Source organism: Ruminococcus sp. (genome assembly GCF_016283395.1).
The window spans coordinates 57,672-103,579 of sequence record NZ_JAEEMU010000045.1 but is presented as its reverse complement, the minus strand read 5'-3'; the positions used below and the strand labels follow the sequence as shown (position 1 = coordinate 103,579).

31 protein-coding genes and 1 tRNA gene (1 of these 32 only partly in view) are annotated in these 45,908 nt (G+C 43.8%); 14 read left to right on the top strand and 18 right to left on the bottom strand.

The genetic code is table 11. The features are described 5' to 3' along the window. From QZZ41_RS11210 to QZZ41_RS11200, 3 genes are all read left to right on the top strand, one after another. A partial coding sequence (locus QZZ41_RS11210) for a helicase-related protein (protein ID WP_295071972.1) occupies positions 1–2,356 on the top strand: 2,356 nt, incomplete at its 5' end. Between the two features lies 1 nt (position 2,357). Next, positions 2,358–7,082, top strand: coding sequence for a hypothetical protein (locus QZZ41_RS11205; protein WP_295071969.1), 4,725 nt, complete (start codon positions 2,358–2,360; stop codon positions 7,080–7,082). 10 nt (positions 7,083–7,092) lie between these two features. Continuing rightward, positions 7,093–7,248, top strand: coding sequence for a YgjV family protein (locus QZZ41_RS11200; RefSeq protein WP_295071967.1), 156 nt, complete (start codon positions 7,093–7,095; stop codon positions 7,246–7,248). A gap of 201 nt (positions 7,249–7,449) precedes the next feature. Here QZZ41_RS11200 and rlmD read toward each other — a convergent pair whose 3' ends face one another. From rlmD to QZZ41_RS11160, 8 genes are all read right to left on the bottom strand, one after another. Continuing rightward, a complete protein-coding gene (gene rlmD / locus QZZ41_RS11195; protein ID WP_295071964.1) occupies positions 7,450–8,805 on the bottom strand; it encodes a 23S rRNA (uracil(1939)-C(5))-methyltransferase RlmD in 1,356 nt (451 codons plus the stop codon). After that, a complete protein-coding gene (gene hemZ, locus QZZ41_RS11190) occupies positions 8,769–10,247 on the bottom strand; it encodes a coproporphyrinogen dehydrogenase HemZ (RefSeq protein ID WP_295071961.1) in 1,479 nt (492 codons plus the stop codon). The genes rlmD and hemZ overlap by 37 nt, the downstream gene beginning before the upstream one ends. Beyond that, positions 10,237–10,878: an MBL fold metallo-hydrolase gene (locus tag QZZ41_RS11185; protein WP_295071958.1), complete on the bottom strand. Its 642-nt coding sequence runs from the start codon at positions 10,876–10,878 to the stop codon at positions 10,237–10,239. Before QZZ41_RS11185 ends, hemZ begins: the two co-directional genes overlap by 11 nt. 12 nt (positions 10,879–10,890) lie before the next feature. Then, complete coding sequence (locus QZZ41_RS11180; RefSeq protein ID WP_295071955.1) at positions 10,891–13,185, bottom strand: bifunctional (p)ppGpp synthetase/guanosine-3',5'-bis(diphosphate) 3'-pyrophosphohydrolase; 2,295 nt, start codon at positions 13,183–13,185, stop codon at positions 10,891–10,893. A 15-nt stretch (positions 13,186–13,200) separates the two neighbouring features. Beyond that, positions 13,201–15,234: a single-stranded-DNA-specific exonuclease RecJ gene (recJ, locus tag QZZ41_RS11175; protein WP_295071951.1), complete on the bottom strand. Its 2,034-nt coding sequence runs from the start codon at positions 15,232–15,234 to the stop codon at positions 13,201–13,203. Positions 15,235–15,420: 186 nt separating this feature from the next. Beyond that, complete coding sequence (gene sigE / locus QZZ41_RS11170; protein ID WP_295071948.1) at positions 15,421–16,119, bottom strand: RNA polymerase sporulation sigma factor SigE; 699 nt, start codon at positions 16,117–16,119, stop codon at positions 15,421–15,423. Positions 16,120–16,135: 16 nt separating this feature from the next. Continuing rightward, the gene (locus tag QZZ41_RS11165; RefSeq protein WP_295071946.1) at positions 16,136–16,948 is read right to left on the bottom strand and encodes a sigma-E processing peptidase SpoIIGA; all 813 of its coding nucleotides are present in this window, start codon (positions 16,946–16,948) and stop codon (positions 16,136–16,138) included. Positions 16,949–17,274: 326 nt separating this feature from the next. Then, on the bottom strand, positions 17,275–18,999 hold the full coding sequence (locus QZZ41_RS11160; RefSeq protein ID WP_295071943.1) for a DEAD/DEAH box helicase: 1,725 nt from the start codon (positions 18,997–18,999) through the stop codon (positions 17,275–17,277). A 387-nt stretch (positions 19,000–19,386) separates the two neighbouring features. Between QZZ41_RS11160 and nudC the strand changes: the two genes are divergently transcribed. Both nudC and QZZ41_RS11150 read left to right on the top strand, forming a co-directional pair. Continuing rightward, on the top strand, positions 19,387–20,205 hold the full coding sequence (nudC, locus tag QZZ41_RS11155; protein WP_295071940.1) for an NAD(+) diphosphatase: 819 nt from the start codon (positions 19,387–19,389) through the stop codon (positions 20,203–20,205). 251 nt (positions 20,206–20,456) lie between these two features. Next, positions 20,457–21,740, top strand: a complete 1,284-nt coding sequence (locus QZZ41_RS11150; RefSeq protein WP_295071937.1) for an O-acetylhomoserine aminocarboxypropyltransferase/cysteine synthase family protein — start codon at positions 20,457–20,459, stop codon at positions 21,738–21,740. An 81-nt stretch (positions 21,741–21,821) separates the two neighbouring features. Here the strand turns inward: QZZ41_RS11150 and QZZ41_RS11145 are convergent, their stop codons facing one another. From QZZ41_RS11145 to QZZ41_RS11125, 5 genes are all read right to left on the bottom strand, one after another. Further along, positions 21,822–22,571, bottom strand: coding sequence for a tRNA threonylcarbamoyladenosine dehydratase (locus tag QZZ41_RS11145; RefSeq protein ID WP_295071934.1), 750 nt, complete (start codon positions 22,569–22,571; stop codon positions 21,822–21,824). A gap of 10 nt (positions 22,572–22,581) precedes the next feature. Beyond that, positions 22,582–23,055 (bottom strand): GNAT family N-acetyltransferase, encoded by a 474-nt coding sequence (locus QZZ41_RS11140; protein WP_295071931.1) that lies wholly within the window; start codon positions 23,053–23,055, stop codon positions 22,582–22,584. 1 nt (position 23,056) lies between these two features. Then, the gene (locus QZZ41_RS11135) at positions 23,057–23,302 is read right to left on the bottom strand and encodes a DUF3781 domain-containing protein (protein WP_295071928.1); all 246 of its coding nucleotides are present in this window, start codon (positions 23,300–23,302) and stop codon (positions 23,057–23,059) included. After that, complete coding sequence (locus tag QZZ41_RS11130) at positions 23,302–24,570, bottom strand: DUF1015 domain-containing protein (protein ID WP_295071925.1); 1,269 nt, start codon at positions 24,568–24,570, stop codon at positions 23,302–23,304. The genes QZZ41_RS11135 and QZZ41_RS11130 overlap by 1 nt, the downstream gene beginning before the upstream one ends. A 167-nt stretch (positions 24,571–24,737) precedes the next feature. Next, positions 24,738–25,298: a nucleoside triphosphate pyrophosphatase gene (locus tag QZZ41_RS11125; protein ID WP_295071923.1), complete on the bottom strand. Its 561-nt coding sequence runs from the start codon at positions 25,296–25,298 to the stop codon at positions 24,738–24,740. A gap of 226 nt (positions 25,299–25,524) precedes the next feature. On the opposite strand from QZZ41_RS11125, the gene QZZ41_RS11120 reads away from it, so the two are divergent. Beyond that, the gene (locus QZZ41_RS11120) at positions 25,525–27,042 is read left to right on the top strand and encodes an MATE family efflux transporter (protein WP_295071920.1); all 1,518 of its coding nucleotides are present in this window, start codon (positions 25,525–25,527) and stop codon (positions 27,040–27,042) included. An 85-nt stretch (positions 27,043–27,127) separates the two neighbouring features. Then, positions 27,128–27,202 (top strand) — tRNA-Gln (locus QZZ41_RS11115). A gap of 185 nt (positions 27,203–27,387) precedes the next feature. Here QZZ41_RS11115 and QZZ41_RS11110 read toward each other — a convergent pair. From QZZ41_RS11110 to QZZ41_RS11095, 4 genes are all read right to left on the bottom strand, one after another. Beyond that, positions 27,388–28,119, bottom strand: coding sequence for a helix-hairpin-helix domain-containing protein (locus tag QZZ41_RS11110; RefSeq protein ID WP_295071917.1), 732 nt, complete (start codon positions 28,117–28,119; stop codon positions 27,388–27,390). Between the two features lie 116 nt (positions 28,120–28,235). Beyond that, positions 28,236–29,867 carry a glycoside hydrolase family 36 protein gene (locus tag QZZ41_RS11105; protein ID WP_295071914.1) on the bottom strand — a complete coding sequence of 544 codons (1,632 nt, stop codon included), beginning with the start codon at positions 29,865–29,867 and terminating at the stop codon, positions 28,236–28,238. Beyond that, on the bottom strand, positions 29,860–31,248 hold the full coding sequence (locus tag QZZ41_RS11100; protein WP_295071912.1) for an MFS transporter: 1,389 nt from the start codon (positions 31,246–31,248) through the stop codon (positions 29,860–29,862). The genes QZZ41_RS11105 and QZZ41_RS11100 overlap by 8 nt, the downstream gene beginning before the upstream one ends. Positions 31,249–31,254: 6 nt before the next feature. Then, positions 31,255–31,902 carry a TetR/AcrR family transcriptional regulator gene (locus QZZ41_RS11095; protein ID WP_074714117.1) on the bottom strand — a complete coding sequence of 216 codons (648 nt, stop codon included), beginning with the start codon at positions 31,900–31,902 and terminating at the stop codon, positions 31,255–31,257. A gap of 115 nt (positions 31,903–32,017) precedes the next feature. Here QZZ41_RS11095 and QZZ41_RS11090 point away from each other — a divergent pair, with 115 nt between their 5' ends. The 5 genes from QZZ41_RS11090 to QZZ41_RS11070 all read left to right on the top strand — a co-directional run bounded on the left by QZZ41_RS11090 (position 32,018) and on the right by QZZ41_RS11070 (position 40,975). Next, on the top strand, positions 32,018–33,472 hold the full coding sequence (locus QZZ41_RS11090) for a hypothetical protein (protein ID WP_295071909.1): 1,455 nt from the start codon (positions 32,018–32,020) through the stop codon (positions 33,470–33,472). Between the two features lie 410 nt (positions 33,473–33,882). Further along, entirely contained in the window at positions 33,883–36,999 is a 3,117-nt protein-coding gene (locus QZZ41_RS11085) for a carbohydrate binding domain-containing protein (RefSeq protein ID WP_295071906.1), read from the top strand. A gap of 238 nt (positions 37,000–37,237) precedes the next feature. Next, complete coding sequence (locus QZZ41_RS11080; protein WP_295071903.1) at positions 37,238–37,732, top strand: CDP-alcohol phosphatidyltransferase family protein; 495 nt, start codon at positions 37,238–37,240, stop codon at positions 37,730–37,732. Positions 37,733–37,754: 22 nt separating this feature from the next. Further along, positions 37,755–38,072, top strand: coding sequence for a TfoX/Sxy family protein (locus QZZ41_RS11075; protein WP_295071900.1), 318 nt, complete (start codon positions 37,755–37,757; stop codon positions 38,070–38,072). An 11-nt stretch (positions 38,073–38,083) separates the two neighbouring features. Next, a complete protein-coding gene (locus QZZ41_RS11070; RefSeq protein WP_295071897.1) occupies positions 38,084–40,975 on the top strand; it encodes a family 43 glycosylhydrolase in 2,892 nt (963 codons plus the stop codon). A 172-nt stretch (positions 40,976–41,147) separates the two neighbouring features. On the opposite strand, the gene QZZ41_RS11065 is transcribed toward QZZ41_RS11070, so the two are convergent. After that, on the bottom strand, positions 41,148–43,223 hold the full coding sequence (locus QZZ41_RS11065) for an N-6 DNA methylase (RefSeq protein ID WP_295071894.1): 2,076 nt from the start codon (positions 43,221–43,223) through the stop codon (positions 41,148–41,150). 273 nt (positions 43,224–43,496) lie between these two features. On the opposite strand from QZZ41_RS11065, the gene QZZ41_RS11060 reads away from it, so the two are divergent. Further along, the gene (locus QZZ41_RS11060; protein WP_295071892.1) at positions 43,497–45,452 is read left to right on the top strand and encodes a GGDEF domain-containing phosphodiesterase; all 1,956 of its coding nucleotides are present in this window, start codon (positions 43,497–43,499) and stop codon (positions 45,450–45,452) included. 287 nt (positions 45,453–45,739) lie between these two features. Then, positions 45,740–45,908 carry the 5' end (the start) of a cellulase family glycosylhydrolase gene (locus tag QZZ41_RS11055; RefSeq protein WP_295071889.1) on the top strand. The gene runs 1,466 nt beyond the window's last position, so the window shows 169 of its 1,635 coding nt (coding positions 1–169); the start codon lies at positions 45,740–45,742; its stop codon lies beyond the right edge, outside the window.

Genomic DNA, 45,908 nt, shown 5'->3' with positions numbered 1-45,908 from the left:
AGTTATCGTTGATGAAGCTCATCATATACGAAACGGCAGCGATGATAAAGAAAAGGCATTTGCCTACAAGTGTACGAAATATTTTTGTGACCATGCAGATGCTGTCGTAATGCTTACCGCAACGCCATTACAGACAAGCGATAATGATCTGTTCACGCTTCTCAACGTTCTTCGTCCTGATATTGTTGTGGATAAAGATACGTTTGAGATGATGTCACGTCCGAACGCTAATATCTCCCGTGCTGTACATTTAGTTCGGGCAATGGAAGAAGGCTGGAATGAAAAGGCGACAACAGAACTACTTGACCTTCAAAAAACGCAATGGGGCGATAATGTTATAGCAGAGAATCCATTGTATAATGATATATTGCGCCGCCTTGAAAGTAATGAAATAAACCGAGAAGAACGTGTAAAGCTTATTTCTGATATTGAGTCACTGCACAGTTTCGGTACTATGCTCAACAGAACCCGAAGACGTGATATACAGGATTTCTGCGTAAGACGATCTCATACTGTTTCAACTTCATTTACTGATTATCAGCAGACGCTCCACGATGAATTGTTGAATTTTGAACACGAAGCACTTTCTACACTCCATAATGCGAATTCTGTTGCTTTTATGATAAGCACGATCCGCAGACAAGCTGCAAGCTGTATTTTTGGACTTGCACCATACATCAGGGATATTATCAGCAGACGTTTGATGCAGTTGGACTATGATCCTGATAATTTAGTCAATGATGTTGATGATAAATCATTAAATGAAATCTCATCTCTTGCAAAAAAAGCGCTGATGATGGCAGATAATCTCCCCGAAAAAGACCCGAAATTTGAAGAGACATATAATATCATCTGTAAAAAACAGGAGCAGTTCAACAACAAAATAATGATTTTCAGCACATTCAGGCATACGCTGTCATATCTAAGAAGGAAACTGTCTGAATGCGGACTTAGAGTTGAACAGATCGATGGTAGTGTTAAAGATGATGCACGATACGAATTGAAATCACGTTTTGAACTTCCTCGTGAAAACGAAAATGCTATAGATATTCTTTTGTTTACCGAAGTCGGCTCAGAGGGTCTTGATTATCAGTTCTGCGATATGATGATAAATTATGACCTCCCGTGGAATCCTATGAAAATCGAACAGAGAATAGGACGAATTGACCGTCGTGGTCAGTTGAGCGATGCAGTAAACATCTACAATATCATTACCGAGGGTACGGTCGATGCAGACATATACCACAGATGCCTTATGCGTATCGGCGTATTTGAGAGAAGTATCGGCGACTGTGAAGAAATCCTCGGACAGATTGCTTCTGATATTGATTCACTCGTTTATGATACTACCCTTACAGAAGAAGAACGAAACAGAAAACTTGAACAGATGGCAGATAATGAAGTCAGAAAAATGCAGGAGCTCAACCGTCTTGAAGATGAGGAAAAAGAACTTTTCGGCTTTGATCTGACAGAACTGTCTACTTCTCAGGAAATTAAAAAAGCAGAAAATCCGTGGATTTCCGGATACTTCCTGCAAAAACTGATAGAAAACTATATTACTGCCCGTGTAGGAAAAGGTCAGTATATTTTAGGTGAATCCTCACTTAAAACACTGCGTCTATCTGCATCAGCAAGGCAGATACTGAGAGATGATCTGAAAAAGCTCTCCGGCGGACGTAATGCTCTTAGAAGAACATGGGAAAACTATTTAAGCGGTAAAAAACCTAACCATAGTATCACATTTGACCCGGAGACCGCTTCAAAAGAGCGAGACAGCTTCTTCGTTACCGCTATGCATCCTCTGGCAAAGCAAGCGGCACAATACTTTGGTCATAGTGAAGAGCCGTATTTGCATTTAACATTAAACACTTCTGATATTCCTTCGGGATCATACGTTTTTTCAATCTATGCTTGGCAATATACAGGATATAATCCCTATACAAAATTGCTTACAGTTTGTGCGAATGAAAAGATTGCCTCAGAATTACCATACCTTTTAGAAGATGCTTCTAATTCCGAAGGCAAACCAGATGGTCAGTTTGACTGGACTGACATAGAAAAACGTCATGTTAAGATGTGGCTCGAAGCCAGCGCAAAGCATAAAAGCGATATTAAATCAACCGAATCATTTAAGCTTGAAAGTATAGCGAATACATTCCGCAATAGAATTCGCTCACTGGAACAGCAGGTTCAGGACGCCTATGACGAGAATATAAAACGTATGCGTCAAAGCGAGTTGGAGACTGTTCGTGCTAAATATACTCGAAAGATTTCAGAAATAAAAGCAACTGCTGATAAGGCGGATGTTTTATCTGCTTTATTGGTAAATGGTGTCATCACGATTGTGGGGGATTAAAATGACAACACTCCGTCAATTACAAAGCGATTATGGAATGATCGACTGTCGAGATCTCGGTTCACGCAAACTAGAACAGTTGCGTGACGGTCTAAAGCAGGTTGTTTCAGCAGAGATTATTTCAGCCGAGAATGGTAAAGACTACATAGAATTGCTGAAAAAATTCAGGGAAGCTGTTGCAGAAAACGATAAGCTTCATGGTGATAACTATCCCCAGCTGCTCAACTCTCTTTTATCAGTTGGAGAAGACGGTCTGTACTCTAATAGTCTGCGCTTTATATTTGAACTAATACAGAATGTCGATGACTGCGATTATAAAGACAGTGCTGACTGTAAGCTTGATATGCGTTTTGATTTTGCAAGAGACGAAATCATATTAACATATAACGAAGTCGGCTTTTCGCCATTTAACGTATTTGCAATCACAGGTATTGCAGAAGCAGCTAAGAACGTTTCTTCTGAAAAGAATCAGATAGGTGAAAAAGGAATCGGCTTTAAATCTGTATTTGGAGTAGCAAACAGAGTATGGATCAGAAGCGGTTGGTTCTCTTTTGAACTCTATAAAGAGAATTTTACGATTCCTGTTCCGATTTATAATTCCTTTGAATACTGTAACGGAACGCAGATGACGCTATATGTACCTGGCAAAGCTAAACAGCTTTATAAGGAAATAAAAAAACAGTACTGTAAAAGAGATGCTCTTTTCTCTCGCAATCCTCTTCTGTTTTTGAATAAACTTACATCGTTAAAATTCTATTACGATGATTTCAGAAGTATGGAATTTCATGTATCCCGCACCGGAAATGATGGTTCCAATCAGTTTAAAGTTGAAAAAGGAATTGTGATTTCTGTTGATTTGCGAGACTATGAAAATGGCTCAGAAGTGAATGTGAAAGAAGAGGTACACTGCACACGATACACGTCTTATATCAAGTTTTCCAAAGAAGCCTGCCGAGCTCGTTATGGCGATAAAACGAAGGTCGGACAGGAAAACGGAAAGGCTATGATTCTATGTGTAGTTATACCAGATTCTGACTTTATTTCGGAAATCGGTAACGGGGCATTATACTCTTTTCTCCCAACTCAGCTTAAACTTACTGTACCTATCGTATGTCATGTGCCTTTCAAACTTGATGCCTCCAGAGAGTTTGTTGATCCGCAGGAGAATAATCTTTGGTTTCAGGAAGCAAGTAGATACCTGTCCGAACTCATGGATAAGGTTTTTCTTGATTATTCTCACGTTGTTAAAGAAAACATAGTCAGGTATTTACCTGATAAGGGCAAAAGCCTTTTTGCTATAAATAATGGTAAAGAGGAGTGCCTTACAGAACAAAAATGCTTTAGCGGTTCTCATTATCTTGATTTGCCGGTTTTCTATACAGTCGATAATGATTACAAGAAATCAGATGAAGTATTTTGTTTTAGTGAAAGCGAAAACATAGAAGAACCTGAAAAGGTATATAGACTTATGGGGTATCGTCTTGCACTATTCCTTTCGCCGGTTTCGGCAAGTCGTTTTTCTATAAAAATAGTAACTGGTGTAAAGCAAAAGATGTTCAAAAGGGCATTAGATTCAGCCGTTAGAACATCTGCCATTCTTGATTATCTTGACTCTGTTAATTATGATTATCCCATGGAGGTGATACGCAAGCTTGAACCTATTAAAGTATCACAGGCTCAGTTGGAAATCATCGTAAAACATAGAAAATTATCAAATACATTACGAGCAATAAGCAATGAGAATATAAAGAATAATAAGCGGTTCGGATTAGAAATAACCGATGCGGATTTTAAAGAAATATCTGACCTTTTTGATGATGAATTTGAAATGAGTGATGTTCCAGAAACTGTGAGAAATTACTTACGGTTTTGTAATAATAAATGCTTGTGTTTGGGTGAAAAAGATGATTTCTTCTTACCTTGTCATAATGTTCTTCTGTTATCCGCAAATAATCCATTATCATCATTTGCATCATTTTGCTATATGATAGATGAGAAAGATACTTTTTCAATCCTTATTAAAATGCGAGAAGCATCTAAAGAACTTGACTATTATGAAAACGGAGATTGTAGCGATGAAGAATATCTTCGCAGACTATCTAACATACGAAAAATTATCAAGGAATCACTTGGTAAAGGCGGGTATAGAAGCTATCTTGAAATTATTCTAAAAGCTGGTACAGATAGAGGTAGATTTATTCAAGAACTTCTCCAGAATGCTGACGACTGCTTGTATTACAATGAGGTTGTACCTACTTTCTCGTTATCCATGAATGGGAGTGCAATTACAACCGAGTATAATGAAATGGGTTTCACAAGAGCAAATATCCGTTCAATCACCGCCATCGGCGAATCTACAAAAAATAAGTTGCTTTCACATAGTAATCAATCCATTGGTGAAAAAGGAGTAGGGTTCAAAACCATATTTGCCATTGCATCTAAGGTTACTATTCACAGCGGAGACTATCATTTTTCGTTAAGTGACAAAGAGCCTACGATTCCCAAAATTATAAATGAAGATGTTATCGAAACGGTACCTGGTACCAAAATGGAAATCGAACTAAAAGGAGGCGAAACATTCCCAACTTACAAAGAAAAAGATATTTTGGAATTATGCCTTTGTCTGAGAAATCTGAAAAAGCTGACGATTGGAAAGCATACTGTAACCATAAGTGATACTGACGATAAAAGAACTATCTCAATCGGAAATCGTGATTTTGTTTTTAAGCGATTTCATCACTATTTTACAATTACGGACGAGACAGCATTAGAAGAACGAAAGAATGGAAGCCGTGAAATTTCTGCTGAACAACAGATTGTTTGCTATGTTCCTGAGTATTCAATCAATAAAGATTATCATTTTCCTTTATACTGTGGACTTCCAACAAAGCACAAACTCAATATACCAATGGCAATAGATGCACCATTCTCATTAACAACTTCAAGAGAAGAAATTGAAACAGAAGGATCAAAATGGAATGATATTATTCGCAGGGAAATGTATGTCGCAGTGATGAAAGTAATAGATTCACTCAAAATAGACGAACGCTCTAATATATTTAAATATCTCAAGTTTGTTTCTAGATTCCAAGGAACTATCCGCGGTTATGTTAATGACACATTTGATAACAAATATCTAAATGGATACGATTTGTTAACTCAGCTCCGTTCGAAAGAAATAATCCCCACATATAATCGTGATATTTTTGCGGTTCCTATTCAGAATACAGCTCAGCGCTATCCAGAGGCTGCCATTTATATTATCACAAAACTTTCGCTATCAGAATATGAAGAGATTAATTCTTCGTCCATTATTGATATTGGTTCGAGCGATAATGACTCTGTTTTGAACGCCTTATCATGTGAAGAAGCTGATTATTCTATGGTTATACCGATTCTATTCAAATATGCTGAACGCTTCATAAGAGATGAAGTATTCCGCAATGCTTTTTATGAATATATTTCTGAAGCACCTGCTGATTACATGTCTAAAATTAAAGAGTTGCAAATAATACCTGTATACGGAATTGAATCCAATGTTACGGAATACATAGCTTGGAAAGAAAAAAGCATTTATGTTAAACGAAATGAAACACGATCCGGAACCGATCATTATATATTGAATGAACACTATATGCCGAAATCCTTATGCGAAAAGATTTATTCTGATAACATAAATGAATGGAGCCATGAGATTGAGCGCATAAAATATAATGACAGATTAGAAGCGTTATTATGCGAAGAAGATGATATATCTGCAATATATAGCTTTTTGCTTTCTGAATATCGTTCAGGAAGGCTACTGAAAAATGGTTCCTTTAAGATCTTATCCTCATACAATGTTCCGCTCAAAAATCAGTGCAATGAGATTACATGTAAGCCCTTGTTCGTATGTGATCTTTCCAATTACTTTACTACTGAAATGATTTTGGGCATTTCAGTACATGATGAGTGTTTAGGTCTAGCTAAAGATATTGGAACTGAATCACTTAGTGGCATTCATTATGAAGATATACAATACCATAATGAACTAACAGCGGATGATATAGAAGAGTTAATTGATGATCCTGATCACTATTTCTTGAACTACGAGGAATTATTAAGAGGATTTTATCGTGAGGGGTTATTGCCTGAAGCATTATTACAAGAATATGAGTTGGATTACCTCTCTTACGGAGGATATGATACGATGGATTATGCATATGATTTTCCTAGTGAGCAAGTTGAAAATCGAGCGGTACTTATATCGCACGTAAAAAAGCTTTGTAAAACTCCTGTTAGAATAATCACAGTAGAAGAAATGTGTAAAGTTCAGAAAATAAAAACACATGATGACAGAGTTTATTCATATGATAGGAGCTATTCTAGAAACATAATTTTGAATACATATTCACCTGAAGGAAGCAGGGATTTATGCTTTTGCCAAATGTGTCGAAATCCTAAACCCAAAGTATATATAGAAGTTAACAGTATAGATATTCTGCCTGAATTCTTCTTTTCTCAACTAAGACTCGCTCTTTGCTTAGAATGTAGTAAAAGATTTGAGGCACTCAGACGTAACGAGCCAATACGAAGGGCCTTCATAAAAAGCATAAAAGACTACGTTGTTTCTGACGAAGGCAAAGTTGACATACCGATTGGAAATTTTGATACTATAACTTTTACGGCAAAGCACCTTGCAGAAATACAAGAAATTTTGAGGCAAATCCCGCCAAGGAATAAATAACATCAGTCTTATGAATCACACCTGTGCATCACCGTGCTGGCTGATATACGATATTATCGTAAATTCATGGGGCGGACTGGTGAGCGAATCAATCACGATTGTGTCAATTCTGATATCAATTATGCGGTTCGGCTGGCAAGGACTGGAGAAGGACACTGCGAAATGATAGCCGAACGGAGGAGAGTAACGGTCAGATTTCTTCCCTCGAACTACATAGGGTCGGGTGCTTTGAGTAAGTCACTGAACACTGTATCTGAAAAAGACACCAGACTTGTTCCCGAGGACAATCAAAATCCTTTTGACTTTGTCCATCTCATTCATACATAAGAGAAAAAGTGCCGAATTTTCGGCACTTTTCTTATGCTCTCTATTTTTTCCTAGACATCAAAACTACGCACTCAACGTGACCTGTTCGCGGAAAGAGATCGACTCCACAGACTTTTTCCACATTATAGCCCTTTTCACTGAGGAGCTTTGCATCTCTTGCGGCAGTAGCAGGATTGCAGGATATCATAACTATCTTCTTAGGAGCAGCTTCTGCGATAACATCTATAGTCTCAGCCGAGCAGCCCTTTCGCGGCGGATCGACTACTATGATATCGGGAGCGCAGCCCTTTTTGCGGAGCTTTCCGAACACCTCTCCTGCATCTCCGCAGTAGAAATCCGCAGTATTTATATTGTTGCGCTGCGCGTTTCTCTTGGCATTTTCAACAGCCTGAGGGATTATCTCCACGCCCACTATCTTCTTCGCCTGCTTAGCCATTGAAAGACCTATAGTGCCTGCGCCGCAGTAAAGGTCGGCAATTACCTCGTCACCCTTTGGTGAAGCGTATTCCAGAGCCTTTGCATAGAGCCTTTCAGCCTGTACGGTATTTACCTGATAGAAGGAAAGGGGAGATATCTCCACGGTATTACCGCACATTACATCTGAGATAGTATCATTTCCCCACAGAGTAACGCACTTGTCACCGAGAATGACATTGGTCTTTCTGTCGTTGATGTTCATAATGATGCTTTTTACATCGCTGAATTTCTCACACAGCTGACGGCAGAGCGCGGAAAGCTGACGGGAGATGTCCTTTCTAACAACGATACAGACCATAATCTCGCCCGAATGTGCGCCGCGGCGAATGTAGATATGTCTGACTATGCCTGTATTTGAAGCTTCATCGTAAGCGGATATCTTCTTCTCGTTTATGTAAGCTATAACAGTGTCGAGGATATCACGGAACATCTTAGGCTGTAAAGCGCAGTCCGTAACAGGTATGAGACGGTGGCTTCTCGGAGCGAAAAAGCCGCATACAGCCTTTCCGTCTATATTTGCAACAGGGTACTGAGCCTTATTGCGGTAGTGCTCGGTGTCCTCAGCACCAAGGAAAGTATCAAATTTGGGAGAAAGTCCGCCTATACGTTCAAAGGCGTCGCGGACTATGCCGTTTTTCGTGCGGCACTCAGCCTCGTAGGAGATATGTCTCAGCAGACAGCCTCCGCACTTCTTATAAACAGGGCAGGTGTTTTCGATACGGTCAGCCGAGGGGGTTACTATCTTCTCCACGATACCGTAAGCATAGCTTTTCAGCACCTTTACTATCTTTATTTCGCACACATCGCCTACAGCGGTCTCGGGTACGAATACAGCCATACCGTCAACGCGGCATACACCGCTTCCCTCGGAAGTAAGTGCAGTTATTTCGGCTGTACAGACTTGATTTTTCTCAGGCATTCCGTCACCTCCTCTTTTTTATCCATGAGCTTGTCGAAGCTCCTGATGTATTCGTAAGGGAACTTGTAATTATGGATACGCTCTATCCTGCCATCAGGGTAGACAAGCTTTGTGGAAGCTGCACAGCCTGCACCGAGAATGGTCTGAGTTTCGTCCATAATAAATATATTGTAATAGCTTTCAAAGCCTTTTTTGGCGTAGCCCACGTTTTCAAGGTTGTCCACGGTATTCTTCTGGCGGTACATATAGTAAGGCAGATAGTCGTGAGACATAAGTGCAGGTATGCTGTAGTCAACCATTTCAGCCGCAGGATTTTTGATGTTGGAACTGCCGCTCTCAAATAGATTTGCTGAACGTTTTATAGTCAGTGTATGTACAGTTATGCTTTCGGGGTCAAGCTCTATCATGCGGTCAAGAGTATGGCGGAAGCTGTCGGCGGACTCTGTAGGCAGTCCTGCAATAAGGTCGGTATTTATGTTTTTGAAGCCCACTTTCCTTGCAAGCTCAAAGGCTTTTACTGCGTCCTCGCCCGAGTGCTGTCTGCCGATGACTTTCAGAACATCATCGTTGAGAGTCTGAGGATTTACGGAGATGCGCTCTGCACCAAGCTCCTTTATGACATGGAGCTTTTCCTCGGTTATAGTATCAGGTCTGCCTGCTTCAACGCTGTATTCACGTACCTTGTCAAGGTCGAAGTTTTTCTCCACAGTCTCCATGATAGCGCGGAGCTCCTGTGCCGAAACAGATGTAGGAGTACCGCCGCCGAAGTAGATAGTATCTATCTTTGTATCGGTGTCCTTAACTATTTTTCCGATTATTTCAAGCTCGCGGCAGAGTGCGGAAATATACTCAGGCATGAGTTTCATAGCTGAGTCCATAGAGTGAGACACAAATGAGCAGTAGCTGCATCTTGTAGGACAGAAGGGGATAGACACATAAAGGCTCACAGCCGAGCTGTCTATCCTGTCAAGTATGGGAATCTGATTTACAGCCGTATCATAAGCAAGCTGCAACTTCTTGTCTGTGACTTCGTATTTATCCTTGAGTATTGAGAATATCTCATCTTTAGGGAGCTCCCGACGCATGAGCTCAATGACCTTTTTTACGGGTCTGATGCCTGTCATAAGTCCCCACGGGGGAGCAATGCCTGTTTTTTCGGAGAGAATATGATAGATAAGGCGGCATATCTCGTGCTCCTTGTCCTGAGTAGCATCAACAGTAATGCTCCTGTTTACGGGAGCTTCTCCGTGGAGCTTTACTTCTGCGGAAAGAGTATCACCGCTAACCTCAGCGATAACATATGCATCGCCCGAAGCCTCGCTGCGGTCACTTCCGAAGGAATAACGGGCAGTATTGAAGAAGAGCTTCAATGTGGCTTCGATCTCGTATTTAAAAGAATTGCCGATCAGTACAATCGGCATTTTTGAATTATCAGTCGTCATTTTTTCCTCTGAATTGTCCCAGATACGGGTTTGATTCACGTTCATAGTCAAGGGTGGTGGTCTCGTTGTGACCCGGGTATACCTTGTAATCGCCGTTAAGGTGGTATATCTTGTTCAGCGAATATGTCATAGCGGAAGCACTGCTTCCCGGGAAGTCTGTTCTGCCCACTGAGCAGCAGAAAAGTGTATCGCCCGAGAACATAGCATCGTTGCAGATATAGCACACGCTGCCCTGTGAATGTCCGGGAGTATGGAGCACACGGAATTCACATTCTCCGTCATTGATATAACAGTCGCCATATACGCAGGTCCAGTCGGTAACGGGAGTAAATGTCATGAATGACATATCCGCAGCCAGTGAATGAGCCGCACTTTCAAGCATATGTGCGTCAAGCTCATGGATATATACCTCAGCTCCCGTAGCCTTGCGGACTTCCTCAACGCCGCCGATGTGGTCGAAGTGACCGTGGGTGAGGAGTATCTTTGTAAGGCGGAGCTTTCTCATTTTGAGGAATTCCAGGAACAGTCTGCTGTCGCCGCCGATATCAACGGCAACGCATCTTCCCGGGGAAGTCTCGACTATATAGCAGTTAGCGCGGAGAGGTCCGAGCTGTAAATGATGTATCTTCATGTTAATTACTCCTTAAATAGCGGCTCTTTCTACGGAAATAACGCCCTTTATCTTTCTGAGCTTCTCGAAAAGGTTCTTGAGCTGTTCGGTGCTGGAAATAACGATAGTGCCCTCGAAAAGAGCATTTCCGTTTTTGAGGACTCTCGATGCGGAATGTACGATAGGTACTCTTGCTTCTAAGAGGATAGCGGAAATATCGTAAACAAGTCCGACTCTGTCCGTAGCAGTTACCTCAAAGCTTGTCTGTAGCTGAGTATCGCTGTTGTCAGTCCACTGTATATCAACCCAGCGGTCAAGCTCCTCGGGATTGTTTCTTGCCAGAGCAGCCTTGTAGTTGGTACAGCTTGTTGTGTGTACCGATACGCCGTAGCCTCGTGTGATAAAGCCGATGATATCATCTCCGGGGAGAGGATTACAGCACTGTGCGAACTTTATGAGCATATCGTCTATCTGGTCGAGAACTATACTGCTGCGTCCGTTTGGCTTTGGCTTGATGAGCGGTACTACAGACGGTTCATCGCTTTCATGCTGCTTTTCGTACTTGTCTTTAAGTCTCGGCATTATCTTTGAGAGAAGTATACCGCCGTAGCCTATGGAAGCGTAGAAATCCTCGAGAGTATCGCAGTTATGGCGTTTGAAGTCGTCCTGTAAGAACTCGGTGTACTGTTCTTCGGTAAGGTTTATCCTGTGACGCTTGAATTCGCGTTCAAGCTGAGTCTTACCCTCGATGATATTCTCCTCACGGCGTTCCTTCTTGAACCATGAGCGTATCTTCGAGCGGGCTTCGTTGGTCTGGACGATGCTGAGCCATGCACGGTTAGGACCTTTATCTGAATCCTTACTTGTGATTATCTCGCATATCTGACCTGTCTGGAGCTTATAATCCAGCGGCACTATTCTTCCGTCCACCTTTGCGCCTGTGGTCTTGTGACCTATCTCGGTGTGGATACGGTAGGCAAAGTCGATGACAGTGGAATTTATAGGCAGGCTCACGGACATACCCTTTGGAGTCATAACGACTATATCCTCGGGGTCAAGATCGGTCTTGATGATGCGGACTATCTCCTCAACGTCGTCTGAGGTCTGCTGAGCTTCGATGACCTGACGTACCCATGCAAGACGCTGTTCCATTTTGTCCTTGCCCTGTATGCCCTCTTTGTACTTCCAGTGTGCAGCGATACCGTATTCGGCTGTTTCATGCATATCCCATGTGCGTATCTGCACCTCAAAGGGGATACCCTCCTTGCCGAGAACAGTTGTGTGGAGAGACTGGTACATATTGTTCTTAGGTGTGGAGATATAGTCCTTGAAGCGGTTTGGCAGGGGTTTGAACATATCGTGGATAAGTCCGAGAACGTTATAGCACTCGGCAATAGTGGTAACGATTATACGTACAGCGTATTTATCGTATATCTCGTCAATGTTCTTATGATTGATGAATATTTTGCGGTAGATGCTGTATATACTCTTTACTCGTCCGTCTATCTGAGGCGGCTGTGAAAAATCCTCTGACTTGAAACGCTGAGCGATACGGCTCTTGATTATCTCAATAAAAGCTTCACGCTCTTCCTTTTTGTTTTCAAGGATATTCTCGATCTCCGAGTAAGCGTAGGGGTCAAGGAAATGGAAAGCCAGATCCTGAAGTTCTTCTTTCATGGTTCTGATACCGAGCCTGTGAGCGATAGGAGCATAGATATTCATGGTTTCAAGAGCGGTATTACGCTGTTTTTCCATAGGACGATATTTCAGTGTACGCATATTGTGGAGACGGTCACTGAGCTTGATTATCATTACTCTGATATCCTGAGACATGGCAAGGAGTATTTTGCGGATATTCTCAGCCTGCTGTTCCTCTTTTGTAGAGGTAGGTATTTTGCTCAGTTTTGTTACGCCGTCAACGAGGAGTGCAACGTCCTGACCGAAGCGTTTTTTCAGATCGTCAAGAGTAGCGTCTGTGTCCTCGACTACATCGTGCAGGAGTGCAGCGCATATGGTATCCGTGTCCATACCAAGTTCCAGCAGAGTATAGGCTACAGCCAGCGGATGAGTGATATAGGGCTGACCCGATGAACGTTTCTGACCCTCATGAGCCTTTGCAGCGAACTCATAGGCAGAGATTATCTTGCTCAGATCATACTGCTTGTCGTCTGTGAGTATTTTCTGTATGATCTTTTCAATGGTGAAATCGTCCTTGAAATCGGGGATATCCTTGAGAAAGTCCTCCGGATTGCTTGGGATAGCAGATTCTGGTATGGGTATCTCTCTTTCGTGATGTATGAGATTTGATACATTCATGTCATCTGTCATATCTATTCTCCTTTATCAGTGGCTTTTTGCCAGCTTGCTCCTGAGTGAGACAAGAACGGCAGCCGAATCCAGATCGGCTTTCTGTGAGACTTTAACTCTTTTTATCTTTGTATCTGAACATGAGACTGTGACCAGTCCCAGCTGTCTCAATGCTTCTGCGGCTATGCAGAACTTACAGTAATTGATATTTCTGTCATTTAGCCTTATATACAGCGTATCGGAGCATATTCCCTCGTTGGGGATAGCTTTGTATATCTTTACAACGTCATCTCGTGACGGATACATACTTGGGTAATAGTTCTGCGGAAGCTCCTCACCGCGCAGGAAAGCTTCAAAGGCGGAATTTGCCGCGAAGTACTTGTTCTGCTCGAACATATGCGGACGTATATCGCATACAACTATGCTTACCGAGGTCTTTCCGCGGAATTCGTTTATACCGAGATTAACTATCATATCGCATATATCGCCCTTTGCCAGACCTGTTTCACTTGGCGACTTTCTGAATATGAGCGCGTCAGCCTGAGTGAAGCCGAGCTTTATATGCAGCTTTGTGTGAGCACCGTCGGAAAGTGGCATGATATCGGTTATCTCAGCTTTTTCAATGTAGAAAAGAGGCTTTTCGTTATCAGTACCGAAGGGTTCGAGAACACTGAGTCCCTGTACATTCTCAACGGTAAGCTCCGTGGGAGATATAGGTATATCGGCTTTTATCTCCGCTATAGGCATGACCTTGTGGTTTTCGAGGGCATATTTTTCAAGGAGCTGTCCGAACTCATCAGCTTTGCCGTTTTTTATGGTGAAACCGCCTGCACCCGGGTGTCCGCCGAACTTTTCAAGCACATCTGAGCAGGCAGTAAGTGCATCGAATACCGAGAATTCACCGAAAGAACGGGCTGAACCGCGTATCTCTCCCTCAGTTTCGGAAGCAATGAAACAGGGCTTTCCGAACTTCTCAACTATCCTCGAAGCAACGATGCCGATAACGCCGTGATGCCAGTCTTTACCGCAGAGGAAGATGACTCTTCCGCGGATAAGCTTCGGTTCTTTGTCTATCATGGCTTCTATTTCGGAAATAATTGAGTTTTCAGCGTCCTTGCGCATATTGTTGAGCCTGTCCAGTTCACGGGCGGCTGTCAGGGCTTCATCGTAGTCCTCACAGAGGAACAGCTCCGCCGCTGTTTTAGGAGAGCCGAAGCGTCCTGCGGCATTTATCCTGGGAGCTAAACCAAAGCCGATGACCTGAGAGTCCACAGGCTTGTCCGTAAGTCCGCAGACCTCTTTAAGAGCCATTATGGACGGACGATCAGAATTGCTCAGCAGCTCCATACCGTATGATACAAGGAAGCGGTTTTCGCCTGTAAGGCTTACTATATCGGCAACTGTAGCAATTGCGGCAAGGTCGCCGAACTGTTCAAGAGCCATAGTGTAGTCGCCGCCGTCAAGGGCAGCAACGAGTTTCAGTGCTATGCCTGCACCGCACATATATTTGAAAGGGGAGAAGCAGTCGTGCCTGTGAGGGTCAGCTACAGCCTCTGCTCGGGGGAGCAGTTCGCCCTGCTGGTGGTGGTCGGTAACTACCAGCTTCATACCCTTGGAGTATATATATTCAGCTTCGGAAATTGCGGAAATACCGTTATCCACGGTGACTATAAGTGAAGCTCCTTCCTCGGCTATGCTGTCTATGGCTTTCATATTGAGTCCGTAGCCCTCGGAGCGTTCGGGGATATAGTAGAAAACGTCCGCTCCTGCTTCGGCAAGGTAGGAATAGAGTATTACTGTAGCCATTATGCCGTCACAGTCGTAATCCCCGTAAATGCAGATGCGCTCATCGCTGTCAATGGCAGCATTTATGGTATCTGCGGCTTTCTGCATATCTTTGATGAGAAACGGGTCTGAGAGCTCGGAAACGTTGAGGGCTTCCATGACCGATTCAGGCGATGAATAACCTTTTGAGGCTATAGCAGCGGCTGCAAGAGAGCTTACACCGCAGCTGAGCATAAGTGAAGATACAGTTTTTCTGTCGGGCATACCGACTGTCCATTTTTTCATACAACTACTCCCGAAAAAGCATAATATACACAACAAATAATTATAACATAAAAATATGAAAATATCAACAGCCGCAGCGAAAAAAATGAGCCCTAAGCAATTAGCCCTTAGCCTGTAGGGAACGCCGCCCCTACAATTATGAATTGATACTGCTCTCAACTTGCTAAAGGCTATGGGCTGAACACGTCAGGAGATGCTTTCTATTTTCACACGGAGCTTCTTGATGATTTTCTTTTCGAGCCTTGATATATATGACTGTGAGATGCCGATGCAGTCTGCCACTTCTTTCTGCGTTTTTTCCTTGCCGTCAATGAGTCCGAAGCGCATTTCCATTATCTCACGTTCACGCTTGCCAAGTTCGGACACCGCACTTCTCAGTATATCGCGTTCTGCCTCTGTTTCAATGCCCTTGCTCACGATATCGTCGTCAGTGCCGAGAATATCCGACAGGAGAAGCTCATTGCCGTCATAGTCTATATTCAGCGGCTCATCAATAGAAAGGTCATTGCGGTACTGTGAGGACTTCCTCAGAAACATGAGTATCTCGTTCTCGATACACCGCGAAGCATAGGTGGCAAGCTTTATATTCTTCGTCGGACAGAAGGTGTTCACAGCCTTGATGAGTCCGATAGTTCCGATAGAAATCAGATCTTCTATGCCTATTCCCGTAGACTCGAACTTTTTCGCTATGTATACCACAAGACGGAGATTATGCTCTATAAGGCAGTTTCTGGCACTTGTATCATGGAGCATGAGCCGTGAAAAGACTTCTTCCTCCTCCTGCCTTGTAAGAGGCGGCGGAAGTGTGTCCGAGCCGTTGACGTAAAAAACCTCGCCTTGCAGGTGCTTTTGCAGAAATGTTCTGATTTTTTTGATGATGTTCATATTTTCTCCTTCTTTCCTATATTTTCAGCAGCTTTGGATTGAACACGGCTTTCCCACCACATTCACCGAAGCCGATAACAGCGTCTACAGGCTTCTTTTCGCCGCTTGTACAGCTTATAATAACTTCATCGGGGCGAAATACAGGTATGAGTCCGCTTCCCGAAACAGCCGTACAGGGGAGCAGTCTGAATCCGCGGGGGAGATGAGCTATATCAAGCTCAGAGCCTGTAAGCTCTGTGAAGTATTCGGCTGCACATATTATAACGGGTGATCCGCTGAAATGATCCACAAGACCGTTACCTGTGTCCGCAAGACCGTTTACTGATATGACTTTGCTCCTGCTGCGTATAAACACTCGGTAGCTCCCCTCGGGAGTCCTGTCCACCCATATTCTCAGCAGCCTTACAGCTCCGTAAAGAGCAGCTGTAGTAAGTATAAGTATGAGCAGAGAGAAGTCTATGTAAAAGCAGGCGTTGTTAAAGTGCATGAACTCAGGCTTGAAAAGGGAATAAACAGCGTAGACCGTCCCTGCCAGTACAAAATTTGCGGCAAAGAAAGCCAAAGTATTGATAATAAGCCGCTTTCTGCCGTGAATACCGAATGAAAGCGCAACTATACTTATAGCCGCCGCAGTCTTTATAATAAGAGCTGTTATGCTTCCAAGCTGTGGGAGCAGAATGATGAGCGAAAAGAAGCTCCCGTATAAGGACGCTGCAATACATCTGCCTGTTTTCAGGGGAGAGTGGGTAATACCTGAGGTAATGCGCAGCAGGAAGAAATTCACATAAATGTTCAGTACAATAAGTACATCAACATAAATGGTTTGCATGGTACACCTCCTGACTTGCTGTCTTGTACTACCATTATAATGCAGCGAGTACGAGAAATATGTCATATCTTAGTTGTTAGTGAGCAGTGATTAGAAAGTAGTAATCACTACTCTCTGCTATCTACTCACTAATCACTAATCACTAACCACTCTTACACTGAAAAAGAAAAGCTGCGGCTTCAAAACTGAAACCGCAGCCTTGCTGCATATTAAAGGAACGGGAGAACGATAGCTCCGATTATCATAAGTCCTGCAATAGCAAGGACTGCGATACGCATCCACGTTTTTTTCTCGGGAGTATGTTTAGTGCTCATTCATATCACCTCTCAGTGTCTTTTTTTCATGCGTTTTTTACGATTTGGTATATAATCCGTGTATATCTCGGACTTCTTTTTACCGCCGTAAGCGGCTTTTTTACGGTCAAAGCGAGGCTTGTCATCGGGACGGCGGCTGCCTCTGCGAGCAAGGTTCTCTCCGCCCTTATAGAGCTTGACTTCTACTTTGTTTCCGTTTATCTTAATAGAGTCCGTACTCTCAATGATGTATTCCGACTCAGCTTCGGGAACTTCAACGGTAGTATGATCGTTGAATATATCTATCTTGCCGAAATCCTTGCCTGTCATGCCCGTAGCGTCAACAAGTGCGCCCAGTATGAAATTAGGAGCTATCCTGCGGTTGCGCCCGATATTTATGACTATCTTTACAGTCTTTGCACCGCTGTTCCTGCCCTTTCTGAGAGGCTTTGCCTTTTCAAAGTCAGGGAGCGACTCGGTCTCAGCCCTGAGCATCTGAGCGATAACTCTTGCGGCAGCTTCACGGTAGTCGATACCTGTTGATGCAAGTCTGTCGAGAATATCATAAGCATCGTGACCTGCTGCGGCTTCGGAGATCTCCTTAACTACAGCTTCCTTTTTCATGGCAATGATATCAGACTTGTCGGGGAGTGGCATTTCGCGTATCTCGGCGTGAGTGTACTTTTCTATGGCACGAAGGTCAAAGAGCTGCCTTCTTCCGCTTATGAGAGTATAAGCAGTACCTGTCCTGCCTGCTCTGCCTGTTCTGCCGATACGGTGGATATAATATTCATTGTCCTGGGGCAGGTCGTAGTTGAACACTGCATCGACTCCGCTTACATCTATACCTCTTGCGGCAACGTCTGTAGCTACAAGTATCTCCGTGGACTTGTTCTTGAAGCTGTTCATTACCTGAGTACGCTGTATCTGCTTCATATCGCCGTGGAGACCTGCTGCGCGGAAGCCGTGCTTTACGAGTTCCTCAGTGAGCTGATCCACCATAGCCTTTGTATTGCAGAACACCATAGCCGATGTTGGCTTATAAGCCGCAAGGAGAAGTCTCAGCGCATCGGTCTTTCTGCCCATAGCCACTTCAAAGTAGAACTGCTCGATGAGCTCTACAGTCTTTTGTGCTGACTTTATTTTGATATGTACAGGGTCTGTCTGGTACTTTTCGGTGATAGCCATTATCTCCTTTGGCATAGTAGCGGAGAAGAGAACGGTCTGTCTGTCCTCGGGCATATCGGCGAGTATAGTCTCAATGTCCTCACGGAAGCCCATATTCAGCATCTCATCAGCCTCATCGAGGATAACTGTCCTTATATTGTCAAGCTTGAGAGTTCTTCTGCGGATATGATCCATTACTCTTCCGGGAGTACCTATTATTATATTAGCACCGCGCTTCAGCTCGTGTATCTGCTTTTCCATACTTGCGCCGCCGTACACAGCAGAGGATTTCACACCCTCCTTGTACTTGGCGAATTTGCGTATCTCCTCATTTGCCTGCATAGCAAGCTCACGGGTAGGGCATAGTATGAGCACTACAGCCGACTTTCTGTCAGACTCGGTAATGCTCTCAACAGCAGGTATGCCGAAAGCGGCGGTCTTACCCGTACCTGTGTTGGAACGTCCCACAACGTCACGCCCTTCAAGGAGCAGGGGGATACTTTCCTGCTGTATCTCCGTCATCTCCGTATATCCCAGCTCGTCAACAGCACGAAGAAGCTCCTGTGATAAATTCAGTTCATTAAAATGCATATTTATCCTTTCTTACTCTTATCTCCATTTATTCCAATACAAAATATAATAGCACAAATTGCCGAAAAGGTCAAGAGTTTATAGCGATTAGTGGTTAGTACATAGTGATTAGTGAGTAGTAAGTAGAGAGTAGTGATTAGAAAGTAGTAATCAGAAAGTAGAAAGTAGATTGTAGGGGCTGATGCCTACATCAGCCCGAGCCTTACGATGCAATTAACATAAATGCGCTGTAGGGACGACCATTGGTCGTCCGCCAATTACGATGAAAGCGACAAGAGCGCAATGTAGGGGCGGATATTATCCGCCCGTAAATCTCGATTATAATTGACAAATATAGCAATATGGCGTATAATGTAAATAACATATAATGTTGCAAAGGGTGGTAAAATGATACAGGACATATATCCGAGCAGACTGGACAACAAGTACATACCGTACACTATGACTAATGATGATACGGTATTGTTTTTTGACACAGAGGGAAAACTCCTTGTAAATATCAGCGACGGGGAGATAGTTTTCCCGAAAGGAAGCGATATGGACGCTATAGGCAGCGTCTATGCCTTTTCTGTTGATGAAAGGAATTATTTCATCTCACTCACTCAGTTCGAGCGTTCTTATCCCTCATTTGAGTATATGACCATACGTGAGCTCAGGGACAAGTGCAGCGGCAAGGAGCTTTTTGCAGCCTTTACTGCATATCATCTCTGGAAATGGTATTCCGATAATATTTACTGCGGCAAATGCGGAGAAAAGCTTGCCTTTCACGAGAGAGAACGTGCTCTGAAATGCAGCAGATGCGGAAATACAAAGTATCCGAGGATAAATCCTGCTGTAATAGTGGGAGTTACTAAAGGCGACAGTATACTTATAACAAAGTATCGCAGCGGTTTTGCACACAATGCCCTTGTTGCAGGCTTCACGGAGATCGGCGAGACTCTCGAACAGACCGTTGAGCGCGAGGTAATGGAAGAAACAGGCGTAAAGGTGAAAAATATCAGGTATTATAAGTCTCAGCCCTGGGGCATGGCACAGGATATACTTGTGGGATTTTTCTGCGATGCGGAAGATGACAGCGAGATACATATGGACGAAAGCGAGCTAAAATACGCAGAATGGGTCAAGCGCGAGGACATAGTGCTCCAGCCCTACAACCACAGCCTCACCAATGAGATGATGCAGGTATTCAAGGAAAGCAAAATATAACGTTCAATTCCCGAGATGATCTCTCGGGGATTTTTTTTATTTACAGTTATAGACTGAGTCTATAACAAATGATAATTCATATGTATTGGACAAATACCTATTACTGTGGTATGATATGAGTAAAGAAAAACACAGAGGTGCTTAAAATGAATGATATAAGACAGATAATCAATTCCGAGCGAATGTGTCGGAAAATCAGATAATGGATAGTAAACAACAATAATAATTAATTTTTGAAAGGAAGTTCAGTTATGAGCAATTATAAATTTGAGACAATACAGGTACACGCAGGTCAGGAGAAGCCGGACCCCGCAACAGATGCGAGAGCAGTACCGATATACGCAACTACTTCATACGTTTTCAAGGACTCTGCACAGGCAGCAGGCCGTTTCGGACTTACAGAAGGCGGAAACATCTACACAAGACTCATGAATCCTACTTCTGATGTATTCGAGCAGAGAATAGCAGCTCTTGAAGGAGGTGCAGGCGCACTTGCTACAGCATCTGGTTCAGCAGCTATCAGCTATGCTATACAGAACATCGCAACAGCAGGCGACCACATCGTAGCTTCCATAGACCTCTACGGCGGTTCGTTCAATCTTCTCAACAATACACTCCGCGAGCAGGGACTTACAACAACATTCGTTGATCCTTCCGATCCCGAAAACTTTGAAAAGGCTATCAATCCCAATACAAAGCTCCTTTACGCTGAGACTCTCGGCAATCCTAATTCAGATGTTCTTGATATCGAAGCTATAGCAGCTATCGCTCACAAGCACGGTATTCCGCTTATCGTGGACAATACATTTGCTACACCTTATCTCCTCAGACCTATCGAGCACGGTGCAGACGTTGTAGTACATTCTGCAACAAAGTTTATCGGCGGACACGGTACAGTAATGGGCGGTGTAGTAATTGACTCAGGTAAATTCGACTGGGCACAGAATGATAAATTCCCCGGACTTTCAAAGCCAAATCCCTCATATCACGGAGTTGTATTCACAGAGGCTTGCGGAAACCTTGCATACATACTCAAGCTTCGTACAACTCTCATGAGAGATCAGGGCGCAACTATCTCGCCTTTCAACTCATTCCTGCTCTTACAGGGACTTGAAACGCTTTCTCTCCGTCTTGAGCGTCATACAGAGAACGCACTCAAGGTAGTTGACTTCCTCAAGAACCACCCACAGGTAGCAAAGGTCAACCATCCTTCACTTAAAACAGGCAGAGCAAAGGAGTTATACGACAATTACTTCCCGAATGGTGCGGCATCTATCTTCACATTTGAGATAAAGGGTACAGCCGAGGACGCAAAGAAGTTCACAGAAAGTCTCGAACTCTTCTCACTTCTTGCAAATGTAGCCGATGTTAAGTCACTGGTAATACACCCTGCATCAACAACTCACTCGCAGCTGAGCGATGAGGAACTTCTTGCCGCAGGCATCACGCCTACAACTGTAAGACTCTCCATAGGTACAGAGCACATTGACGATATCATTGCAGACCTCCAGCACGGTTTTGAAGCTGTGAAGTAAAAACAGCCTCCGTGACCATGTTACACATACCAAATATATGTCATTAATGAGAAAGGACCTTTCTGAATGAGAGGTCCTTTTTCATGTCTTTTTCAGTTTTATAAGGTCTTTTATTACTTCGCCGCCGATGATAAGTCCTGCAACTGACGGTACAAACGCCGTAGAACCGGGAGTTGAACGCTTTGCCGCACCTGTTCTCATATCGGTATTGCCCGAGCCGTCATCAACTGCCTGTCCCTGTGGGACTATGGGCTGCTCCTTTGAGTATACAACCTTCAGCTTCTTGATGCCGCGGCGTTTCAGCTGATAGCGCATAGCCCTTGCAAGGGGACATACCGATGTCTTGTATATATCAGTCACCTCAAATGCAGTGGGGTCAAGCTTGTTTCCTGCACCCATAGAGCTTATGACAGGTACACCTGCCTTTTCAGCCTGCATGATTATCTCTATCTTGCCCGTTACTGTGTCGATAGCGTCAATAACGTAGTCGTACTGTGTAAAGTCCAGTTTATCGGCAGTATCAGGCATATAAAACATTTTGTGGCAGGTGACTTTGCAGTCGGGATTGATGTCGCGGATACGCTCAGCAGCCGCGTCAACCTTGTACATACCCACAGTGCTGCCGAGGGCGATTATCTGGCGGTTTATATTTGTCACGCATACCTTGTCATCGTCAATGAGGTCAAGTGCGCCCACTCCCGAACGTGCGAGAGCTTCAACAGCATATCCGCCAACTCCGCCCACGCCGAATACGGCAACGCGAGAATTTGCCAGTATATCCATAGCTTCTTCACCAATGAGAAGCTCTGTTCTTGAAAAAATATCGGACATTTTTTACTCCTTATACTTCTCTGAACTTTTCAAGGCGGTAAACGTGTTCCTCGTCAATTTCGGCGATACCGTTCTTGTAATCGTAGCCGAACTTTCGATAGAACTGACAGCCTGTGATAGACGAGGGTATCTCTATACGCTTTGCACGGAGGAAGTACTCGTCCTTTTCGAGAGTTTCGATGATCTGTCTGCCCACGCCCTTGCCCTGATACTCGGGGAGTACGAATATAGTGAACAGACTGCTCTCGTCCTCCTTGCCCCAGTAAGGACCGATAGCACCGCAGCCGATTATCTTATCGCCGTCCTCGACTACATAAAAGTGCGTCCAGCCTGCACGTTCGAGGATATTCTGGGGCTGCATACTTTTAACTACCTCTTCCATAAGCTCCGCAGGGTAGTCCTTAACGTTGGATATTCTTATAGTTTTTATGACAACAGCCGAAACTGCTTCGGCATCTGATTCTTTAAATCTCCTGATATTCATGTTATCGCTCCTTTCTGAGTTTGTGTGCGGTTATTATAGTATAGCTGTAGGCATTGACAGTAATTATGCAGCCGTTTACAGTTATGTACCAGTTCTTGCCTTTGCGCTCGATAACAGCTTCGGGGGAAAGTATTTTATCCCTGCACCATGCGACTGTATCATCACATTCGATACCGAGATTTCGTTTTATACGCAGAACGCCAAGCTCCGTGGTATGAAGCTTGGCGAGGTTTTTCAGAAGTTCCATTAGTCAACGATCTTTCTTGCTTCGATATAAAATCTCTTGTCCTCTGCGTGTCCCATTGAGAAGGTCTTTCGCGGGAGCGCACCGTCCTTGATAACAGTGGGGAAGAGCTGAGATTTGTCCATATCAGGCAGAACGAATGAGATTCCGTTGTGCTTCTCGGCAAGTGACTTAACTGTGTCAGCACCGTGGATATAGTCGATTTTTCCGCCGTTTGCCTTTATATAGCCGTCAAGGAAGTTCTGTAGCGAACCAACTGACAGATTTGATGACTTCTTGTTGATGAAGAGCTTCTTTTCAACGCCCTTGCAGGTGCAGATCACGTACTGGTCGGACTCCTTAGTCTCGGAGAGCTCCAGTGCAGCAGTGAGCTCGGAAATGAGCTTGTCGCAGTCTACATCGTATACAAGTCGGTGTATAGCCTCGAATTTGAGTGCATCGCTGTGGAGATTAACTATCTCAGCGAGAGCGTAGCGAGCAGGGTAATTTGAGAAGTCCTTACCCGGATTTGCCTTTTTCAGCTGCTCGTAGAACTCCTTTGCAGTAGCGAGAGAGTGATTTCCGTCGCCCATAGCATAGAGAAGTACAGGAGTATTGCTGAGACCGTATTTCTTGCAGAATGTATCAGGATCGGCAAGTGCGCAGAGAGCCTTGTCGATATTCTCCTGTGCGGACTTGTCGACCAGCCAGCCCTTAATGCTGCCGCCGTTCTGCATAAGTTCAAAATCGTAGAGCTTGCTGTCGTCCGAAACGCTCTTTGCCAGCGGCTCGATAACTGTATTATCGGGATCGTCAATGAGTATCATAATATGAGGAAGCTCAAGGGGAGCCCCCTGTCTTACCTTGATACGTGGAGGTATACGCTCGATAACGGTAGCTTCGGTAGCTCTTACCTCTGATGTGCTGCCCTTGGAGAAATCATACTTTTCAAGGTCTATAGCACCAACGATGCCCTGGCGGAGTATGCCGTTGCTCTGAGTACGCTCAACATATACCATAGCGTCCTTGTACTCTGTGAAGATGCCGTCAGCAATGTACTTGTCCATAGCAGAGTGGATATTGTCGATACGCTGTGCAACGCCGTCCTGTTCGAGGTACAGCTCGGGGAGAATAAGGTTAAGTGTAGACGGTGCGTTTCCGACTGTATTGCTTACCTCGTCCCAGTATTCAGGCTCGCTGGTGTACTGGTCACAGGCGATAACGGACCACTTGTGCATATCGCAGTCCTTAGGGATAAGAATGTCAGCAGAATGAAATGCGGTTGAGTTCATGATTGGGTACTCCTTTATAATTAAGTTTTTAGTTTATAGAGCTTAGTGCTTAGTTATTTGTAGGGGCTGCCAGCTCTGCATATAGCATTGCCAGCCAAATCACAGATTTTGGGGACTGCTTATTCGGCAGTCCGTGGTTACTTTAAATCAACGCTAATGGCTAAAAGCTAACGGCTAATGGCTTTTTTGAGTTCATTGAAAAGACGACCTACGGGAAGTCCCACAACGTTGAAGAAATCACCGTCAATGTGGGAGATAAGTGCAGAGCCTTTTCCCTGTATACCGTAGCCGCCCGCCTTGTCGTAAGGTTCATCGGTATCAGCGTAGGCTTCTATCTCGGCAGCTGTGAGCTTTCTGAAAGTAACATCAGTCACTTCAGAGAATGAATTGATATTGCCGCCGCTGATAATACAGCAGCCTGTTACTACCTGATGTGTGCGTCCCGAAAGCTTTGATATATCGGCGATACACTGTGCTTTATCCTTTGGTTTGCCCAGTATCTCACCCTCACATATAACTGTGGTATCACAGCCTATAACTGTGCAGTCGGGATATTTCTCCGCAGCAGCCTTTGCTTTAAGCACAGCAAGGTACTCGGAAGCCGCCATAGGGGAAATATCATCTGGAAGAGTTTCGTCACAGTCCGTAGACACAGCCTCGAAGTCCTCGGTTATATATTTCATCAGCTCGCGCCGTCTCGGCGAAGCAGAAGCAAGTATTATCTTCATGTATTTACTCCATATTTGCATTAATATATACTATTAATTATTTTATCACATACAAGGCCTACTGTCAAGATATAATATATTCCTATTTGTTTATATTGCATCATAAATAACCTTTTGTATTGATATTTTTTTCGATATTATTTTTTAATAAGGCTATTGTATTTTTGCTATAAAAGGTGTATAATAGGAAAGTATTTGGAAATTTGAAAAAGAGGGTTTAGGAAACATGAAAGAAAATGGATTTGGAGAACCATCCAGAGGTGTAGGAGGACCGCCGTCAGGAGTCGGCGGACCACCACAGGGGACAGGCAGACCGCCGTCAGGAATGGGAGGACCGCCCCCTGGAGCAGGAGGTCCACCTAACGGAGCAGGAGGAATGGGCGGCAATCCGCTGGGTCATGCACCTGTTCGTTCTCTTATGATGAAGTTCGCTATCCCGAGTATCGTAGGTATGCTGGTAAGTGCGTTATATAATATGGTAGACCAGCTGTTTATCGGAAAGGCTGTAGGAACTCTCGGAAATACGGCGACTTCTATCGCATTCCCGTTCACAACGGGATGTATGGCACTTGCGCTCCTGTTAGGAATAGGCGGTGCTTCGTGCTTTAACCTTGCGCTTGGTATGGGAGATAAAAAAAGAGCCCCGTACTTTGCGGGAAACGCACTTTCACTTCTGGCAGCCAGCGGTGTCGTAATATCTGCGATAACGCTGATCTTTCTTACTCCGCTGCTGAAACGATTCGGAGCAACTGACGCGGTATTGCCTTATGCCAAGGAGTACGTCAGATATACGGCATTCGGCTTCCCGTTCCTTATTCTTACAGCAGGCGGCGGACATATCATACGTGCGGACGGAAGTCCTAAAATGACTATGATATGCAATATCACAGGAGCTATCATCAATACGATACTTGATGCCATATTTGTTCTCGGTCTTGACTGGGGGATGAAGGGCGCAGCTATTGCAACAGTAATTGGACAGGTCGTTTCGGCAGTTATTGTTATAGTATACTGCTTCAATTTCAAGACAGTATATCTCTTTGGCAGACATCTTTTACCGAAAGCGGGCATAGTGAGCAGAGTTTGTTCAATAGGTATGGCTTCCTGTTTCAATCAGATAGCTATTGCTGTTGTACAGATAGTTCTCAACAACTCACTCGCCCATTACGGAGCACTTTCAAAGTACGGTGCAGATGATCCGATAGCAGCTGCGGGAATAATCATGAAGGTCAATATGATCGTATTCTCAATAGTTATCGGACTTGCTCAGGGTACTCAGCCTATTGAGAGCTTCAACTACGGAGCAAAGAATTACGACAGAGTAAAGAGTGCTTTCTGGATGGCTATAAAGGCAGGCGCAGCTATTTCACTTGTGGCATTTGTATGCTTCCAGCTTTTCCCGAGACAGATACTCAGCGTATTTGCAAATGAGAATGCAAGTGAGGGATATTATGAGTTTGGTGCGAAGTTTTTCAGGATATCAATGTTCTTCACATGGCTCAACTGTTTACAGCCTATAACTTCCACATTCTTTACCTCGATAGGAAAATCCATAAAGGGTGTATTCCTTTCGCTTACAAGACAGATACTGTTTTTTGTGCCACTTCTTCTCGTATTGCCGCTGTTCTTCAAAATAGACGGAATCATGTATACAGGTCCTATTGCGGACGGTCTTGCTGCTATAGTTGCAGTAATTATGGCAATGTATGAATTCAAGGATATGCATGAACGAGAATGGTATTGATGAGGATATATTGTTAAAATAAAAATAAAAATCCTGCGGTATTGATTTATTGCAGGATTTTTGTTATAATATTATAGTGACTTTTTGGGGTATAGCCAAGCGGTAAGGCACAGGACTTTGACTCCTGCACTCGTGGGTTCAAATCCCGCTGCCCCAACCACAAGCTGAGCCAGCTTGACCGCAGCCACGTTGCCGCTCGCGAGCTCGCTCACTATCATCAGAAATGCTGCTCGTACATCGCTTACAGCACTTTTTGCGTCCTGCTTTATGCAGGGCGTTAGTTTTTAGTGGTTAGTGCTTAGAAATGGCAATATAAAGACAAAAGCTGCGTGATAGCGCAGCTTTTTATGTCGTAACATAAGGAACTATATCTCCCACATCATTTTGCGAGAGTCCGTTTATGAGCAGCAACTCATAAACATTCTGAAACTTCGTATGCTCACGGAAGTCGATTATCCTGTTGGCGATATCTTCGTCAACATGAGGAAGCAGCGTAAGTGTATCAATATCGGCTGTATTGATGTCTATGGGAGCAAGCTCCTCAAAAGTGGGGATATATTCTGTCATTTGTTCAGTGTCCGTAATATTCTCATTCTCCTGCACTTCTTCATCGTAAACAGGATCAATGACGAATATATGATCGCGGATATCGGCAAATATTTTCTCACCGATACCGTTTACATTCATTATCTCCTCTATATTGCGGAAGCCGCCGCTGTTTTCGCGATAGCTTATAATTTCGTCAGCAAGTACCTCTCCGATACCTTTGAGCTTTGTAAGCTCGGTTGCACCTGCTGAATTTATGTCAATGTATATTTCTTCTGTAACAGCAGTTGTAGTGATCTTTGTTTTGTCATTCCTTGCAGATGTGGTGCTTTTTATCGCTTTGGACGTTGTGATGTCGGTGATATTTTTTATTGGCTGAGTTGTAGGTGCAGTTGTTTTTTCACTGAAAATAATAGTTGAGGTATTTTTCTTTGTGTCGGAAGTCTTGAAATAGAATACCGATGCTCCGATGATCATAAATGCGCAGAGCAAAAAGAGAAGGTACGTTTTGAAAGATTTTGCGTTCTTCAAGAACATCACCTCTTATCATACAACATAATAACACATAATCCTACAAAAAGCAACAAAATTCGACATGAAATTCTTTTTAAGAAGGCTTACTCTCATTAGAAAGTAAGCCTTTTTGTCTATATGCTGTATGTTTTTATGTACTTTTTCTCACCAATCTTAAATCTGAGTACAAGCTCGTTATCGTTCAGATCGGCAGAGATGATCTTTGCATCGCGTATCTTCATTATCTTTGACAGCTCTTTCAGCTCTTTTTCGGTATAATCAAAGAAATTATCGGAAGTAAACAGAACGCTGCCCATAAGTGCATTTATTTCTGCGAGACAATTCCTTTTCACCTCAGACATGGAAATATTGCATGGTCTCAGCAGGAATACGTCAGGATCGCTGAGAAATGCTCTATGGTCAAGCTGTCGGCGGAAAACAGTGTTCAGAATGGAATTCTTCGTACTGATACGCTCACGGTGCATCAGACGCATATGTGGCTTGTCGTTCCAGTCGAGACTGACATCGCAGCCGATGCGGCAGTAATCCACTTTTCCGAACGCAGAAGCAAGAGGGACTCCGCAGCCAAGTATTAGAGCATCTCCTGCGCATTTACGCAGAAAGTCCATAGCTTCCGACATTATCTGACCACGGGTCTTGTCTCTGCGCGGAACGATACAGGCTGCATAAAGGAAATCAAGTTTTAGCAGATCGTATCCCCAGTCGTTGACGATAGTGCTGATAACGTTTTTGATATACGTTCTTACTTCGTAATTGTAGATGTCAAGGGCGTAGAAGCCGCTCCAGTTAGAGCCGCCTTTCACATATTTGCCTTTATTGTCAAGGAGGAGCCAGCTCTTTTTATTTCTGAATATCTCAGAATTTTCCTCACAGACGAAAGGAGCGAGCCATATTCCTGCGGTCATACCTGCGTTTTTGATTTCATCGGCAGCTTTTTTCATTCCGTTGGGGAACTTATCATTATCCACCGATAACCAGTCGCCTACAGCAGTCTGCCAGCCGTCATCTATCTGGAAAACGTCGGCTTTTGTTGATATAGCTTCAATGCCCGAAAGGTCAACGGAAATTGTTTCTTCGCTGATATCCTGATAGTGGTTGTACCAGCTCGTATAGCCGAAAACAGGCTTTGCGCCCTTGCGCGGAGCAACTCCGAGAAGATCAAAGTAAAGGTCAAAAACTTCTTTTTCATAGCCTTCCGTAATGAAAAGCTTCAATGCGCACCATTCGCCGTTGATCTCAAGTCCTGAGCAGTCCTTCTGGAAAGCGATGATATCCTTGTCTGTCTGAGTTATCATCTGCGTGAAGCCGCTTTCCTCGGAGAGCGAGCCCATGAAAAGGTAATTATCGCCGCGCCTGATATAGCCGTAAGTCCAGCCGTGGAGATATTCGCCGTAATCGGCGAAATTGTAGTCGCCGTACTGTGAAAAAGCGTACTTTTCGCGTATTGCGCAGGGGATATGACTGATACCGCGCATTTTATCACCGATATCGTGTTCAATGGAGTCCGTCCACGACTGATAGCCGTTGAGGAAGATCTTTTCGTCATCGCTGTACACGTATTCAAATTCCGCATACATTTTCTGGATAGTTATTGTTTCGTTTGATCTTACTGTGACGGTAAAAATATCGTCCTGCGTGTTTATTTCAAGCTCCATTCGGTCGTTGCGCAGTGAGCTTGAAGTGATAGCCATGAAGTCGTTTTCGCCGTCTTTGTAGAGAAATTGCAGTGACTTGAATTTAAGCATCTTTACGCCCCTCCTCTATGCGTTTGAGGACTTTCTTTTCGTCATATTTCAGGAATACCAGACCGCCCAGCAGACAAAGAACAGCTGCTATCACAGCGGTAAGGCGATAGCCGAGACCGTAGCCGGTCTCACCCTTTTTTACGTCTGAATTCACAAGAGCGATACTTGTGAACAGGAGCATTGCAAGGGACTGTCCCATTTTAAATGCGAATGTTCTTGCGGCGTAAAACATACCCTGACGGCTCTCGCCTGTAGCCAGCTTGTCCTCTTCCGAGATATCAGCTACCACAGCCTGTGGGAGTATACCCAGTATAGCCATTGGTACAGCAGCAAGAACTGCGATTATAACACCGTATGCCATAGCAGGTATGCTGAACAGACCTGCGCCTGCTGTTACGATAAATGCAACTGAGAAGAAAAGGAAAGCAAAGGATATGAGCTTTTTCTTGCCCAGCTTCTTTGAAAATACATTTACAGCAGGGTAGAACACCAGTGAAGATACTGTCATTATTATAAAGAGCGTAGATGTCATCTTTGTGTCAAGTCCGAGAAGAACGGTTACATAGAATGACAGACCTGTCTGGAACAGGGTAAGACCTATCCAGTAAAGTATATCCGAGCATACGAATATGCGGAAATCCTTGTTTCTGAATGTTGAAAGGAGAGAACTGAACGCAGAGCTTTTGCTCGGAGTAGTGTCAACATATTCGTTCTCGTCAATGAGAAATGCAGGGACCAGCATACATATCACGGCAAAGGCTGCAAGTATGGCTATGCTGATGCGGTAGCCGTTTGCGTAGCCCATGCTGTCCTGAAAGATACCTGCAAGGCTTGGCAGGAAAAATGCAATGCCCGTGCCGAAGAAATAGGTCACGGAAATATATGTGGAAAGATTTATTCGCGCATTCTGTGTACTGCCCAGTTCGGGGATAAGTGCGTTATACGGAGTGCAGTAGCAGGTCATGCAGAGATAGAAAAGCATGGCGAATACGAATAAAACAGCAACATTGCCCTTGCTTCCTGCTTCAAATGGAGAAACGAACATCATAACTGTAACTATGCCGAATGGGATAGCAGCAAGACGCATGAACGGGATACGTCTGCCAAGCTTGTGCTTCATGGAGTCGGACTTTCCTGCAATGTACGGGTCTGAAACTGCATCGAAGATACGTCCCACGGCAGTAATAACACCGATAACGGTAAGACCTATGAATGTGCCCTGTGGTATAAGAGCGGTCTGTCCTTTTGCAAGCTCCTCCTGACTTGGCTGATAGAAGAAAACCAGCCAGTTGGAAATGATACCTGCAAGTATAGACCAGCCAAGCTGTCCTATAGCGAATATCCATAATACCTTATTGGTCGCAGTTTTCTTGTTCTCCATAATACGTCACTCCTTTTTCAAAAAGAATACGGCTGTGTCGATAATGGTGCATAATTCCTGCTCAGCGTGTGAGAAATCATCTCCGGGGAGAAGTTCTCCCTGTATGAGCTTTTTGCTGAGCTCCATGAGCGTATGGGCGTATGAAAGGTAGAAAAGGCGTACATCTGGTATCTCGCGGACAGTTCCGTCGGAAATGCCTGTCATATATGCTCTTTCAAATATGGGATAGAAGTTGATAATGGACTTCTCGTAATCCTTCAGTTCCTTTTTGGGGATATCCTCGGAAGAGAGGAGAAGGTCAAACTCCGCAAGAAGTCTCATAAAAGCAGGGTGTGCCTGATAGAGTACAGCGAACATTCTCATAAGGTCGTTTACTTGTTTTATGCCTGTCTGTGCAAGAAAGACCTTTGACTCGAAAATACCGCTGAACATTTTGTTGAGCTCATTCCACATATAGGTCATAGCTGCTATGGTGATACCATTTTTAGTTCCGAAATATCTGTAAAGAGTAGCCACGCCGATACCACATTCATCGGCAATATCGGTCATTTTCACGGCTTCGATACCGTTTTTCAGAAAGAGCTGAGCACTTACTTCAACGGCTTTCTCAAAGCGTTTATTTTTTAAAGTTTCCTGAGAAAATTCGTTTACCACTTGACAAACCTCCTTTTTTGTGATAGACTATATATCAGATGATAGACTGTCTATCATTCCTTAGAAATATTTTAACATATTTTATAAGTTTTGTCAAGACCTTGGAGGGATTTTTATGGACAGATCGAAATATATTTTTGCGAATGAAATTTCCCGTAAAGCCTACAAAAAGGCGGTAAAGACCAAGGGAAAGTACATGAGCAAGTACGGCGATGATACCGAGACCGTATATCATCTTTCGGCTGTACCCGCACCTGCTATCGGCAAGACTCTGGGAGTTCGCAATATTGTCCTCAGCAGGGAGAGTGGCTGCAAGTTCGACGAAAAGAGCATCATCATAGGCAATATACGTATGGGCTTCGGGCACTACAGGATATCAATGGCTATAGCTTCGGCAGCTCATGCAATGGGCTATGAGCCCTACTGGTTCGATCTTCACTCATTCAAGCAGGCTTCCTGCGGAAAGATAATCGCTGAGCAGAACGAGCTGTATTCGTTTGGTTCGAGACTGTCTCAGAAATTCAGCCTTTTCAATAAGCTTGTGTGGGAACCGCTCAACAGTGAAGGCTTCCGTAAGCTTACATACAACAGTATGGATCAGAAGACCACAGAGCTTATGACGGCTGTATTCCGCAATCTTCCAAAGGAAATTCCCTATGTTGCAACTCATGTGTGGCCGTCACAGGCGGCAGTCCATGCAGGACTGACTCACGTTGTGAATGCAATTCCAGACAACTGGCCAATGGGACTTCATCTTTCCGAGGGCGCGATACATACAGTTCAGACTCCGTCGTCTTATCTTGGATACAGAGCGTTGAGAGGCATGGACAAAAAGCGTCAGCTGAAGCCTATGCCAAAGGATGATATAGTTTACACAGGTCATTATATCGACCACGAGCTTGTAAGCAATATCGAAGAGGACTGCAAAAGACGCATTGCTCGCGCCACAATCGGAAAGTCCAAACGCTGGCTCATGTCTGTTGGCGGAGCAGGCGCGCAGAAGGAAATATTCATAGCGGTCATCATGAAGCTTTTACCTGCAATAAAGGCAGGCAAGGCAACACTCTTTATAAATGTGGGTGATCATGATAAGGTATGGCACGAGCTTGTTACTGCTGTACCGCAGATGAAACCTTTCCTGCATGAGCATTTTGACGACTTCGGCGAGACATCAAGATTTTGCAGAGCAGCTTATGACGGAGAGGTAAGAGGTATCCACGCATTTTGTCATAAAGATATCTTTGCAGCTGTATATTCAACAAATCTGCTTATGAGGTGCAGTGATGTGCTCATAACAAAGCCAAGTGAGCTTGCGTTTTATCCCGTTCCTAAGCTTATGATAAAGCGTGTAGGCGGTCACGAAGCATGGGGAGCTATCCGTGCGGCAGAGATAGGCGATGGTACGTATGAATGTGCTACAGCTGCCGAAACTGCGGCAATGATAGACATGATACAGCATGGCGGAGATATCATCGAAAAGATGTGTGGACATATAATCACAGCTAAAAAAGCAGGCGTGTACGACGGAGCGTACCGCGCTGTAGAACTGGCTTTCAGGGGAAGAAAGTAGTTGAATTTATGTCAGAATTCGGCATGACATAATAGGTATAGAAAAGCATTTTCTGATAATGGTATTGATTCACGGCATTTTGCAATTTGGGCAAAAGCCGTGAATTCTTTTTTGCACAGAAGTGATATTCTTCTCACTTGACAAATATATGTGGATAAGTTATAATAAAAGTAGCGTAACACGCCTGTAATTTGTGTATAATATTTAAAATATGAAATTTGATTAAACCAAGCTGTGGCTTTGTTTTATTTGCACAATAATTGCGCGTAAACAATGTGTAAAGTTCCAAAAATTCCACTTAACCGTTATAAAGTCCACCTTATATGTAAAAAATAGGTTGTCTTATTACAAACAGTAAAGTATAATTAAATCAGTGATAATATGTTTATTAATAAAAAAGGAGTGATAGCATGAAACATTCAACCATTTTGGGAAAGATGCTGTCTGTTGTAACAGCTTCGGCTCTTCTGTTCGCAGGCATAAATATCCTTCCCGAAGACTCAGCTATTGAAGCTTCTGCGGCAGGTGCAGCGGTAATTGATACTACCGATGTTTACCAGACGATCAGAGGTTTCGGTGGTATCAACCTTCCTGACTGGATATCACAAGGGGATATGACAGATGCACAAGTACAGAAGGCATTTGGCAACGGCGAAGACGAACTTGGATTTACTATCCTGCGTATTTATGTAAGCGATGACAGCAGCGCATGGAGCAGAGCTGTTCCTACAGCAAAACGTGCTCAGGCACTTGGCGCAACTGTATTTGCTTCACCATGGAATCCTCCTGCTGCTATCCGTAATACAGTAAACGGAGGACTTAACGGCGGTAAGTATCAGCTCAAGAAGGACAAGTGGGCTGATTACGCACAGCACCTCAACAGCTACTGTAAGTACATGGAAGGTCAGGGCATTGATCTTTATTCCGTATCGATCCAGAATGAGCCTGACTACGCTTCCGAGTGGACATACTGGAGTGCAAGCGATCTTGCTTCCTTCATTGCTCAGTACGGCAAGACTATAAAGGAAGGCACAAATGTTAAGCTCATGTCGCCTGAAAGCTTCCAGTACAAGAAGGATATCTACAATGCTATCCTCGGAAATAGTCAGGCAATGGCAAATACAGATCTTTTTGGTACTCACTTCTACGGCACGCAGCGCGGCCAGATGGATTTCCCGTCACTTGAAAACTGCGGTAAGGATATCTGGATGACAGAAGTTTATGTACCGAACAGTGAAGCTGATTCAAATGACCGCTGGCCTGAAGCACTTCAGGTAGCTGAGAATATCCATAACGGACTTGTTGTCGGCAACCTTAACGCTTACGTATGGTGGTATATCAGAAGAAACTACGGTCCTATGAAGGAAAACGGCACTATCAGTAAGCGCGGATACTGCATGGCTCAGTACTCAAAGTGGGTACGTCCAGGTGCAAAGCGTGTAGGCGTTACCGAGCAGCCGAACAGCAACGTTCTCGTATCGGCATACAAGAATGAGGACGGTAATATTGCTGTAATTGCTATAAATAAGAACAATTCAGCTGTTAATCAGGAATTCAGCATGGGCAGTGGAGAGTCTATCTCATACGTTGACAGCTATACAACTTCGTCTGCTTCAAATATTTCCAAGAAGGAACTCAGCGCAAGCGGAACAAGCTTCTCAGCTTCACTTCCTGCACAGAGCGTAACTACATTTGTTCTTTCAACAGAGGGCGAGGCAGTAGATCCTTCAAAGAATGTAGACGAAAACGGCTATTTCTTCCACGATACATTTGACGCAGGTACAAACAGCTGGTCAGGAAGAGGAGCTGCAACTGTAGAGTCAACTACATCTGAAAAGCTCAATGGCAACGGAAGCCTTGCAGTTTCAGGCAGAACTGCTACATGGAACGGTGCTGTAAAGTCACTCAGCGCAAGAACTTTTGTACCCGGCAATGCTTACAGCTTTTCTGCAAATGTAAAGTATAACAGCGGACCTTCCGAGCAGACATTCCAGCTTTCTCTCCAGTACTCTGACGGTACTGAGACAAAGTACGACCACATCGCATCTGTTACCGTACCTAAGGGCGAATGGGTACAGCTTGCAAACAAGAGCTATACTATCCCCGCAGGTGCTTCTGATCTTCAGCTCTATGTTGAGACTGACGAGAACGACATCGACTATATCAGCTTCTTCGTTGATGACGTTGTAGGTGCTCCTGAGGGAACAGAAATAAACGGCGCAGAGCCTCCCAAGCCTGTTATCCTCGGCGATGTAAACTCCGACGGAGCTATCGACTCTCTTGATATGATAGCTGCAAGAAAGACTATCATAGCAGGCGATTATTCAAAGGCTGCCGATGTTGACCAGAACGGCAAGTTCGAGGTAAATGACCTTGTTGCTATCCAGTCGTTTATCCTTGGCAAGATCACAGCATGGCCCGAGCCTGAGACTCCTCCTGCACCACAGGTAGACACTTCCAAGTGGGACAGCTATCAGGAGACAGCTTCTGCTCAGTATATAGACTTCTATAAGAGCTCTATCAAGCACATGGGCAACACATACAGACTTGCTCAGAAGCTTACAGCAGCTGAAAACGGTGAGTCACTTACAGTAGCTTACCTCGGCGGTTCTATCACAGAGGGCAAGAACTATACGACTCCATTCTCAAACTACCTCAAGAACACATTCGCTAAAGGCAGCTTCAAGGAAGTAAACGCAGGTATGTCAGGTACTTCCTCAGTTGTAGGACTTGTCCGCAGCGAGAAGGATATCGTATCTCAGAATCCTGATATCATCTTCCTTGAATTCTCGGTTAACGACCATGAGGATATAATGTACAAGAAGTGCTTCGAGAGCTGTATCAAGAAGTTCCTTGATATGCCTAACGAGCCTGCCGTATGTGTACTTATCACACGCGCAAGAGGCGGTTTCTCAAGCCAGTCACAGATGTATCCTATCGGTAAGAACTTCAATATCCCTGTTATAAGTATGGACGATGCTCTTACAAAGGCATTCAACAGCGGATTCCTCCAGACAAGCGACTACTACACTGACGATTATCACCCGCATCAGAAGGGCGGTCAGCTCGTAGCAGACTGTATGGCATACTATGTACGTCAGGCATTAAAGTCAGAGAACCAGTCAACAGGCTATACACAGCCTACTTCATACGTTTATGGTGCAGAGTATGCATCATGCGTGAACGTTGATCCTAAGACTCTCACAGGCTTCAATGCAGGCTCATGGACAGCAGGTACAGGTTATAATTCACTTCCTTATTCTTACACACTTAACGGCGGAAGTCCTATGACTTTCAAGACTCAGGGTAAGGGACTCATAATCGTATTTAAGGCAAACAGCTCCGGAATGGGCAGCATCAATGTAACTGTAAACGGAAAGACTACAAAGGTCAACGGCAACAAGCAGTACACATGGGGCGGTCCTGATGCAGAGCTCGGCTACTATCAGGAGACTTCGGGCGACCTCGATGTTTCTATCACAGGCAGCGGCAGCTTCACTATCTGGGGCATCGGTCTTGTAAAGTAAAGCATAACATTAAAAGCTCCGGCTTCGTGTCGGAGCTTTTTTGTGCCAAAAGATATGAAAAAGCACAAAAATCTATTGCTTTTTGGGAGAAAATAGAGTAAAATTAGATTGATTAGTGATTAGTGATTAGTGATTAGTGATTAGTGATTAGTGATTAGTTAGTAGTGAGTAGAAAGTAGAATTGTAGGGGACGGCGTCCTCGACGTCCCGTTATATATATTATCGGAGAATAAATGAAATGGCAAATATCATTACAGGGATAAGAGTGCTTGCGAGTATTGCACTGCTATTTTGCACGGCATTCACTCCTGCTTTTTATTTTTGGTATCTGGCGGCAGGTATTTCGGATATTGCTGACGGAGCAGTTGCGAGAAAAACGAATACGGTAAGTGAATTCGGTTCAAGGCTGGATACGGCTGCTGACCTGATATTTGCGGCGATATGCTGTATAAAGCTTCTGCCTTTGCTATGTATACCAACATGGGTATATTATTACATCGCTATCATTGCAGTGATAAAGCTCGGTAATATATTATCAGGGTATATGATACATAAAAAACTCACAGCAGTTCATTCAGTTATCAATAAGGCGGCAGGAGGTCTGTGTTTTATTCTTCCTTTTACAGTTCCGTTTATTGATATAAGGTACAGTGCGGTTGTCGTTTGCTCGGTTGCTGCTGTGGCTGCTATCCATGAAAGCTGCATTGTTTATCAGAAATGTAATAGGACTTAAAAAAAGAAAGGAATTTTTACAAATGGCTTCATCAAAGGACTATCTTGAATTTGTACTGGAACAGCTCTCGGAACTCAGCGATATATCCTACAGGGCTATGATGGGGGAGTACATCATCTACTATCAGGGCAGAGTTATCGGCGGTATCTATGATGACAGATTTCTTGTAAAGGATACGAAAAAAGCAAGAGCACTTATTCCCGATGTAACGCTTGAAATACCATATGAAGGTGCAAAGGGAATGCTGCTTGTTGAGGATATTGAGAATAAAGCATTTCTGAAGGAGCTTTTTGAGACAATGGTTGACGAACTGCCATTGCCTAAGAAAAAACGTAAATAGGAGGTTGAAAAATGGGAAAACTTAAACGGCTGTTTGCGGCAGCAGGCGCGGCTGCACTTGCTTTTACGGCTTGTCCTGTTACAGCTCGGGCTGCGGTCACAGCTGAATATGCGGACAGCTACGGCGAAGTAATAAGCGGTGCTGATTATACTATCATGGTGCGACTCAGCGGCAAGTACATAACAGCGGCAAATGACGGAAATGTTAACCAGTGGGAGAAGCTGGGGGACGACTCTCAGGTATGGCATATCGAGAGTGCAGGGGACGGAAAATGCTGCATACTCTCGGGTAAAGACAGAAGTCTTGCACTGACCGTGGAGAACGGCGACTCCACCAACGGAAACAACATATACCTCTCGGAGTACAAGGACACAGCGGCTCAGCATTTCATACTTCACCGTACAGATGATGCGTACTATATCACAGGTGAGTGCTCGGGAAATGCTGCAATTGATGTATACGACATCAGCCACGAAAACGGAGCTAATATCGACCAGTGGGACTACTGGGCAGGTGAGGGACAGAAGTTCTATATCCGACCTGTGGGCGGCGATTTTAAATTTGTCCGCGGCGACCTTAACTTTGACGGTGCAGTTGATATATTCGACCGAATCATCATGCAAAAAGGCGTTATCGGCGGCTTTGACGATACTATGTCGGCAGTTGCCGACATTGACAATAACGGTACTGTAAATACTGCCGATCTTGTACTTCTTACAAGCTTCATTGCAGGAAAAGGAGTGGATATTGAGACTTACAGCATGATTTCTACTGAAAAGTCCGATGTGGCATATCTGTTTGCATACTTCCTCGGTAACTCTCCCGAGCAGGAGCGTCTTTCATATGCAGTAAGTACTGACGGCTATAACTTCAAGGCACTCAACGGCGGCGGTGCAGTCTGGAAATCAAGCGTAGGTACGGAGTGTCTACGTGACCCCTATATCTTCAAGGGCGAGGACGGACTGTACTATATGCTTGCTACGGATATGAAGTCCTCACTTGGCTGGAACAGCAACCGAAATCTTCTCAGTGCAAAGTCCACGGACCTTGTTCACTGGTTCGATGAGACAAGCATTGAGATAGCAAATAAATATCCTCTCATGCAGGGGGCTGACCGCGCGTGGGCACCGCAAGCTATCTACGATCCCGAAAAGCAGTCCTACATGATTTACTTTGCAGCGAGAGTGCCCGGACGTGATGACAGAACTATCATGTATTACGCATACAGCAAGGACATGAAACGCCTTGATACAGAGCCGCAGCTGCTTTTTGCTCCTAAGAACGGCAATGATGCTATCGACTCGGATATAATCCACGTTGGAAACAAGTACTATATGTATTACAAGAACGAGACTAACAAGCGCATTTATCTTGCTACAGCCGACCATGCAAGCGGACCGTACAGCGAGATAAAACAGGTGTCCGAAGGAAATATCGGTGTTGAGGGTCCTAATATCTACAAGCTCATCGGTCAGGACAAATGGCTTATGATGTCAGATGCTTACGGTGACGGCTATTACGTAATGCAGGAAACAAGCGACCTTGTGAACTTCACAACAGTAAGCCGAAACAGTTACAGCTTCAACTTCACACCTCGTCACGGCTATGTGATACCAATAAATGCAGATCAGTACACAGCTCTGATAAACGCTTATCCCTCCGCAGGACTTGCTCCTATAAATACGGGAGTTAAGCCTGTATCGGTAAATGTGGGGCTTGGTCAGCGGCTTGAAATGCCGAAAACTGTTACCGCTGAGTATACAGGCGGTGGAAAGGGCGAACTGAGCGTTGAATGGAACAGCTCCGATATTGCTAAAGTTGACACAACAAAGGCTGGTACTTACAAGGTAAGCGGCACAGTAAAGTCCAGCTCGGAGCTTTACGATAACCCTTTTATAAAGGAAAGAGCCGACCCCTATGTAGTTGACGGCGAGGACGGTTACTACTATTTTACAGCTTCTTATCCTGCATACGGCAGCGTTGACAAAGGCTATGACCGCATAATTCTCAGACGCAGCAATACTGTGGGCGGACTTGCTTCTGCTGAGGAAAAAACTATATGGAAAGCCCATTCGAGCGGTATACTTGCCAAGCATATCTGGGCACCCGAAATGCACAAGATAGGCAATTCGTGGTATATTTTCTTTGCCGCAGGCGCAAGTGGCGATATATGGGCAATAAGACCCTATGTGCTGAAATGTGACGGTGACCCCTTTACGGGCAGCTGGACAGAGTGCGGACAAATGCAGGCGTCATCGGGGGACACATCGTCATTTGCAAATTTTTCATTGGATATGACATATTTCGAGAACAAAGGAAAGCACTATGTTATATGGGCGGAAATAAAAGGGGACTCCTCACTGTTTATGGCGGAGATAGACCCGTCACAGCCGTGGAAGCTCACTTCAAAGCCCATAATGCTCACAAAGCCCGAATTTAACTGGGAAAAGGTGAATAACCGTGTAAATGAGGGGGCGGCAGTACTGAAAACTGACAAGAAAGTGTATGTTTTCTTTTCTGCATCTGGTACGGGCTCGGAATACTGCGTCGGCAGGCTTGAAGCTGATATTAATTCCGACCTTATGGATATAAGCAGCTGGAAAAAGCTGAGCAGTCCCGTACTACAGACCTCAGACCTTAAAGACCAGTCTGGTCCGGGACATAACAGCTTTGTTACTGATGAAAAGGGCAATCTGCTCATAGTTTATCATGCCCGTCCTGCAAGTCATGCAACACAGGGCTGCGGAACTTATAATAAAGACCCACTCTATGACCCGTGCAGACATACACGCATAAAGAGAGTGTGCTTTGACGGAAACGGTACACCTGTACTTAATCTCAGCGATGATGCCGAGATATCACCGGCAAATAAGAGCGTAACGGCTACAGTTACGGTTGGATAATTAAAGGGCGGATATTTCCGCCCTTTTTTACGTGATATAAAGATGATAGTTATGGAAGATGGCAAGTATGTGTGTATGGGACGCTCATGTTATTTGCAGCGTAAGGCGCGGAAAGCCGAGGGCGGCGTTCCCTGCAATCCTACTCACTACTCACTTGCTAACGGCTAAAGGTTTATACGAGGGGGTGGCGTTTGAAATCACGGCTTGTCTCAAAGCTGTCATACTCGGCTTTTGAAATGGCTGTACATTCCTCGGCAAGCTTATCAACAGCAGTCGATTTTTTGTAAACGAAGGGGAACTTTGCGACTTCTCCCGACTGAAAATTCAGCGTAGGGTTGAGCTGACCGAAAATATATGCGAAAACTTTGGAATTGAGCAGTGCGCAGATGTAGCTTTTTTTGTCGCCAAGCTCGAATATACAGCAGCCGCCGTTGTCAAAGATATAGCCTTCCCCGAACTGCCTTATGCTGAATTTGCCGCTTGTGAGGGTAGACCATGTAAGTCCCGGCATGGTGAAGTACTTATAATTTGCAATAACAGCGGTAGGTATGCTTCTCATCTCCGCGGCATCGTCATACCAGTCGATAAGATAGTCGTTAAAGCCGTACCACTTGCGGTATCCGCCGCCCTTATTGTATGGGAACCAGCGTTTTATCAGCGTTTCGGCTCTGTCTATGTGTCGGCAGCAAAGGTTCATCTTGTTTTTGTCCACTTCGTACCATAGCCTGAGAAAACGCTCATTGTCAGAGGTAGAATTGCCCTTGCGCGGAGCAGCAATGCTACCGAGTGGAGGATATTTCGCGTAAAGCTCCGATATCTTCGGGCTTAACCAGTAAGCAGCAGGACATGAGGGGATATTCTCAAAGGTTTTGGAGTCCGTTTGGTAAACATAGCCGCAGTTTTCGTCAGTCAGAGCTTTGAGGAACATTTCCTGCTGCACTTCAAGTCCGCCTCTGAAATCCGTCAGACGGAAGAAAGTGCTCATTTCATCTGACTGCGAGTTCTTTGCAGTAAACGCGCATAAAGGAACGGTTGCGTCATAGAATGCGGAATACTCGAACTGTATCAGATTATTGATATGCTTCTGAGTAAACAGGTGCTTCCGCAGCTCCTCATAGCTTTTGATGAACATCCAAACATAAGGAGTAAGAAAACCGAGATAGCCGCCGTTTTCGGTAAGCTCGGTGCAGCGGATTATGAACGCCGAAAATAGATCAGCGGAGTACTCTGCGTAATTATTTTTCATAAACTCAAGGAGACTGCTGTTCATATTCCTTGTGCTCATGTAAGGGGGATTAGTGACTACAGCCGAATATTTCCTTGTGAGCAGCTCATACAGCTTCATAGCTTTTGTATTGCCGATATTGGGCAGAGTTACAGGTCTTATGAGACTGCCGAAAAGGCTGCTGTTAAAGAAAATATCATTCTCATTTGTAGTAATATCTTCCATATCATACAGCTGAGGCTTTATGCCTGAGCTTAAAACTTCGGAACAGTATTCGCAAGCCTTCATCAGCAGTGAAAAATGAGCAAGTCTGCGGGCACGGCTGTCAATATCTATACCGAAAAGATTTTTCGTTAGTATGAGCCTGCAAGCCTGTATTTCGCTGTATCCCTTTGAAAGGTAAAGCTTCATAAAAAGGTCGAATGAATACAAAAGGATATTGCCGCTGCCCATGCAAGGGTCAAGAAAAGATATCTCCTCGGGGGATAAGGTTTTTTTGCATTTTGTCTTTACGGGAACAAGATATTGCAGCTCGGACGTATCATATCCGCAGTTTTCTGCTAATATCCTGCCGAGAGTGTTTTCGGTCATATATCGCACTATCCAGTCGGGAGTAAATATCTGAGTAGCCGCAGGCAGATTGTCTGCGCTTATTTTTATATTCTTTTTAAGCTCGCTGAATATCCTGTCCTTGCGGTCGTTGTTGAAGTATTGGTACAGCTGACCGATAAGCTGTGCGTTTTTCAGCCATTTTTCATGGGGTACCGCAGAGAGCATATCAAAGACTTTCTGTGATAGCAGCTGGGCTCTGCTGTCGCATAGCTGAGTGAATATTTCAGGCATGAGCCTGTGCATATCTGTGGGAGCATGAAAACCGTCAAAGCCGTTTTCGTACATATAACGTGCAGAAACGGAGCAGAAAAAAACTTCAAAAGAAAGCTTTTCAGCATCATCGGAACTCAATTCATCAGTAAGAAAGTTTTTTATTGATGCGGCAATGTTTTTTATCAAAGTCTTTTTCAACTGTTCTCCCACCTTTCGTATTATTATTATACTATAAAAATTTCCGCAAAGCAATATGACAAAAAATATCACGGTAAGTTTATTTTGTATTATTTTATACTTTTGGGAAGTGGATATTATCTCAAAAACCGCCTTAATAATTGTTTTTAAGCTGCTTATATGTACAAAAACGCCAAATTATCAACGTTTCTATTGACAACTTACAGTGAATATGTTATAATGTCAATGAATTAAATATTTATTTTTGTGAATTACGTTAAGGGGGGATAATTCATGAAAGTACTGCTGCAAGGACTTGGTTTTGAGAAGCAAAGCAAGTATGTCCGTGACTATTTTTACAGGACAAATATGCGCGCAAGCATATATATGTCTATGGTAGTCATTGTACTTGAGGTATGGATGCTCATAAGAATGACAAAGACCATATTCGAGAATAATCTTCAAAGCAATTTTAAGCATTACTTTGAGAAGTATTATGCCAATTACCTTGTTCTTCTTGCCTCAGGAATAATAATGCTCGTTTATGCCATAAGGTATCTAAGGGGAAAAAAGATCGACAAGGGAGTCGGCTTGGTCATAAAATGGGTATTTACGTTCGTTTGTATCTATTTCGGCGTAAAGATATCGCTGAATGATTATTCCAAGGGCGAACAGATACTGACTTTCCTTACTATGGAGCTCTTTTCGCTGTGTCTCCTTACATGGAAGCCATATGCCGCTTTTCTTATATCAGCATCGTCATATATGTATTTCTTCTACAAGATAGATGATATGGTAGCTGTGAATACGGGGCAGTTAGGCACAACAGATGCTACACGCATCAATTTCTTTATAATGTGGATATCTACCATGATGGTATGCATAGCTAATTATAACAATACTCGTTCACAGGCTCTCAAAGATCAAAATCTTGAAGAGGTCAACACCTATCTTTCAAAGATATCCGTTGAGGACGAGCTTACAGGCATACATAATATGGTGTATTTTCGTACAGAAGCAGAAAAGCTCCTCAATTACGTAACTACTGACAGAGAGAGCATAATTTTCCTTTTCTTTGATATCGAGAATTTCAAGTCGTATAATGAGAAGTACGGCTTCCACGAGGGAAATGATCTGCTTAAAAGGATTGCTCATATGATAGATGCGGCTTTCAATAATTCTCTTGTTTCAAGATATTCCGATGACCATTTCGTTGTACTTACAAGAGTTGACGGAGTGCAGAACGTTATCGGCGAACTTTCGGGAGAGGTCAAAAAGCAGCAAAGAGAGGTGCATCTTGAACTTAAATGCGGTGCTTACAAGCCTATAGGCAATGAGTCTGACGTAAGTCTTGCCTGTGACCGCGCTCGTTTTGCCTGCAACAGTATCAAAAAGCACTATGACAGGACGCTTCGTTTCTATGATAAGTCACTGGAGGATAAGTTCCACCTTAAACAGTATATCGTTAATAACATTGATACGGCTATCCAGAACGATTATATAAAAGTATATTATCAGCCTATAGTTTCAACGAAAACAGGCTGTATATGCGGTCTTGAAGCTCTTGCAAGGTGGCAGGATCCGAAATACGGACTTCTTTCACCGGGTATATTTATCGAAATACTTGAGGAGTATCGCCAGATATATAAGCTTGATAAGTATATAATCGAGGCGGTATGCAAGGATTATCGTGACTCTGTTGATAACCACAAGCCTTTTGCTCCCGTATCTCTTAACTTTTCGAGGCTTGATTTCGAGCTTTGCGATATTGTGGGATACCTGTGCGAAACAGTGGAGAAATACAATGTGCCAAAGGAATTCATAGATGTTGAGATAACAGAAAGCGCACTTACAGTACAGCAGGACTTCCTGCCTGATGCTATAAAGAAGCTCAGAGATTTCGGTTATAAAGTATGGCTCGATGATTTCGGAAGCGGTTATTCTTCATTGAATGTTCTGAAGGATTATCACTTTGATGTTCTGAAGATAGATATGAAGTTCCTTTCGGGCTTTAAGAGCAATGAAAAGACAAGACCGATACTTGAAAACATTGTTGATCTTACAAAGCAGCTCAAAATGATATCACTTACCGAAGGTGTCGAGACTGAGGAACAGTATGAGTTTCTTGGCAATATAGGCTGTGAACGAGTACAGGGCTATCTTTTCAGCAAGCCTGTGCCGTTAGAGCAGCTCAGGGAGCGTATTGCTTCCGGTGAGTTAAGCGTATGCAAAGAGATAAAATCAGCCTGAATAAAGTGCTGATATAAATATTAATAATTATTATCGTGGAATAACATTTCTGTTGAAATGTCGTTCCGCGATTTTTTTGTTATTTAGCTCAGAAAGAATATGTGGTTTTTACTGCTGATTTTTAACTTTGGGTGGACAAAACACAGATTAGGTTCAATATATAACAATATTATTACTTTTAGTGCCTAAAAATATCAAAATGATGTTGCATTGTATAAAAAAAGGTGATATAATACAGATCAGGGAGAGGTTCGATCGGGATATTAAAAATTTAAGGAGGATTTTTTATGGTGATCAAGAAAGCGAGTTTTGTTGTTGCGGCTGCTATGCTGACTTCTGTTTTAGGAAGTTTTCCGCAATACGAAAGGAAAGTGTGTGCTGCTGATAACAGTATACGCGACATGACGACTATGGAGATAGTCAAGGACATGGGAATAGGCATAAACCTCGGCAATA

Excerpts from the sequence above, each read along its gene's own strand:
- QZZ41_RS11135 (WP_295071928.1), bottom strand. The coding sequence starts at position 23,302 with ATGGAACTTCTGAAAAACCTCGCCAAGCTTCATACCACGGAGCTTGGC.
- QZZ41_RS11180 (WP_295071955.1), bottom strand. The coding sequence starts at position 13,185 with ATGACAGATGACATGAATGTATCAAATCTCATACATCACGAAAGAGAG.
- QZZ41_RS11150 (WP_295071937.1), top strand. The coding sequence starts at position 20,457 with ATGAGCAATTATAAATTTGAGACAATACAGGTACACGCAGGTCAGGAG.
- hemZ (WP_295071961.1), bottom strand. The coding sequence starts at position 10,247 with ATGACGACTGATAATTCAAAAATGCCGATTGTACTGATCGGCAATTCT.
- nudC (WP_295071940.1), top strand. The coding sequence starts at position 19,387 with ATGATACAGGACATATATCCGAGCAGACTGGACAACAAGTACATACCG.
- QZZ41_RS11130 (WP_295071925.1), bottom strand. The coding sequence starts at position 24,570 with ATGAACTCAACCGCATTTCATTCTGCTGACATTCTTATCCCTAAGGAC.
- QZZ41_RS11070 (WP_295071897.1), top strand. The coding sequence starts at position 38,084 with ATGGGAAAACTTAAACGGCTGTTTGCGGCAGCAGGCGCGGCTGCACTT.
- sigE (WP_295071948.1), bottom strand. The coding sequence starts at position 16,119 with ATGAACATCATCAAAAAAATCAGAACATTTCTGCAAAAGCACCTGCAA.
- QZZ41_RS11125 (WP_295071923.1), bottom strand. The coding sequence starts at position 25,298 with ATGAAGATAATACTTGCTTCTGCTTCGCCGAGACGGCGCGAGCTGATG.
- QZZ41_RS11140 (WP_295071931.1), bottom strand. The coding sequence starts at position 23,055 with ATGAATATCAGGAGATTTAAAGAATCAGATGCCGAAGCAGTTTCGGCT.
- QZZ41_RS11090 (WP_295071909.1), top strand. The coding sequence starts at position 32,018 with ATGGACAGATCGAAATATATTTTTGCGAATGAAATTTCCCGTAAAGCC.
- QZZ41_RS11145 (WP_295071934.1), bottom strand. The coding sequence starts at position 22,571 with ATGTCCGATATTTTTTCAAGAACAGAGCTTCTCATTGGTGAAGAAGCT.
- QZZ41_RS11160 (WP_295071943.1), bottom strand. The coding sequence starts at position 18,999 with ATGCATTTTAATGAACTGAATTTATCACAGGAGCTTCTTCGTGCTGTT.
- QZZ41_RS11080 (WP_295071903.1), top strand. The coding sequence starts at position 37,238 with ATGGCAAATATCATTACAGGGATAAGAGTGCTTGCGAGTATTGCACTG.
- QZZ41_RS11185 (WP_295071958.1), bottom strand. The coding sequence starts at position 10,878 with ATGAAGATACATCATTTACAGCTCGGACCTCTCCGCGCTAACTGCTAT.
- QZZ41_RS11060 (WP_295071892.1), top strand. The coding sequence starts at position 43,497 with ATGAAAGTACTGCTGCAAGGACTTGGTTTTGAGAAGCAAAGCAAGTAT.
- QZZ41_RS11105 (WP_295071914.1), bottom strand. The coding sequence starts at position 29,867 with ATGCTTAAATTCAAGTCACTGCAATTTCTCTACAAAGACGGCGAAAAC.
- QZZ41_RS11120 (WP_295071920.1), top strand. The coding sequence starts at position 25,525 with ATGAAAGAAAATGGATTTGGAGAACCATCCAGAGGTGTAGGAGGACCG.
- QZZ41_RS11075 (WP_295071900.1), top strand. The coding sequence starts at position 37,755 with ATGGCTTCATCAAAGGACTATCTTGAATTTGTACTGGAACAGCTCTCG.
- QZZ41_RS11205 (WP_295071969.1), top strand. The coding sequence starts at position 2,358 with ATGACAACACTCCGTCAATTACAAAGCGATTATGGAATGATCGACTGT.
- recJ (WP_295071951.1), bottom strand. The coding sequence starts at position 15,234 with ATGAAAAAATGGACAGTCGGTATGCCCGACAGAAAAACTGTATCTTCA.
- rlmD (WP_295071964.1), bottom strand. The coding sequence starts at position 8,805 with ATGCCTGAGAAAAATCAAGTCTGTACAGCCGAAATAACTGCACTTACT.
- QZZ41_RS11200 (WP_295071967.1), top strand. The coding sequence starts at position 7,093 with ATGAATCACACCTGTGCATCACCGTGCTGGCTGATATACGATATTATC.
- QZZ41_RS11100 (WP_295071912.1), bottom strand. The coding sequence starts at position 31,248 with ATGGAGAACAAGAAAACTGCGACCAATAAGGTATTATGGATATTCGCT.
- QZZ41_RS11085 (WP_295071906.1), top strand. The coding sequence starts at position 33,883 with ATGAAACATTCAACCATTTTGGGAAAGATGCTGTCTGTTGTAACAGCT.
- QZZ41_RS11165 (WP_295071946.1), bottom strand. The coding sequence starts at position 16,948 with ATGCAAACCATTTATGTTGATGTACTTATTGTACTGAACATTTATGTG.